Here is a 55,350-nt window from a genome sequence, read left to right as displayed (position 1 = left end):
CGTAGCCGTTGCGGATCCGGCTCGCGAGCCGCCACGCGGCCTCCAGCACCGCGGCATCGTCGGCGGCGATCAGGCCCGCGCTCACCGCCGCATGCAGCGCCGGCAGCGTCTCGGTGGTCCTCAGACCGTCGATCTCGTGGGCGTACTGCATCTGCATCAGCTGGACGGTCCACTCGACATCGGCGATGCCTCCGCGCCCGAGCTTGAGGTGGGTGGCCGGGTCGGCACCCCTCGGCAGCCGCTCGGAGTCGACGCGCGCCTTGATCCGGCGGATCTCTCGCACGTCCTGCTCCGAGACACCGTCGGCGGGCCAGCGCAGCGGGTCGACGAGGTCGCGGAACGCGGCGTTGAGCGCGGCGTCGCCGATGACGGGGGCGGCACGGAGCAGCGCCTGCGCCTCCCACACCATCGACCAGCGCGCGTAGTAGGCACGGTACGAGGCGAGCGTGCGCACGAGCGGACCCGAGCGTCCCTCGGGGCGCAGGTCGGCGTCGACCTCGAGCGCCGGGTCGGGTCCGGCCCCCGCGAGGATGCGCCGCAGCTCGGTCGCGACGGCGATCGCCGACTGGCTCGCAGCCGACTCGTCCGCGCCGGGCAGCGGGTCGTGCACGAACATCACGTCGGCGTCGGACCCGTACCCCGCCTCGCGTCCGCCGAGGCGCCCCATGAGGACGACCGACATCCGGGTCGGCACCTCACCACCGCGCTGCGTCGCCACGGTGCGCGTCGCGACCTCGAGCGCCGCCTCCAGCGTGGCGACGCTGATGTCGCTGAGTGCGTGACCGACGTCGACGACGTCGAGCCGACCGAGGACGTCGGAGGTCGCCACGCGCGACAGCTCGCGGCGACGGACCCGGCGCACCGTACGGATCGCTTCCTTCGGGTCGTCGTGGCGACTCGCCGCCGAACGGGTCTCGGTCGCGATGCGCTCCAGGCTGCGTGGCGCGAGCTCGGCGTCGTCGCCGAGGATCGCGACCGCCTCGGGCGCCCGCAGGATCAGGTCGGTGACGTACGCGCTTCCGGCGAGAATCTTGGCGAGCTGCTCGGCGCCCTCGCCCTCGTCGCGCAGCTTGCGGAGATACCAGTGCGTCGCCCCGAGGCTCTCCGAGACCTTGCGGAACGCGAGCAGCCCCCCGTCAGGGTTGGGTGACTCCGCGAACCACGCGAGCATCGCCGGCATGAGCTGGCGCTGGATCGCCGCCGACCGCCGGACGCCGGTGGTGAGGGCGGCGATGTGCGTGAGTGCCGCGCGCGGGTCGTCGTAGCCGAGGGCCTCCAGCCGCGCCCGCGCCGCCTCCGGGGTCAGCCGCAGGGCGTCCGACGGCATCGCCGCGACCGCGTCGAGCAGCGGGCGGTAGAAAAGCTTCTGATGGAGCCGCAGGACCTCACGACGCTGGGCCTGCCACTCCTTGAGGAGGTTCGCGGCGGGGTCGGTACGGAACGCCAGCGTCCGCCCGATCATGCGCAAGGTGCGCGGGTCGGTCGGGACGAGGTGCGTACGCCGCAGGCCGTCGAGCTGGATGCGGTGCTCGAACGTGCGGAGGAACGTGTACGCCTCGGTCATCGCGGCGCCGTCCGTACGGCCGACGTACCCGCCGTCGACGAGCGCCCGCAGCGCGTCGGTGGTCGAGCGGACCCGCAGGCGTTCGTCCGTACGCCCGTGGACGAGCTGGAGGAGCTGCACGGCGAACTCGACGTCACGCAGGCCGCCCGGCCCGAGCTTGAGCTCCCGGTCGAGCTGCTGAGGCGGGATGTTGTCGATCACCCGGCGGCGCATCGCCCGCGTGTCGACGACGAAGTGCGGGCGCGTCGCGGCCTGCCACACCCTCGGCATCAGTGCGTCGACGTACTCCCGACCGAGGTCGGCGTCGCCCGCGACCGGTCGCGCCTTGAGCAGCGCCTGAAACTCCCACGTGCTCGCCCAGCGCTCGTAGTAAGCGACGTGGCTGGCGACCGTACGGACGAGCGGGCCGTCCTTGCCCTCTGGTCGGAGGTTGGCGTCGACCTCCCAGATCGTGCCCTCGCGGGTGTGGTCGCTGCACAGGCGCATGAGTGTCGAGGCGAGCTGGGTGGCCACCCGGGCGGCCCGCTGCTCCTCGACGCCGTCGACAGGGGCGTACGCGAAGACGACGTCGACATCGCTGACGTAGTTGAGCTCGCGGCCGCCGCACTTGCCCATCGCGATCACCGCGAGGCGAGCCTGCTCGGCGCCCTCGACCTGCTCGCGCGCCAGGCGCAGCGCCGACGCGAGCGTGGCACCTGCCAGGTCAGCGAGCTCGGCCGAGGTCTGCTCGTAGCTGCTGCGCCGGGTCAGGTCGCGCGCGGCGATCTGCACCAGCTGGCGCCGGTACGCGATGCGCAGCGCGTCGCCGTCGGCCACCTCGCCGAGCACGGACTCGAATGCCGCCTGGTCGCGCGGCTCGAGCGGCATCGTCGTCGCCCGCAGGTCGAGCACCACCGCGGGCCGGCGGACGAGGAACTCGCCGAGCGCCTGGCTCGCACCGAGCACGGCGACCAGCCGCGTGAGCAGCTCGGCGTCGGCCTCGAGGTGCTCCTCGAGCGTCCCCTCCCCCTCGAATGCGGCCGCGATCGCGCACAGCATCCGCAGCGCGAGGTCGGGGTCGGCGCCGTGCGCGACCCGCTCGACGATCGCGGCGGAGCGGATGCCGCAGTCGTCGAGCAGCGACGCCGCGGCGTCGGCGTCGGTGAACCCGAGCCGCGCGAGCCAGCCCGACGTCGTCCGCAGGCGCTGCGGTCTTCGCTCCTCCGACACGCTCAGACCCGAGTCACCAGCCGGTCGAGCTCGAACTGCGTCACCTGCGAGCGGTACTCGTGCCACTCCGCCCGCTTGTTGCGCAGGAAGAAGTCGTACACGTGCTCGCCCAGCGTCTCGGCGACCAGCTCGCTGCTCTCCATCTCACGGATGGCCTCGTCGAGGTTGCGGGGCAGCGGCGCGATGCCCAGCGCACGGCGCTCGGTCTCGGTCAGCGCCCAGACGTCGTCCTCGGCCTCCGGCGGGAGCTCGTATCCCTCCTCGATGCCCTTCAGGCCGGCCGCGAGCACCACGGCGAACGCGAGGTACGGGTTGCAGCCGGCGTCGATCGCGCGGTGCTCGATGCGGGCCGAGCCGCCCTTGTGCGGCTTGTACATCGGCACCCGGACAAGCGCCGAGCGGTTGTTGTGGCCCCAGCAGACGTACGACGGGGCCTCGCCGCCGAAAATGAGGCGCTTGTACGAGTTGACCCACTGGTTGGTGATCGCGGTGATCTCCGACGTGTGCTGGAGGATGCCGGCGATGAACGAGCGCCCGGTGCGCGAGAGCTGGTACTCGGAGCCGGCCTCGTAGAACGCGTTCTCGTCGCCCTCGAACAGGCTCATGTGGGTGTGCATGCCCGAGCCCGGGTGGTCGGTGAACGGCTTGGGCATGAAGCTCGCCCACAGGCCCTGGCCCAGCGCGACCTCACGGACGACCGTACGGAAGGTCATGATGTTGTCGGCCGTCGTCAGCGCGTCGGCGTAGCGCAGGTCGATCTCCTGCTGGCCCGGAGCGCCCTCGTGGTGGCTGTACTCGACGGAGATGCCCATCGCCTCGAGCATCGTGATGACCTCGCGGCGGAAGTCCTGGCCGCCACCCTGCGCGGTGTGGTCGAAGTAGCCGGAGTCGTCGACCGGGACCGGGCGCGTCCCGCTCTCGGGCTTGCCCTTGAAGAGGAAGAACTCGACCTCGGGGTGCGTGTAGAAGCTGAAGCCCATCTCGGCGGCCTTCGCGAGCGTCCGCTTGAGGACGAAGCGCGGGTCGGCGTACGAGGGGCTGCCGTCGGGGAGCTGGATGTCGCAGAACATGCGCGCGGTCGCCGGCGTCTCGCCGCGCCACGGAAGGATCTGGAACGTCGACGGGTCGGGCTTGGCGAGCATGTCGGCCTCGTGGACGCGGGCGAAGCCCTCGATCGCCGAGCCGTCGAAGCCGATGCCCTCGTCGAAGGCGCCTTCGAGCTCCGCGGGCGCGACCGCCACGGACTTCAGATGCCCGAGGACGTCGGTGAACCACAGCCGTACGAAGCGGACGTCGCGCTCCTCGAGCGCACGCAGCACGAAGTCTTCCTGCTTACCCATGGGCCAAGTGTGCCCGTGATTCGTGACGGCCGGGTGAACGGGTCCGAATCGCTGGGGCAGTTCGGCGGCCGACGGCACAGATCGGGGACGCTAGGCTCGCCACGTGCCTCAGCTTCGCGTCGCTCTCGCCCAGGTCAACGCCCGCGTCGGGGATTTCGACCACAACGCCGAGCTCGTGCTGAGCCGCTGCCGAGTGGCTCACGAGGCTGGCGCCCACCTCGTCGTGTTCCCCGAGATGGTGCTCACCGGCTACCCGCTCGAAGACCTCGCGATGCGCGCCTCGGTGGTCGCCGCGTCGCGGGCCAAGGCCGAGGAGCTCGCCCGTACGCTCGACGTCGAGGACCTCGGCGACCTCGTCGCCGTCGTCGGCTTCCTCGACCAGGCCGAGGGCGTCGCCGAAGGACCCGGCATCCCCAAGAACGCCCCCCAGAACGCGCTCGCTGTCATGCATGGCGGGGAGATCGTCGCGCGCCAGGCCAAGGTCCACCTCTGGAACTACGGCGTCGGTGACGAGATCCGCACCTTCGTCCCCGGCGACATCCTCAACGTCCTTGAGGTGAACGGCACGGACGTCGCGATGCTCATCTGTGAGGACCTCTGGCGCGACGGGATCGCCTCGGCCGTCCGCGCGTCCGGTGCGGGCCTGCTCGTCGTCCCCAACGGCTCCCCGTACGAGGCCAACAAGGACGACGTTCGTCTCGACCTGTGCCGACGACGCGCGGTCGAGGGCGACTGCGCACTCGCCTACGTCAACCTGGTCGGAGGCCAGGACGAGCTCGTCTTCGACGGCGACTCCCTCGTGGTCGATGCCGAAGGCACGCTGCTCGCCCGTACGGCGCAGTTCGTCGAGGAGCTCCTCGTCGTCGACCTGGACCTGCCTGCGGCCCGGCGCCTGATGCCCCCGGCCGACACCCGGTTCGCGGGGCTACGCATCGTCCGTACGGTCATCACCACCGAGCCCGTCGCCCCGTACGAGTCGGTCACTTCCCCGGTGCTCCCGCGGCTCGACGACCTCGAGGAGATCTATCGCGCACTCGTCGTCGGCCTGCGCGACTACGTCGAGAAGAACGGCTTCCGCTCCGTGCTGCTCGGCCTGTCCGGCGGCATCGACTCCACGCTGTGCGCCGCGATCGCCGTCGACGCGCTCGGCGCCGACCGGGTCTTCGGCGTCTCCAACCCCAGCGCGTATTCGACCGAGCACTCGCGCTCCGACGCCGCCGAGCTCGCACGCCGTACGGGGCTCGACCTGCGGACAGTCGCGATCGCGCCGATGGTCGACGCGTTCCAGGAGGCGCTGGGCCTCAGCGGGCTCGCCGAGGAGAACCTGCAGGCCCGCGTGCGTGCCGTCGTCTGGATGGGCCTGTCCAACCAGGAGGGCCACCTCGTGCTCGCCTGCGGCAACAAGTCCGAGGTCGCGACCGGCTACTCGACGATCTACGGTGACGCGGTCGGCGGCTACGCCCCGATCAAGGACGTCCGCAAGACCCTCGTCTGGGAGCTCGCCCGCTGGCGCAACGCGTACGCCGACGCGCGTGGCGAGACGCCGCCGATCCCGGAGAACGCGATCAGCAAGCCGCCGTCGGCCGAGCTGCGTCCCGGCCAGCTCGACACCGACTCGCTGCCCCCGTACGAGGTCCTCGATGGCATCCTCGACGCGTACGTCGAGCGCGACCTGCCGGCGGCCGCGGTGGTCGCGGAGGGCTACGACCCCGAGCTGGTCGAGCGGGTGGTGACGCTGGTCGACCGCGCCGAGTACAAGCGCCGCCAGTACCCGCCGGGCCCCAAGGTCACGCGGCGCAACTTCGGTCGCGACCGCCGGGTCCCGATCACCCATGGCTGGCGCGAGCACCTCGTCACAGACTGAGCCCGTTCGCCTCCGGTGCCCGAGCAACCGCCCGGGCACCGGACGCGTACAGCCGGCTCAGCAGCTGCGCGGCAGCGCCTGACGGTCGAGCGTGACCTCCGTCCCGCGGGTCACCCGTACCATCCCGGCGTCCTTCCACTCCCCCTTGCCGCGACGGCAGCTCAGACTCCACGACTCTCGTATGTTCGCCGTGGCCGCCTGGCTCGGGCGGTCCGACGGGTTGACGTGCCACGAGAAGCGACCGCTGGACGGGACAGTCAAGGTCGTCTCGACGCGGTCGTCGACCGGCAGGGTCAGCGGCAGGCTCTCACCCGGAAGCGTCACCGGCGAGCTGGTCACCGTGACGTCCTTGCGCAAGGCGAGCTCCGTCCCCGGCTTCGCCGAGCCCGAGATCAGCGCGTGGTAGGTGGGATCGCTCGCCTGCCCGAACGCGGTGAGGAACGCCTCGCGTGCGGTCGACCCCTCATACTCGCCGGTCCCGAGGTACTGGTCGATCACCGACGGGTACGGCGGGTGGAACCGATCGTTGTCGCGATGGCCCGGCGTGTTCTCGAACGTGAACGCGAACGTGCCGCTGGTGTAGAACGATGTCTGCTCGGCCGTCCCGCTCGCGTCGTAGTAGATCTCGGGCCACGGTCCGGCCGGCCACCCCATGATCTGCCCGAGGATCTCGGCGATCTGCTGGTAGATCGCTTCCTCAGCCGGGGTGGGCTCGTTCGGCGCGCTCGGGGCACGCAGCACCCGCTCGTCCGGGGTGTGGTTGCTGATCGCGAGCGTGACCTGGTGGGCGTTCACGAGGTCGATCATGTTGGCGATCTCCGGCTCCGACGCCGGGGCCGCACCGCGATAGTTGCTGTCCGTCGTCCGCGCGCCCGATCCGGGTCCGCCCCAGAAGGCCGTGTAGTTGCGGTTGAGGTCGACGCCCACGTTGGCGGACTCCGCCGCCGCGCACTGCGCGCGGGTCGGGACCTCGCCGTCGACGACACGGCAGTTCTTGCGCTTCTGCTCGTGGACGAGCCCACGTGACATCTCGTACCCGTCGGGGTTGACGACCGGCACGGCGACGAGGCGGCCCCGCTCGAGCATCGACGTGATGCGTGCGTCGCTGCGGTCGTTCTGGACGAGGTCCCAGAGGAACTCCATCGTGAGCTCGGTCGTCGGCCACTCGCGCGAGTGCGTGAGACCGGTGAGCAGGAAGACGGGCTTGCCGCTGTCCTTCTTCACGTCGTGCGTGATCTCGACGCCATAGACGGGCGTGCCGAGCAGCGACGGGCGCGGCAGGCGGAACAGCGTGACGGTGTTGGGATAGCGCTTCGCCAGGCTCGCCAGCTCCGCGTTGACCTCCTGGAGCGTCCGGTACGAGACTCGGCCGGTCGGCAGGTCCGAGCGCTCGCTCGGGTCGGCGGCGGCGGCTGCAGCGGCCGCGCTCTCCTCGGCGCGCGCCTCACGATTGACCGCGTCCACGTCCTCGACCACGACGTCCCACCCGAAGCCTGCCTTGCGCAGCGTGCGCGCGTCGGACTCGGCGTGCAGCATCACCTCGACCTCCCCGCCGTCCTGCGCGCCACCACCGTGGTGACTGATCTCGTCCAGCCCGAGCGCGGTGAGCCGCTCGTAGTCCCCGCGGTCGTCGAGCGTCACCTCGACGATCGACGTCAGCCCCGGCTCGTAAGGGCTGGGCTCGTCTGCCGCCGCGGACCCCGGGGCCAGCGCGCCGATCGTCAGGGCGAGCACTCCGAGCGGTGCGGCGATCCGCCCGCGTCTTCTGCGACCGGGCCGGTCCCTCGTCGTCTGTCGTTCGGTCATCGACTCCACCTCTTCGCTCGATGAAATGCGTGCGCACTCAATCTGGCGGCGACGGGCTTCTCGCGCGCGACGAAACGATTTCCGTCATGTAACGCAAAACACATCAGAGGTCACCTGAAGCCGGTACGACGACCCGGTGGTCCCGTGGCAGTCTGAAGACGTCCGTGGACTCCAACCGGGAGCTGCGAGAACGAAGGATCACGATGTCCGAGAACACCTCCGCCCCCAGCGGCGGCGCCCCGCAGGAAGAGCCCGCGCCCTACGGAACCGGCTCCACCCAGACGCCCGCGACCGCTCCCGCGGCGCGCAAGCGCGTCCGGACGTACACGCTCGCGCAGATGAAGGAGCGCGGTGAGAAGTGGACGATGCTCACCTCGTACGACCAGTACTCCGCGCAGATCTTCGACGAGGCGGGCGTGCACGTCCTCCTCGTCGGTGACTCCGCGGCCAACAACGTCTACGGGTACGAGTCGTCGCTGCCCGTGAGCGTCGACGAGCTCATCCCGCTCGTGCGTGCGGTCTCGCGCTCCGCGAAGTACGCGTTCGTCCTCGCCGACCTGCCGTTCGGGTCGTACCAGGGCTCGCCGGAGCAGGCGTACGACACCGCGGTGCGCTTCATGAAGGAAGGCCACGCGCACGGCGTCAAGCTCGAGGGCGGCGCCGAGATGGCCCCGCAGATCCGACGGCTCGTCGACGGTGGGGTGCCGGTCTGCGCGCACATCGGCTTCACACCGCAGTCGGAGCACGCGCTCGGCGGCTACCGCGTCCAGGGGCGTGGCGATGCCGCCCAGAAGACCGTCGCCGACGCGCTCGCCGTGCAAGAGGCCGGGGCGTTCGCGGTCGTCATGGAGATGGTGCCGGGCGACGTCGCCACCGAGATCACGGCCAAGCTCCACATCCCGACCATCGGCATCGGCGCCGGTGCTGGCACGGACGCCCAGGTGCTCGTGTGGCAGGACATGATGGGCCTCAACGCAGGCCGCCTGCCGCGGTTCGTGAAGAAGTACGCCGACCTACGGACGACGATGCTCGACGCCGCTCGGGCGTACGTCGCCGACGTCGAGGGCGGCACGTTCCCCGGCGAGGAGCACACCTTCTAGCCACGGGCTGTGCCGGGGCTCAGCCCAGCCGGACCCCCGCGAGCTGCGTCGCCTGTGCGACGAGGCGACCGGCGCGGTCCCACACGAACGTGGACTCGTCGACGCGCTGCGCCTCGACGAGCTGGGCACGGTGGAGGATCGTCAACGGCCCCGGCACGGGGAGCGCCCGGACGTACGCGGTCATCTCCAACGTCGGCACCCAGTCCGTGGGCGCGATCTCGAACGTCGCCGGCGGGAACGAGTCGACCGCATAGAGGAGCGAGACCGGCTCGAACGCCGCGTCGTCGAGGAAGGCGAGCCACCCTCGTAGTTCACCGGAGCCGCTCGGGCGGCCCGCTCCGAACCCGAGCGTGGCGGGATCGAGGCGAAGGTCAACCTGATCCATCACCCGGATGCGCACCCCGGTCGGGCTCGTCCCTGGCACGCGGACGCCGTGCTCGCGGTCGGCCGTCGGACGAGGCGGCGCGCCACGGTCCCAGTAGGGCGTCGTCGCGACGTCGAGCTGCCCGATCATGAGGACCGCCTCGACGCAGGGCCGACCGTCCTGCCGCATCGTCGCCCGCACATGGTCGGCACTGCGCCCCTTGCGGAGCACGGTCGTCTCGATCTCGACCGGACCTGGGTCGGGCGAGTGGAGATAGTGCGCCGACGCGGTGACCACGTGCGCGTGCCCCGCGCTCAGCGTCGCGGCGCGGGCGAGCATCGCGAGGAGATAGCCCCCGTTGGGCTTCTCGCCGACGCACCACTCCGGGTCGACCTCGGCCTCGAAGCCGTCGGTCGTCGCGCGCACGGCGCTCACGTCGTGAAAGGGGTGGGGTCGCGCAGTCATGGTGCTCCTCTTGTCGAGGAGCCCATCATGGCGGCTGCCACCGACAGATCGGGCCGGGGCCTCACGCTGAGGCGGTCGGGCCCTCCTCGGCGTCGTCGTTCCAGTCGGGGTCGTTGTCCCACTGCTCGTTGCGCTGCTGCGCGATCTCGAGCGCGTGCTCGGCCTCCTCGCGCGTGTCGTACGGGCCGAGGCGATCGATCGCCCGACACCCGTCGGCCCCCTCGACCGCATGGTGCTTGATGCAGTAGTAGAACTTCTCGTCCGTCATCGCGACCTCCTTCCCCCATCCTGCCCGACGGCGGCGACGTGCGCGCCGGCGCGTGCGGGGGCCACACCTACACTCGTCGCGTGACCGTGCTGACCCCCCACGCCCAGTCCCCGCGCCGTACGGTGCCCTCGACGATCGCCGTGCCCGAGTACGTCGGCAAGGCCAAGCCCGCGTCGTACGACGGACCCGAGGTCCGTTCCGCCGAGACGATCGCCGCGATGCGGGTGGCCGGGCGCATCGCCGCGCAGGCGCTCGACGCGGTCGAGGCTGCGATCACCCCTGGCGTGACGACCGACGAGCTCGACGCGATCGGGCACGAGTTCCTCGTGAGCCAGGGCGCCTACCCGTCGACCCTCGGCTACCGCGGCTATCCAAAGTCGCTGTGCTCGAGCGTCAACGAGGTGATCTGCCACGGCATCCCCGACGCGCGTGCGCTCGAGGACGGCGACATCGTCAACATCGACATCACCGCCTACGTCGGCGGCGTCCACGGTGACACCAACAAGACCTACCTCGTCGGCGATGTCGACGAGGAGGCGCGCCTGCTCGTCGAGCGGACGCACGAGGCTCTGATGCGGGCGATCCGCGCCGTCCGGCCCGGCCGCGAGATCAACGTCATCGGACGCGTCATCGAGTCGTACGCCAAGCGCTTCGGCTACGGCGTCGTGCGCGACTTCACCGGCCACGGGGTCGGGCCCGCGTTCCACGACGGCCTGATCATCCCCCACTACGACGACCCGCGTTACGACACCTTGATCAAGCCGGGGATGACCTTCACGATTGAGCCGATGTTGACCCTCGGCACGATCGAGTGGGACATGTGGGACGACGGCTGGACGGCAACGACACGCGACAAGGCCCGCACCGCGCAGTTCGAGCACACGCTGCTCGTCACCGACAGCGGCGCCGAGATCCTCACGCTCCCGTGAGCTACGACGCATCGGGTCGTGCGGACCCACCCAGTACGGTCGGTGCCGTGACCGTCACCGCCACTCCCCCGCAGACCCATCCCCGTACCCGCCTCGCCTTCCGCGTCGTGGCCTTCGCCGAGGCCGTCTCGTGGGCGGGGCTGCTGATCGGCATGTTCTTCAAGTGGATCCTCGAGACGACCGAGGTCGGCGTGCAGATCTTCGGCCCGATCCACGGCGGCATCTTCGTCGCGTACGTCGTGATGTGCCTGATCGCCTGGCGTACGTTCGGCTGGTCGTTCAAGGTCGCCGTCGCCGCGCTCGCGTCGAGCATCCCGCCGTTCTTCACGGTGCTCTTCGAGGTCTGGGCGGACCGCCGCGGCCTGCTCGGCACCGCCGTCCGCCGCTGAGCGGCACGGGGTGGCGCTTTGCGTCACCCCGTCAGGGCGGATGAGTCGGCCTGTAGGCCGGATTCTGTCAGGACGTCTCCCCGCCCCGGCGACCATCTCTCTCGGCGCCGCGTCACCGCGACGCTCTAGCAACCTACCCGCAGGCTCGGCGAGCAGCGTCAGCACCTGCGCGGACCCTGAGGCCCTTCTTGGTCTTGCTCCCAGTGGGGTTTACCGAGCCACCTCGGTCACCCGAGGCGCTGGTGGTCTCTTACACCACCGTTTCACCCTTACCCGCACCTCACGCACAAGGCGTGAGGCCGCTGGCGGTCTGTTTTCTGTGGCACTGTCCCGCACGTCACCGTGGGTGGGCGTTACCCACCACCGTTGCTCTGTGGAGTCCGGACCTTCCTCGGCGTCCTTGGTGCGCACCAAGGACGACGCGGCCGCCCGGCCGACTCATCCGCGCCTGTCACAGTAGCCCACCTGCCACCCGGTTTGGTCGCCGCACCACCTGGGCGTACGATCGACGAAGCGAAAGGGAGTAGTCCCCAACGTCCGTGTCGACACACTGACCCTCCGGGGTCCGGTACGGAAGGCGTCACCTCGGTGGCGCGGACGAGACTTTCGGCCAGCAACACGACCCTATGGACGTGCCTGGTCGAAGGGGCCGTCCAGGCAGTCTCCTCGTCCAGGCGACGAGGAGACTTTTTCATGCTGTACGCCCTGCTCCTGAGCACCGCCGTGATCTTCGTGGCCGAGCTTGGTGACAAGAGCCAGCTGATGGCGATGACGTTCGCCACTCGCTACCGCCCGCGCGACGTGCTTCTCGGCATCACGATTGCGACGGCGGTGGTCCACCTCGTCTCGGTCGGCATCGGCTTCTGGATCGGCGAGACGTTCGCCGACGCGCAGCACTGGATCACGCTCGCCGCCGGCGTCGCGTTCCTCGTCTTCGCCGCCTGGACGTTGCGTGGTGACCAGCTGAGCACCGAGGAGCGGCAGAAGGCCCAGCGCAGCAGCGGTGCCGCGGTCTGGGCGGTCGGCGGCGCGTTCTTCCTCGCCGAGCTCGGCGACAAGACGATGCTCGCGACCATCACGCTCGCGACGCAGGAGAACTGGCTCGGCACGTGGATCGGCAGCACGATCGGCATGGTGCTGGCCGACGCGCTCGCGATCATGCTCGGCGCATGGCTCGGCAAGAAGCTGCCCGAGAAGGCGATCAAGTACGGTGCGGCGGCGCTGTTCGCGCTGTTCGGCGCGTGGATGCTGATCGAGGGGCTCGTCGCGCTCTGATGCACGTGGGTCAGCGCGCGAGCCGAAACCGTACGACGCGCGCGTCCACGTCCGCCTCGTCGAGCACGACCTGTACGGGCTCGCCCAGCGGCAGCGGCGCCGTCCCGACGACCCGTCCCTCGACCGCGGGCTCGTCGAGCAGCACGGTGCCCTTCTCGGGATCCTTGTCGTCCGCGTCGATGACGACGCCCTCGAACATCTCGCCGACGGAGTCCGAGAGCACCACCGCCTCGACCAGGTCCAGCACCGCCCGGTCGAACGACGACGCGAGCCTCCCGGTGCCCGCCATCACCTTCGGCAGCTCCGGGAGAGCGCGCCGCACCCAGTCGGGGACGGGCTCGCCCGCACTCACCGCGAGGCACACCTCCCCCACGTACCGGTCGGCGAGCCGACGCAGCGGGGCGGTCGCGTGCGCGTACGGGGCGGCGATCGCGGAGTGCTCGACGAGCGCGGGCAGCTCGCCGTCGAACGCCACATAGCCGGCGCCGCGCAGGAGCCCCGTGCAGGCTTCGAGCATCGCGACGTGCCGCGGCTGCGCAGGGTCGAGCGTACGAACGAACTCCGGGTACGGCATCGCGTCCGGCCACGCGATGCCGAGACCGCGCGCCGCCCGACGCAAGCGGACGAGGCCGCGTTCGTCGGCGGGCGGCAGCGTCCGTACGAGACCGACCCGTGCCTCGAGCATCATCGCCGCGGCCGCCATGCCCGTGAGGAGCGAGATCTGCTCGTTCCACCCCTCCGACGGCACGGGCTCTCGATACGACAGGCGCCACGCCCCGTCCGCGCCCGGCTCGATCTCCTGCGTCGGCAGCGGCAGGCTGACCCCGCCGCGCTCGGCCTCGAGCCGTTGGCGCAGCTCGCCGATCTCGCGGAGCAGGCCGAGCGTCTCGGGACCCTCGCCCGCGTCGACCTGCTGCTGTACCCCCTCGTAGTCCAGCTGCGCCGTGCTCCGCACGCGGGCCCGCACGACCTGGGCTCCCACCTGCGAGCCATGCGCGTCGAGGTCGATGCTCCACAGCAGTGCCGGTCGTACGACGCCGGGGAGCAGGCTCGCCGCGTCCTCGGACAGCGCCGGCGGGTGGAGCGGGATCCGCCGCGTCGGCGCGTACAACGTCTCGCCACGGCGGTGCGCCTCGTGGTCGATCGCGCCGCCGGGCCGGACGAACGAGGCGACGTCCGCGATCGCGTAGTGCACGGTGTAGCCGTCGTCACGGCGCTCGAGGAACATCGCCTGGTCGAGGTCCCGTGCACCCGGCGGGTCGATCGTGAGCAGCGGCAGGTCCGTGCGGTCGAGCGCGGGCAGCGCGGCGTCGCCGGCCGCAGCATCGGCCTCGGTCAGCACCTCCGGCGGGAACGCCGCGTCGACACCGAGCTCCTCGGCGAGCAGGTCGATGCGGCCTTCGAGTGCGGGGACGGCCTCGGGGGCGACGGCGTAGTACGCGTGAGCCATGCCGCTCACCCTAGCGACCACGAGGACGGACGACTCGCTGCCAAGACGGCTGCGTAGGCTTGCTCCGTGCTCGTCCTCCTCCCCCCGTCCGAAGGCAAGTCCGTCCTCCGGCGCGGCCGTCCGCTCGACCTCGCGACGCTGTCGTTCCCCGAGCTCACCGCCACCCGGCAGCGGATCGCGGACGTGCTCGTCGAGCTGTGCGCCACCGATCCGGACAAGGCCGCAGACGTGCTCGGTCTCGGGCCCACGCAGGCCGACGCGGTCACGCGTGATGCCACGCTGTGGTCGCAGCCGACGGCACGGGCAGATGCGGTGTACGACGGGGTTCTCTATGCCGCGCTCGACCTCGACACGCTCGACGCGGCCGCGCGCCGACGCGCGAGCCGGTCGCTGGCCTTCGCGAGCGCGCTGTTCGGGCTGCTGCGACCGGCGGACCGGATCCCGGCCTACCGGCTCTCCGGCCACGTGACGCTGCCCGGCCTCGGCACGATGGCGAGCCAGTGGCGCGACGCGCTCGGACCGGTCGTCAATGAGACCCTCGGGTCGGGCCTGCTGATCGACCTGCGGTCCTCGACGTACACGGCGCTGTGGAAGCCCTCGCGCGACGTCCTCGCCCGGACGGCGACCGTGCGCGTCCTCCACGAGTCCGGAGGCAAGCGCACCGTCGTGAGCCACTTCAACAAGGCGACCAAGGGCAGGCTCGTGCGCGAGCTTCTCATCCAGGGCGCTGCCCCTCGTACGGTCGGCGCACTCGCCGACGCGTGGCGCGACCTCGGGTGGACCGTCGAGGAGCAGGGCCACCGTCTCGACGTCGTCGTCTCCGAGGTCTGACGCGCTCCCTTCCGCGCCGCCCTCCCGTCCGCGTGGTGAAAGCAACCTGACCGATTCCCTCGGCATATTCGGTCAGGTTGCTTTCACAACGCGGAGGACGGGGCAACGGTCACGCGAACCAGCGCATCCACATCACGTTGAAGTGCGGCCGCGCTCCGTCATAACCGGCGTCGCGCAGGGCACCGTAGACGCGCCAGACGATCGCCTGCTTGTCCTTGAGGTCCTCGACCAGGACGACGACGACGGTCCATCCGAGCTTCTCCAGCCGCTCGCGCCTCGTACGGTCGTGAGCCCGCTGCTCCCGGCTTCGCTCGTGCCACTCTCCGTCGTACTCGACGACCACCTTGTGCGTCCAGTAGACGAGATCGCACCGCGCGACGAAACGCCCTCGCTCGTCGTAGATCGTGCGGTTCGTCTCTGGCACGGGAAGCCGCGCGAAGATCAAGGCAAGTCGGACGACGGTCTCCATCGGAGACTCGACTCTCTCGCACGCGTAGGCGAACGCACGACGCGCGCGCACCACGCCGTGAATGTGGCACGCGGTGAGATAGGCGCTCAGGTCGTCCATGGTCGTGCGGCCCAGATGGATCAACCCGTCGGCGGCCTGGACCAGCTCGACGAGGGTGAGCATCGTTGCGCAGTCGACGAACGTCCGTTCGGCTCCGGTTGCCGCGATCCCCTCGCGCACGTACGGGCGGAGCCTGCCGGTGCGGCGATGGAGCCGTACGCCGTCTGGCCGGCGATACAGGCGGGTGTTCGTGGAGAAGTGCAGCGGGTGGAGGCTCCTGATCTCGACGCCCCAGAGTCGCAGAGCCGTGACGTGGCTCGCGATCGCGTCCCCGGGGAGGACGAGGAGCGCGGCACGCAGCCACCGGACGAGGGTCATCTCGAGATCTGCCCACGCGTACACACCGTGGAGCAGGCGCCGGAAGCGGGCCCCGCGCAGCTGGCGGTACGAGACACCATGGGACTCGGCATGAGTGATCGTGAACGGACCGTCGCGCAAGGCAGCGGGGATGGGTCGCATTCCTGGAGGGTGTGTCCCCCGTCGGCCCTCCGTACGACCTCAACACCGACCTGTGGACACCGCGAACGCCGTGCACAACGCTCCGTCCGCGTCGTGAAAGCAATCTGACCGAATCCCGGCGCAGATTCGGTCAGGTTGCTTTCACAACGCGGACGGGGGAAGGAGGAGGGGGTCAGGCGGGGACGACGTCGTACGCGCGCAGGGTCGCGATGCCGTCCGGCCAGATGCGCACCGTGCTCACCGACGCCGGCTGCAGCTCGAGCCGATGGATGACCGGCATCGGGGCGTCGAGCGCCAGCCGGACGAACATCTTGATCGGCGTCACGTGGCTCACGACCACGACGTTCTTGCCGCCGTACGAGGCGACGAGCCGTCGCTGCGCCCTTTGGACCCGCTCGAAGACGGCGTCGTACGACTCGCCACCCGGCGGCGCGGCGGCCGTCGAGGAGAGCCAGGCGTCGAGCGCCGCGGGGTCCTTCTCGCGGACCTCCGCGAACGTCAGCCCGTCCCACTCCCCGAACGACGCCTCGACGATGCTGTGGTCGACGACCACCTCGACACCGAGATCGTTCGCGAGGATCTCGGCCGTCTCGCGGCATCGGCTCAGCGGCGAGCTCACCACCACGTCGGCACCCTCGCGCGCCACGTAGGCGGCGGCACGGTGGGCCTGTGCACGGCCTTCGTCGTTGAGCCCCGGATCGGCACCACCGTCACCGCAGAACACCTTGGCCACCGTGTTGTCGGTCGCCCCGTGCCGTACGAGGGTGAGCGTCGTGGGCGGATCCGCCAGCGGGTCGCGCCACCCCACCATCGGATTGCGCGGCTGCGGCTGCTCGGTGGGGCGCGACTCGGCAGGCGCCGCACGACGTGTCTTGCCCGCTGCGTCGTCGAGCACCTCGTTAAGGATCGCGTCGGCTGCCTTGTTGCGCTCGCGAGGAACCCAGGTCCACACGACGCCGGACGGCGCGACCTCGCGGGCACGGGCGGCGAGCGGCACCATGTCGCGGTGCTTGACCTTCCAGCGGCCCGCCATCTGCTCGATGACCAGCTTGGAGTCCATGCGGACCTCGACCTGGGCCTGCGGCGCGTGCTCGGCGACCAGCTCGAGGCCAGCGATGAGCCCGGTGTACTCGGCGACGTTGTTGGTCGCGACGCCGATCGTCTCCGCACGCTGAGCGATCACCTGGCCGGTGTCGGCGTCGCGGAGCACCGCCCCGTACGCCGCCGGGCCGGGGTTGCCCCGGGACCCGCCGTCGGCCTCGATGATGACACGGCGGGGACCGGTCACAGGCCTGCCTCGTGGGTACGGACGAGGATGCGGTCGCACTCCGGGCAGCGCAGCACCTCGTCGCTCGGCTTGCTCGCGATCTCGCGCAGGTCGGCGCCGTTGATCTCGAGCCGGCAGCCCTCGCACCGCTTGTGGCGCAACGCGGCCGCGCCGACACCTCCATGGCTGTTGCGGACCTTCTCGTAGAGCGTGAGCAGCGGATCGGCGACACGCTCGACCGCAGCGCCACGCTCCGCGCGCAGCGCCTCAGCCTTGGCGTCGATCTCGCTGGTCGCGTCGTCGAGCCCACCGAGCTCCTCAGCGATCCGCGCGTCGAGCGCCGCGAGCGCGTCGGTCGCAAGCGCGAGCTCGGACTGGGCACCCTCGAGCTCCTCCATCACCTCGAGCTCGGCGTCCTCGAGCGAGCCGATCCGGCGGTCGAGCGCGACGATCTCGTTCTGGATGCTCTGGAGGTCCTTGGGGTTGGTGACCTGCCCCGAGTCGAGCCGAGTCTGGTCGCGGTCGCGGCGCGCACGGACGGCCGCGACCTCGCCATCGGCCTTCCTCTGGTCGGCGGTCAGGTCGGAGACCTTCGTCTGGGCCTGCACGCTGCGCGCGTGGACCGTCTCGCGCTCGCGGCGCAACTCGTCGAGCGCCGAGACCTGCGGGAGGTTCTTACGGCGGTGCGCGAGCTGCGAGAGCTGCGCGTCGATGCCCTGCACGTCGAGCAGGGCGAGCTGGTCGAACGGGTCAGCTTTCAGCGTGGGCTCCTCTGACGGGCACGGCGAAATTCCGTGCCGCTGGACATGACCGGGAACTCCACCGTATTACCTCGCCCAGGCGTGGTCGACAGAGTCCGAGCGAGTCACCCCGCTCACCCCGACCAGGCCAGGTGCGACGTCCACGGATCCGTGACGAGGGTGGAGACCTGGACCTGCACCGTACTCCCTCGCGCCGCGAGCCAGACGCGCAGCCGGTGGGCGAGGACGGGGAGCCACGTCCACTCCGCCGCCCAGTGCGGGACGTCGACCACGGCCGGTGCGCCCGGCTGCTCGCGCAGCTCGGAGACCGGATGGTGCCGCAGGTCGGAGGTGACGTACACGTCGGCTCCCGCAGCGCGCGCCCGTTCGAGCAGGAAGTCGCCCGACCCTCCGCACACGGCGACGCGTCGTACGAGGGAGTCGGCGTCGCCCGCGATCCGGGCGACGCCGTGGTTCGTCGGCAGTGCCGCCACGACCTGCGCGGCGAAGTCGGCCAACCTCATCGGCTCCTCGAGCACCCCGATCCGGCCGCTGCCGCGCGTGGTGTCGGGCACGTCGGCGATCGCGGTGACCGTGTACGCGACCTCCTCGTACGGATGCGCGGCCCGCACTGCGGCGAGGACGGCCCCGCGCAGCCTGCGGGCGGCGACGACCTCGATGCGCCGCTCCGCGACGTGCTCGACCGCGCCGGTCGTCCCGATCGCCGGGTCGGCCGTGTCACCGGGACGGAACGAGCCCGTGCCGTCGCTCACGAACTGGCACCGGTCGTACGCACCGACCTCCCCTGCGCCAGCGTCGTGCATCGCGCCGGCCACCGCGTCGGCGGCGTCGAGCGGCGCGTACACGACCCAGGCGTCGAGCGGGTCGACCGGATCGGCGTCGAGCGGGACGAGCTCGCTCACCCCGAGGGCGAGCGCGAGCGACTCCGAGACGCCGAGAACGGGCGAGTCGGCATTGGTGTGGCAGGTGTGCAGCGTGATCCCGTGCCGGACGAGGTCCTGCACGACGCGGCCCTTGGGCGTCGTCGCTGCGACACTGTGCACGCCCTTCAGGAGGAGCGGGTGGTGCGTGACGACGAGGTCAGCCTCCGACGCGACGGCCTCGTCGACGACGGCTTGGACAGGGTCGACCGCGAGCAGGACACGGCGCAGCGGCGCCTCGGGGTCGCCGACCGAGGTGCCGACGGCGTCCCACGAGTCCGCGTGACCCGGCGGGTACCACGAGTCGAGGAGGTCGATGAGGTCCCGTACACGCAGCTCGTTCACGTCCGCCACCCTACGACGGAGAGGTCGTCCGCCCGTACAGGTCGGGGCACCATGACGACGGCCCCAGCTCGCGCCGCACGTCGTTGCGCAGGAACACCCGGTGCCCGCACACGTCCGCTACCTGGTGGTAGTGCTCCGCGACCGCCGCCACGAACTCCGCGGTCTCGATCCCCCACCAGGTGAACGAGCCCATCTCGACGAGCCACACAGGGCGGTCGGGGGCGTCGAGCAGCGCCGTCAGCAGCTCCAGGTCGGGGTCGCGGACCCGGAGGGGGAGACTCCACGAGTACGGGTACGGGGCGCTCAGCCCGGCGACGCGCAGCACCTGCGGCGACCCGTACGCCACGAAGCCGGTGTCGCCCGGTTCGGCACTCGCGGCGATCCACTCCCCGACCGCGGTCCCGCTCGACGGGCGCTCGGTGATCGCCACGGGGGTCTGCCAGAGGACACCGACGAGCGTGGACGCGAGCGCCAGCACGACCGCGACCCGCGTGACGCGGAGCAGGCCCGCCCTGACCGCGAGGGCGGCGCCGAGCGCCAGCGGCATCGCGAGCTGCAACGCGTAGTGGCGCCACCACGAGCCACCTCCGGCGATCCCGATCACCGAGTACGCCAGCGCGGCCGCCGTCGCGAGCGCGACCGGGCTGCGGCGACGCCTCCACACCGCCCGCACGGTGAGTGCGGCCAGCAGTGCGGCGCCGGTGACGAGCAGTGTCAGCCCGAACGTGCGCATCCGTCGTTCTGGAGCCACGGTGCTCGACTCGATGATCACCCCCACCGCCCGCTCCCGGAACCCGTACAGCGCATCCCACAGTGCACCGATCCCGGGTCCCTCCGAAGCAGCCCAGACCGCGGCGAGGAGGATCGGGACCGCGGCCCCGAGCAGCAGCCCTCCGATCAGCCGCCATGCGCGGCGGCCGCCGATCAGCCACAGGACTCCGGCGAAGACGAACCCGTCGACGTAGTTCTGCTTCATCAGCACGCCGCACGCAGCCGCGACTCCGGCGGCCGCTGCGACCGCCCCTGCCCGGCGCCTCGTGGCGGGCCGGGCGACGAGGGTGGTGGCCGCCAGCGCGAGCGCCACGCTCAGCGTCACGAACGCCACCGCGGGCAGCGCCGTCGTCAGGCGTGGACCGCTGAACACCGGGGTCGAGGTGAGCGCTGCCATCACCGCCGCTGCCGCGACTGCGCCGCGCGCCCCCGCGATCGCCCGCCCCGCGTACCAGGCGGCGGCGACCGCGACGAGCGCGAGCGCGAGCGCGACGAGCCGCAGCGCCACGCGGTCACCGAGCACACCCGAGGCCGCGTCGGCGAGCCGGAACACCACGAGCAGCCCGGGCGGCCGGTCGACCCACTGGTTGCCGTACAGCTCTCCCCCCGTGGTGCCCCACTGGTCCGCGACCAGGAGGAACCCGCCCTCGTCGGACGAGAGCGGCGCCCACAGGAACGGCAGCCGCAGTAGCGTCGTGACGGCGAGCACCGCGAGGAGGACGCTGCGCGACCCCGACTCGAGCCAGCGCACGACACGACGCACCGTCGACCACGTCGGCGGTGCGTGCGCGCTCGGAGCCTGCGAGATCAGTACTGGATCACCATCCGGCCGTCGATCTTCCCCTGCTCCATCTCGTCGAAGATGTCGTTGATGTCGCCGAACTCCCGAGTCGGGAAGTCGAGGGCCTCGACCATGTCCTGCCGGGCCCCCACGATCGATCCGCGCAGCGTGAGGCCTTTGAGGACGACGTCGAAGATCGGCGTCGGGAAGTCCCCCAGCGGGAGCCCGACGTACGAGATGGTCCCGCCGCGCTTCGCGAACCCGATCGACTGCCCGAACGCCGACGGGCTGACGGCGGTGGCGCCGGCGCACAGCACAGGGGCGACCTCACCCGAGCCCGGCTGGGGAATCTCCCACTTCGTGATCGAGAGCGGCGCGGCGAAGTCGGTGACAGTCGCGGCGCGCATCGCCTCAGCCATGAGTTCCCCCGGACGGCAGTCGTGGATCTGCGCTTCGACTCTAACCTCGGGCACGTCCACGCGCAGACCCGGTCCGCGCATGGCCGAGCACGTCGCCGCCGTCGAAGGTCAGCCACTCCGGCAGTGCGGCCCGGTTCTCCTCGCTCGGGTCCACCCAGAAGCGACGGGGCGCGTGCCATGCCGCGTTCAGCCCCTCCTCGTGCGTGTTCCCGTTCTGCACCGAAGTCGGTCACGTACAGCACGTACCGATGCACTCCGAGGTCCCCGATCGTGGTCACGGTGCCTGGTCTTCGCCACGTGCTTCGCAGGGCCCCTCCCTGTCTTACGGGTCGCCCCGCTGGTGGGCGCAGAGGGGATCGAACCCCCGACCGCCTCGTTGTAAGCGAGGTGCTCTACCGCTGAGCTATGCGCCCGTCTCGCGCGCGTCCTGCCGCGCGGCGCCTCACCCTACCCGATCGCTTCGACGAGGGCTGGGGAGGACAGAGGCGTGGCCGCTGGCGTCTCGGGTCACCAGCGGCCACGCGTTGTCAAGTCTTGCACAGAACAGGGTCTGTGCGGGAGGTCATGCAGAGATTTCCTGGAGCGCACCGAGGTACGTCTTCAGGTCGCGCGCGTCCGGCAGACCGTTCTCGATCTTCCAGCGCACGACGCCACTCTCATCGACCAGGAAGCTGCCTCGCAGCGCGCACCCGCGGGCCTCGTCGAACACCCCGTACGACTGGGCGACCTCGCCGTGCGGCCAGAAGTCACTGAGCAGGGAGAACGACAGCCCGTCCTTCTCGGCGAAGGCCCGCAGCGCGAACATCGGGTCGCACGAGATCGCGAGCACCTCGGCGCCGAGGTCGTTGAACGCGGCCAGGTTGTCGCGCAGCTCGCACAGCTCGCCGGTGCAGATGCCGCTGAAGGCGAACGGATAGAACACGAGGAGCGTCTTCTTGCCACGCAGCGCGGACAGCGACACCTCCTCGCCGTGCTGGTTCTTGATGGTGAAGTCCGGGGCCTCGGAACCGATCTCGATCGTCATGGAGGGGATCACTCGCTCTCGTCAGTCGTCAGTCGGTGTCAGGTGGCGCTTGAGCACCTTGCCGGTCGCGTTGCGCGGCAGCTCGTCAACGAAGCGTACTTCCCGTGGAACCTTGTATCGCGCGAGGTGCTCACGAACGTGGGTCTTGAGCTCGCCCTCGCTCACGTGGACGTCCGCGCGCAGCGCCACCCACGCGACGAGGCGGTGTCCGAACTCGGCGTCCTCCACCCCGACAGCGGCCGCCTCGAGCACCGCAGGGTGACGCGCGAGGGTGTCCTCGACCTCCTGCGGATAGACGTTCTCGCCGCCGGAGACGATCATGTCGTCGTCGCGCCCCTCGACGAACAGCAACCCGTCGCGGATCGTGCCGACGTCGCCGGTCGACATCCGGCCGTCGATGACGTCTTTGGTGCTGCCGTTGGTGTACCCCTCGAACGGAAGCCCGTTCTGGACGAAGATGCGCCCACCCCGGCCGGACGACGCGCGCCCGGCGTCGTCGTACAGCGCGACCACCGTGCCGATCGGCGGTGCACCGGCAGTGCCCGGGTGCGCCCGCATCTGCGCAGGCGTCGCGATGGTCGCCCAGGCGCACTCGGTGGAGCCGTACGTGTTGTAGAGCGAGTCGCCGTACTGGTCCATCCACGCCGTCGCAAGGTCGCCCGGCAGCGCCGACCCGCTCGCGGCGACGACGCGCACGGAGCTCAGGTCGTACGAGTCGAGCTCGGCCTGCGGGAGCGCCAGCGCGCGTTGGAGCATGACCGGGATGACGACGGCCGCGTCGCAGCGCTGCTTGTCGAGCGTACGGAGGAAGTCGCGGGGGTCGAAGCGCCGACGGAGCACGAGCGTGGACCCCAGCAGCATCGCGAGGTTGAGGTGTCCCCAGCCCCAGGTGTGGAACAGCGGAGCGGCGATGTGCACGCTCCGGCGAGCCTCGAGCGGGATGCGGGACAACAGCGCGGCGCCCGCGCTCAACGACCCCGACCCGCGACTCGCGCCCTTCGGCGTGCCCGTGGTCCCCGACGTCAGGATGACGGAGTGACCCTCGCGACCGGGCGGCTCGAGGTCCGCGCCGTCGTGCCCCGCAGCGAGCGCGGCGACCGTGTCGTGGCCAGAGGTGTCGGTCCAGGCGAGCAGCCGGCGCACGTCCCCGGGTGCTCCCGCCACGACGTCGGCGAACTCCTCGTCGTGGACCACGACGACCGGCTTCTCGCGTCCGAGCAGCTCGGCGGTCTGAGGGCCTGAGAACGCGGTGTTGAGATAGAGGACGTCGGCGCCGAGCCGACCGGCGGCGACCGCGGTGATGACGAACCACCGGTGGTTGCGCGCCATCACCGCCACGGCGTCGCCCTCGCCGACGCCGAGCCCTGCGAACCCGCGCGCCAACGCGTTGGCCTGCCGGTGCAGCTCATCGAACGTGAGCGATCCTCGCTCGTCGTGGATGGCGATGCCGTGCGGGTCCCGCACGGCGAGCGACGCGTAGCCCCCCGCGAGACCGGTGCCCCACCTCGTCAGCGCAAGGCCGAGCCGGGCGAGCGTCCGCGGCCCGTACGGGCGCACGATGCCCGTCCGCGCCAACGTCGCCACGCTGCGAAGGGCGACGTCGGCTCTGTTGCGGCCGGGGCCACGCAGCACATTCGTCATGGGGGCACCTCACGATGTCGGCGGAATGCGTGCTCGAAAGTGTAACCGGCGGTTACATATAACGGAAAACGTCATCTCCGCGAAGCCCGGCAGCCCAGACTCCGTCCCCTGCGTCGCGTCAGCGTTTGTGCGTCGAGAGCTTGGTCGCGGCCCAGTCCGAGCCGGCCGGATTGGTCGTCGTCGTCGACAGCCCAGCGATCGGTGCCGCCTCGGCGATGTCGGCGCCGTCGACGTAACCGGATCGCCCGACCTTCGGCGTGAGCAGCCAGACCGTGCCGCCCTCGACCAGATCCTGCAGCGAGTCCATCAGGGCGTCTGCGAGGTCACCGTCGTCGGCGCGCCACCACAGGACCACACCGTCGACGACCTCCCCGTAGTCGCCGTCCACCATCTCGCTGCCGATGCGATCCTCGATCGACTCTCGGAGGGCGTCGTCGACGTCCTCGTCCCATCCGAGCTCCTGGACGACCATGTCCGGCTTGAAGCCAAGACGATCTCCGTGCCCCGGACGGTCCGCGTCCTGCGCGGTGGCGCTCACCCGTGCCTCCTCAATACGTGTTTGCCCAGGCCCACTCGTGCCTAGGCGCCACACACTAGCGGCTCTGCCGACTTCGGGGGGAAGGAGCGCGCAGGTCCGCCTGCCACGGGGCCGTCACGGCACGCACCGCAGCCGGGGAGGGGGCGGCTACTCGCGGGTATTAGGGCGCGGTGGAAGGATGGACGTCGGACGGCCGGGGACCTACCGGTACCCGCCGAACGCCGCTGCTGCGCACACCCGGTGCAGCCGCGATCTGTGCGAGATCAGCGCACTTGTACGAGAGAAGGAAACGAAGTGGCCCAGTCACCCGAGCGGCCCCCCGTCATCCACGAGGGTCTCCCGTCTCAGCTCCCCGACATCGACCCGGACGAGACCACCGAATGGCTCGACTCGTTCGACGAGATGGTCGACGAACGCGGCCGTGGACGGGCCCGATACGTGATGCTTCGCCTGCTGGAGCGGGCTCGCGAGAAGCAGGTTGGCGTCCCCGCGCTGACGAGCACCGACTACATCAACTCGATCCCGCCCGAGCGTGAGCCGTGGTTCCCCGGGGACGAGGACGTCGAGCGGCGCATCCGCGCCTACATCCGCTGGAACGCCGCCGCCATGGTGTCGCGCGCGAACCGCCCCGGCCTCGGTGTCGGCGGCCACATCGCGACGTACCAGTCGGCCGCGAGCCTGTACGAGGTGGGCTTCAACCACTTCTTCCGCGGCAAGGACCACCCCGGCGGCGGCGACCAGGTGTTCATCCAGGGACACGCCTCCCCCGGCATCTACGCCCGCGCCTACCTCGAGGGCCGGCTCACCGCCGAGCAGCTCGACCGCTTCCGCCAGGAGGTCAGCCACGGCCCGGGCAACGGACTGTCGTCGTACCCCCACCCGCGGCTCATGCCGGACTTCTGGGAGTTCCCGACCGTCTCCATGGGGCTGGCCGCGCTCAACTCGATCTATCAGGCGCGCTTCAACCGCTACCTCCAGAACCGCGGCATCAAGGACACCAGCGAGCAGCGCGTCTGGGCGTTCCTCGGCGACGGCGAGATGGGCGAGCCCGAGTCGCTCGGCGCGATCGGCCTGGCCGCGCGCGAGGAGCTCGACAACCTCACGTTCGTCATCAACTGCAACCTGCAGCAGCTCGACGGCCCGGTGCGGGGCAACGGCAAGATCATCCAGGAGCTGGAGTCGACGTTCCGCGGCGCCGGCTGGAACGTCATCAAGGTGATCTGGGGACGCGAGTGGGACGAGCTTCTCGCCCGCGACGTCGACGGGGTCCTCGTCAACCAGATGAACCGCACGCCCGACGGCCAGTACCAGACGTACTCGATCGAGGACGGCTCGTACACGCGCGACCACTTCTTCGGCGCCGACCCGCGCCTGCTCAAGATGGTCGAGCACCTGACGGACGACCAGATCTCCAAGCTGCCGCGCGGCGGTCACGACTACCGCAAGGTCTACTCGGCGTTCGAGGCCGCGATGAACCACACCGGCCAGCCGACGGTGATCCTGGCCCAGACCATCAAGGGCTGGACGATCGACGCACTGGAGGGCCGCAACGCGACCCACCAGATGAAGAAGCTCACCAAGGCCGACCTCAAGCGCTTCCGTGACCGGCTCTACCTGCCGATCAGCGACGCCGAGATCGACGAGGCCGAGATCGCGCCGTTCTACCACCCCGGCGAGGACTCCGACGAGATCCAGTACATGCGCGAGCGCCGCCGCCAGCTCGGCGGGTCGCTGCCCAAGCGTGTGGTCCGCTCGACGCCGCTCGAGCTGCCCGGCGACGACATGTACGCCGAGCTGCGCGGCGGCTCCGGCAACCAGGCGATCGCGACGACGATGGCGTTCGTCCGCCTGCTGCGCAACCTCATGCGCGACAAGAAGATCGGCTCGCGGATCGTGCCCATCGCGCCGGACGAGTTCCGGACGTTCGGCATGGACTCGATGTTCCCCACGGCGAAGGTCTACAACCCGCACGGTCAGTCGTACGAGTCCGTCGACCGGAAGATCCTCCTCGCCTACAAGGAGTCGACCGCCGGTCAGCTCCTCCACGAGGGCATCAGCGAGGCAGGCGCGGTCGCCTCGATGACCGCTGCGGGCTCGGCGTACGCGACCCACGGCGAGCCGATGATCCCGGTCTACATCTTCTACTCGATGTTCGGCTTCCAGCGCACCGGCGACTCCCTGTGGGCGATGGCCGACCAGATGTCCAAGGGCTTCCTCGTCGGCGCGACCGCCGGTCGTACGACCCTGACCGGTGAGGGCCTGCAGCACGCCGACGGCCACTCGCCGCTGCTGGCGCGCACCAACCCCGCCGCGATCCACTACGACCCGGCGTTCGGCTTCGAGATCAGCCGCATCGTCCAGGACGGCATGCGGCGGATGTACGGCAGCACTGAGGAGAACCCGCACGGCGAGGACGTGTTCTACTACCTCACCGTCTACAACGAGCCCGTCGTCCAGCCCGCCGAGCCGGAGGACCTCGACGTGGAGGCGCTGCTCAAGGGCATGTACCGCTATCGCGAGGCTCCGCAGCGCGAGGGCGACGCCCCCCGGGCGCAGATCCTCGCGTCGGGCGTCGCGGTCCCGTGGGCGCTCGAGGCGCAGCAGATCCTCGCCGACGAGTACGGCGTCCGCGCCGACGTGTGGTCGGTGACGTCGTGGAACGAGCTCGCACGTGAGGCCGACGCCGCTGAGCGTGCCTCGTTCAACGCGCCGGGCGAGGAGCCCGTCCAGCCGTACGTGACGCGCGCGCTCGCCGGCACGCACGGCCCGGTGCTGGCGGTGACCGACTACATGCGCGCGGTGCCCGACCAGATCTCGCGGTGGGTCCCGCACGCCTGGACGTCGCTCGGTGCGGACGGCTTCGGATTCGCCGACACACGGGCCGCAGCACGCCGCTTCTTCCAGATCGACAGCGCGTCGATCGTCGTGGGTGTGCTCGAGGCCCTCGCCGCTCAGGGCGAGGTGAAGCCGGAGACGGCCGCCGAGGCGTACGCGCGGTTCCAGCTCGACGACCCCACCGCAGTCGCAGGAGTGCCCCAGGAAGGCGCTGACGCCTGACGACGGCACGTCACGAGGGGTGAGCGCACGGTGGACTGAAGGGTCACCGGGCGTTCACCCCTCGTCCTCTAGAATGTCGTCATGGATCCCCGTGACGACACGACGTTCGATGCTGCCACGAGCGGGTCCGTGAGTGCTCCGGCACCCGCGACGGCCACGGTGGAGCAGGAGGCGTCGAAGGCCGAACGACGGACCCCGACGTGGCTGCGCGTCCTGCGCTGGCCCTACACCTTCCTCGTGGCGTTCTCGATCGTCGTCGGCGTCTTCACGATCTGGGCGTCCTACTACCTCGATCTCCCGATGCGCGACCCCGAGGGTTTCCTCGGTCCCGCGTACGTCCGTCTTCCGGCGCTCGGGTTCCTCTTCATCGGTGGCGGGCTCGCCGTGCAGGCGTTCCTCCAGAAGCGCACCTTCCGCGGCCTGTGGTCGCGCGCCGTCACGATCGTGCGCACGGAGTGGAGCTGGTCGCGCCTCGTCCACGCCGCGCTCGGTCTCATCGCCTTCTACGTCTCGTACGTGAGCTACCGCAACCTCAAGAGCTTCCTGCCGATCGTGCGCGACGAGGTGCTGTACGACGCCGACCTGATGCAGCTCGACCGGTGGCTGTTCTTCGGCCACTACCCCGCGCTGGTCCTGCACGCCGTGCTCGGGACCGGCTTCATCGCGCTGATCCTGTCGACGATCTACGTCTCGTACCTCATGCTCACGCCGGTGTCGCTGGCGGCGTTGCTCGTCCTCAACAAGGATCTCTCGCTCGGCGCCTGGTACGCGACGGCGCTGAGCCTCAACTGGATCCTCGGCGTCGCGAGCTACTACCTGATCCCGACGCTGGGGCCGATCTTCGCCAACCAGTCCTTGTTCTCCGACCTGCCCGGCGACAGTGGCGTGGCAGCGCTGCAACAGTCGCTGGCACACGCCCGCTACGACGTGCTGAGCAGCCCGTGGGACACCGAGAAGATCCACGGCATCGCCGGCTTCGCCTCGCTCCACGTCTCCGTGGTCCTCACCGCCTGCCTCTTCTTCCAGATCATCGGCCTCAACAAGTGGCTCCTGCGGACGCTGTGGGTCTACTTCACCGGCACCGTCCTCGCGACGATCTACTTCGGCTGGCACTACGTGCTCGACGACATCGGCGGCGTCATCATCGCCGTCCTCTCGATCGCGATCGGTGCCGCGGTGACGGGCAACTGGGGCTACCGCAAGAAGCGCAAGGCCGCCGAGGCGGCCAAGGCGGACGCCGCCTCCAGCGTGGCCTGACCTGGGTCAGCCCGCGTCGGCCGTGAGGTCGACGACAGCGGCCGCTGCCTCGACCGAGTCGGCACCCTCGGCGCGGGCGCCGCTGCGAAGGATCGCTCGCCAGCGCTGCGGGCGGTAGGTCGCCGCAGGCTGCTCGTCGACGAACGCGGTCAGCACGTCGACGAAGAGATCAGGCTCGTCCTTGTGCGGGAAGTGGCCGCTGTCGGGGAAGAGCCGGACCACCGTGTGCGGTCCGCGGCGCTGCGCGACGAGCGCGTGGCGGGCTGGGATCACCGCGTCCTTCTCGCCCCACACGAGGCATAGCGGGATCACCTCGGCGAGGTAGGCGCGATCGGTCATCGTGATCCGTTGCCCCCGCCAGTCGACGACATGGCTGGTCGCTGCGCGGACCGCGGCACGGTTGCCCGGGTCGCACAGCGCGGAGTAGACGCCGGCCACCTCGTCGAGGTCGCGGGTGTACGGGAGCCCCGAGCGCGACAGAGCGCGCAGCCCCGCACGGACGGGACCGCGCAGCGGTGGCACGGTGAGCGCTCTGAGGCCGAGACCTGCACCGGGGACCGTGAGCAGGCGGATCAGCGGCGTCACGTCCGCTCCGAGGCCGCCGGGGGCGACGAGGCAGATGCGCTCGGTGCGCTCGGGGTACTGGTAGGCGAACTGCATCGCCACACCACCCCCGAAGCTGTGCCCGACGATGGTGACCCGCTCGATCTCGAGGTACGCGAGGAGGTCGCGCATTGCGTTGGCGTAACCGCCGAGCGAGTAGTCGCCGCGAGGCTTGTCGGACTCGCCGTGCCCAAGGAAGTCCGGGGCGATCACCCGGAACCGGTCCGCGAGGCGCCCCATCACGGGGAGCCACGTCGTCGAGTCGCACCCGAGGCCGTGCAGCAGGAGGAGCGCGGGCCCCTGCCCCGCCATCCGGTACGCCCGCCGGTGGCCGTGGAGCGAGACGAACCGCGTCCGGAGGGGGCCGGACTCGTCGGGCTCGCTCATCCGTCGCCGCTCCTCGTTCGTAGAAATTCGGCTCAGGATATCGGCTGGATGGCCCTGCTGCACCTACCCTGTTGCGTGTGAGCGAGGCGACGCACGAGCGGTACGCGCAGGTGTTGGACAAGGCCTCTGGCGACCTCACGACCGCGGCGATCGCGACGATGGAGCGCGATCTCGACTGGTTCCACGAGCTCGATGCCGAGCACCGGTCGTGGATCTCGCTGATCGCGCACGCAGGGATCGCGCAGTGCGCGGAGTGGATGCGTACGGGCGCTGCGCCGGTGGACGTCACGGCCACGGTCTTCGGCGCTGCCCCCCGCGGCCTCACGCGCCACGTCACCTTGCACCAGACGGTCGCGATGGTGCGCACGACGATCGAGGTAATCGAGCAGCACGCGACCCACCTCTTCGGCCCTGAGGACGTGGACGACGTGCGCCGAGAGCTGTCCTCGTACGCGCGGGAGGTCGCGTTCGCGACCGCCGACGTCTATGCGCGCGCGGCGGAGTCGCGTGGCCAGTGGGACGCCCGGATGGAGGCGCTCGTCGTGGACGCCGTCGTACGGGGCGAGCCCGAGGAGGTCATCCGCTCACGTGCCGCGGCCCTCGGCTGGGAGACGGACGGCACTGTCGTGGTGCTCGTCGGTGCTGCGCCACCGGCGCCGACGTCCGGCGAAGGCGGCGTCGTGGACGACGTGCGACGGCGCGCACGCGCCGCTGAGCTGTCCACACTGACCTCCGTACAGCTCGAGCGTCTCGTCGTGCTGCTCGGCGGCGTCAGCGACCTCCACGCCGCGGGCGCGGCGGTCGTCGACGCGTTCGGGTCGGGTGCGGTGGTCATCGGCCCGGGCGTCGACCACATCGCCCAGGCGCACCGGTCGGCACGTGCGGCGCTCGCGGGCCTACGCGCGGCGACGGGGTGGGTGGCCGCCCCACGGCCCGTCCTCGCCGACGACCTGTTGGTCGAACGCTCTCTCGCCGGCGACGGGCACGCGCGGCGCGCTCTGGTCGACGGGGTCCACACGCGGCTGAGCGAGTCCGATCCGACGCTTCACACGACGCTCTCGACCTTCTTGGAGACGGGAGCCTCGGTCGAGGCGGCGGCCCGACGGTTGTTCGTCCATCCGAACACGGTGCGCTATCGGTTGAGGAAGGTGCGCGAGGTGACGGGGCTCGAGCCGCTCGACCCACGCGGCGCCTACACGCTGCGCGTAGGACTGACCTTGGGCGGGCTCCTGATGTCGCCCGGGGAGCAGCGACGTCCGCCGTTGTAGGAACCCCACAACCGACCGTGAGTATTTTGTGCCAAGTCCCCTTCGTGATTCCGGGGCCGTCACAGGCAGTCTTGGTGACGTGCTCGTGATTCGTCGTCGTGACCACGGTTGAGGATCTACTCCCCCGCCACTAGGCCGGGGTTCCGACCTACGCGGCTCGGAGCGGACCCAATCCGAGGTTTCGTCGGAGGAGTGCGCGGCGGCCGCACAGCGGCCTCAACGGGGGCCGGCACCGCCAGGCGGTGACGGGCTGCGCAACGAGCACGGCCTCGCAGGGGCGTTCGGGGGTCGCCCTTGCGACGCCGCCGGCCGCGTCCAGGTGGACGCGGCCGGCGGCGCATGGTCGGCCTTTGTACCGTCTCTCGTCCACCTGAGGACTTCCCCATGCACACGCCAGCGTCGTCCGTCGTCGAGGAGCTCACCGCGATCGTCGACCAGATCGCACCCGGCCGAGCGCCCGGCGTGCTGAGCCTGTCGTCGTCGTTCGTCGACGATCTCCGGATGGGCCCGTTGTCGCTCGGCGCGCTCTCCCTCGGGATCGAGGAGCGCTTCGACGTCCGCGTTCCCGTGGCCGCGTTGTCGGGGACGGTGGGGGATGTGGTGGCTCACGTCGAGCGAGAGCTCGCATCGGGCTGAGAGCGAGAGCTCGCATCGGGCTGACCCACGCCCCCTGTGTCCGGGCTTCGGTCGTTTGTCATGATGGAGGCCGATCAGCGAGGAGGGGCACCTTGATGGATCTGAGCAGCGACTCCGCCGACGGAGCGCGCAACCGCCTCGTGCTCAAGATCGTGCTCGGTCTCGTGGGCGCCGGGATCGCGATGGGACTGATCTTCGGGTTCGCCGGGGCATCGGCGATCCGCGCACTCGGCTTCAAGGCTGAGCCGACTCCCTCGGCCCCGGCCGCGAGCGAGGAGACGGACGAGCCGGAGGAACCGACGGAGACCACGCCCGCCCCGACGACACCACCGCCGACGACGTCCTCGCCGAAGCCGAAGGATCCCCGGTTCGAGGCATCGAGCGACGCGGTCGGTCCGGGTGAGCGCATCGAGTTCACCGGCCGCGCCCCCGAGCTGGGTGCCGGGTCGACGCTGCAGGTCCAGCGCCGTGAGGGTCAGGACGGCGAGTGGGGAGACTTCCCCGTCACCGCAACGACCCGCAAGGGCGGGACGTTCTCAACGTGGATCGTGACGAGCCGGACGGGCTCGTGGGAGTTCCGTGTCGTCGGTGACGGATTCACCTCGCCGAGCGCGCGCGTCGAGATCGGCTGACGCCGACCGTCTCATCCGACCTGGTGGAGCCACCGTACGGGCGCGCCGTCGCCGGCGTGGCGGAACGCCTCGAGCTCGTCGTCCCAAGGCCGGCCGAGGAGCGTGTCGAGCTCGGCTTCGAGGTCGACCTCGCCGGCTGCGGCACGGGCCATCGCGGCCTTGATCCGCTCCTCGTGCACCATCACGTCGCCATGGCTGCCGATGACCGCGTGGAACACCCCGAGCGACGGCGTCGAGGAGTAGCGAGCACCCTCGGTCTGGGCTGTCGGCTCCTCGGTCGACTCGAAGCGCAGGCGCTCCCATCCGCGCAGTGCGGAGGTCAGGGTCGCGGCAGTGCCCGCCGGGCCCTGCCAGGAGAGCTCGCAGCGATAGGCGCCCGGCTCAGCGGGCTGCGGAGACCACTGCAGTGCCGCGGGCGCGCCAAATACGCCGGCGACGGCCCACTCGACGTGCGGGCAGAGCGCCGACGGTGCTGAGTGGACGTACAGGACGCCCAGGGTGGCGTTGCTCATCAGTGCCTCCTGGTTCGAGATCCGCCTTCCCCAACGTCCTCGGACCGAAGCACTGCGCCCTATTGTGCCGCATCCTGGGGTTCGGCACCACGGTCGCCTGTGTACGGGGCTGTCGTGGCAGGATGAACGGGAGCGACGGTGCCCGCCTTCTCGGGGGCTCAGATGCTCACGACGAGACGCCCGTACGACGGGAGGGACGTGCATGAAGGTCGCCATCGCGGGGGGCCACGGCAAGATCGCGCTGCTGCTGACCCGCAAGCTCGCCGACGCCGGTCACGAGGTCGTCGGCCTCATCAGGAAGCCCGAGCACGCCGACGATGTCACGGCCGCGGGCGGCTCGCCCGTGCTCGTCGACCTTGAGAGCGCGAGCGCGACCCAGGTCGCCGACGCGCTCGGCGGCGCCGATGCCGCCGTCTTCGCCGCCGGCGCAGGGTCGGGATCGGGCGTGGAGCGCAAGTGGACGGTCGACCGCGACGGGGCCGTCCTCCTGGCCGCGGCGGCGCAGCTCGTCGGGGCGTACCGGTTCGTCGTGGTCTCGTCCATGGGCGCGGGCCAGGGCGACGCGAGCTCCGACAACGTGTTCCAGGTCTATCTCGCAGCCAAGGGCGAGGCCGACGACGCGGTGCGGGCGAGTGCGCTCGACTGGACGATCGTGCGCCCGGGCGGCCTCACGGACGATCCGGGGACAGGGAGGGTCACGGTCGGCGACTCCGTCGGGCGCGGCTCGATCCCCCGCGCCGACGTCGCGGAGGTGATCGCCGTGGCTCTCGAGACACCGTCGACCGTACGAACGACCTTCGAGGTGGTGGGCGGCGACGTGCCGGTCGCCGAGGCGCTGGCATCGCTGTCGCCGGGGCCGCTCGCCGGTTGACCGGCAGGCTCAGGCGCGGATCGTCGCGAGCGCCGAGACGACGTACTCGCGAGGTCGCGACTTTCCGGTGAATGCGGCCTTCACCCCGCCCTCGTCGTCGCCGGCGGTGATGACCGTGACGTCGTGGCTCACGGAGAGGATCTCGTTCGCGGACTCCTGGGACGCGAGGTCCTGAAGCCGCTGCGCCACCTCGGCCATCGCCGTCGCGATGCTCGACGAGGGTGACGACACGGCGTACAGGAGCGAGGACCCCGCCCGCTCGAACGGGTCCTGCGGCATCGTCATCCTGGTTCCTCCCGACGGGCGTGGTGGGGCGGGTGGGGCTCGAACCCACGACCTGACGGATTATGAGTCCGCTGCTCTGACCAGCTGAGCTACCGCCCCTCGCGGAGCACAGCCTAGTGGCCGGCGCCCAGGCAGGCGGCAGGGCGGCCGCATCCGACCTACGATCGCAAGATGACCGACGAGCAGCGCGGAAGTCCCGCAGCCCTCCAGCCGCTCGACGAGGACTGGGAGACCGCCCTCGCCGTCGTGGCTCATCCCGACGACATGGAGTTCGGAGCCGCTGCAGCCGTCGCCCGGTGGACGGCACAGGGCAAGCGCGTCATCTACTGCATGGTGACCAGCGGCGAGGCCGGTATCGATGGGATGGAGCCCGAGGTCACCCGCACGGTGCGGACGGCCGAGCAGATCGAGTCCGCGCGGATCGTCGGTGTCGACACCGTGGAGTTCCTCGGGCTGCCCGACGGGATCGTCGAGTACGGGGTCCCGCTGCGCCGGGTGATCGCCCGGCAGGTGCGGGTGCACCGACCCGACATCGTCATCACGGGCAACTTCCACCCAACCTTCCCGAACGGGTTCCTCAACCAGGCCGACCACATCGCCGTCGGCCGGGCGACCGTCGACGCGGTCCGCGACGCCGGCAACCGGTGGGTATTCCACGAGGCGGGTGTCGAGCCCTGGGGCGGCGTTCGCGCCGTCTGGGTCGCGGGCTCCCCCGACGCCCGGCACGGCGTCGACATCTCCGCCACCTTCGACGCGGGCGTGGCGTCGCTGCGTGCCCACAAGGCGTACCTCGACGGGCTCGGGTGGGTCGACTTCGACCCGGCCGCGTTCCTCGGGTCGATGGCCGAGCCGGCGGGCACCGCGATGGGCGTGCGTTATGCGACGTCGTTCGAAGTCCTCCCGCTGGCCCTCCCGGAGGACTGAGGCACTCGCAGAGGGGCACCAGCAGATGCAAAACGGTCCGGCCTGCGGATCTCTCCGCTGGCCGGACCGTTTCTCTTGCTCCCCCGACTGGACTCGAACCAGTAACCTGCCGGTTAACAGCCGGCTGCTCTGCCAATTGAGCTACAGGGGAATGCTCTCGAGCGACCGCTAGCCTAGCAAGCGTTGTCCCTGGACCCCAAACCGGGGTCCCGTCTCATGGGCGCTCCTCCTCGGCGCCGCCGAGGCCCGCATCGCCGCGCAGGCCGAGGTCGTCCTGGACGGACGCGAGTGCCCGAGCGGTCGCCTCCCTGACGTGTGGATCGTCGGACGAGAGGCCTTGGTCGAGCACGTACGAGAAGGTCAGCGGCCCGCGACGCGTCGGTGAGCGCCGGGCAACGACGGTCACCGTGTCACGGGCCCCCTCCACTGTCTCGCGCGCACTCGCGACGATGCTCGCGTCCACCCGCTCGCGTGCGAGCTCGACGAGCCGACCAGGCCCGTCGAACGCCACGACCTCGCGGTGGATCGCGTCGCTGCCGCCCCACTGGACGGTCACGGTGGATGCCTCGGCATCCCACGACAGCGACTCCACCTGCTCCCAGGGCACGCGCAGGTGGTCGGTATCGGCCGCGAGGTGGAGGGCGGCATCGGTGCCCACGTGCCAATGCTCGGCAACGTCCTGCTGCGCCGCGAGGACCCGCTCGGAGTGCTCGGCCTCGATCGCTCGCCGGATCTGCTTCGGAATCTTGCGCGCCGTCGCCATGCAGCCATCTTGGTCCATCACGGCGCCACCATCGCGACCGCCGGGTGGTCTCTGAGGGTCTGGAGCGCTCGCTGCTCCTGAGCGCGCACGACGTCGAGACCGCAGTCGAGCTCGAGCGCGACCGCGCGGAGGGAACGCGCTCCCCCGCCGTCGATCCCGAAGCGACGCTCCACGACCTCGCGCTCGACCTCGGGAAGCACCGCGAGCGCCTCTCTGATGGCCCAGCACACCCGGGGGTCGAGGGCCTCGCCGCGAGCTGCGACCACGTCGCTCTCGAGCGCGTCGAGGGACACGGGCACGGTGTCGGCAGCGAGCAGCCTCTCGACCCGGTCTTCGGGGATCCCGACCCGCTCGGCGACCGCCCCCGCCGACGGCGCACGGCCGGACTCGCGGTGCAGCGTCTCGGCGACCTCCCGGCACGCGACCACCTGGAGCTCGGCCTTGGGAGGGAGCCGCACCACGCGCCGGGACCCCGCCGCATCGGCGATGTGTCGTTTCACCCACGGCGCGGCGTAGGTCGAGAAGCGGAACCCCCGAGAGGGGTCGAACCCCTCGACCGCCCGGATCAGACCGACGACCCCCTCCTGGACCAGGTCGGCGAACGGCACGCCGCACTCGTCGAGCCGCCGCGCGAACGAGACCACGAGGCGGACGTTGGCGAGGACAAGGTGGGTGCGTGCCCGTGCTCCCTGCGCGACGACCTCCGCGAGGGCCTCCCGCGCGCCGTCCGCGACCTCAGCGGACAGCAGACGCTCACGGGCCGCGCGCCCCGCGGCGTACGTCTCGGCGAGCGCCACCTCCTCTTGTGCGCTCAGCAACGGGACGGCGGTGAGTGCGTGGGCGTACGCGGACGGCGAGGGCGCGGTGGACAGGGGCGAGAAGGTCGGGCCGAGTGAGGTCATGGCGCCAGTCTGGGCAGTGGCACGACCCCTTCGGGGCCCCGCACGACGGCATCTGTGGACACCGCGGCACCTGCTGGAACCGGGGACGAACCGAGCAACCGAGAGGACCGCCGACTCAGAGCAGCGAGCCGCCGATGGCCTTCTCGCGGAGCTGGCGGCGTTGCTGCTCGAGTGCCACGAGGTCGCCGAACATGCGGTTGTACTCGGTGGCGGACTCGAGCGGGTTCGTCCGCTGGAGCTTGGACTTCACCGCCGCGATGTGGCGCAGCACTGTGAGCTCCTGCACACGCGCGACGAGCGCGTCGACGAGCACGGTGTCAGGTGCGCCGGTGGCGCGCAGCGGATCGAGCGACAGGTGTGCGAGCACCCGCTGCACGTCTGTGTCGTCGACGTGACCGCGGACGCGAGCCGCCCACGACTCGTCGGGCTTCGACGGGAAGCCCTCCGTGGCGGCGGCCGCCCAGACGGCGATCGCGTGCGGGTGCGTGAAGTCGTCGGTGTCGAGCCCGTCGGCGTGGGGCGTGATGAGGTGGGGGTGCTGGACGACCACCTTCAGAAGCTCGCGCTCGTCGGCGAAACGGGGCTCCCCGAAGCTCGGCACCGGCGCGCGCACGGGGCGCTCCTCGCCGGCAGGCTCCGTGGGCGCCGAGTGAGCGGACGGGGCGGCCGCCCCGTTCGTCCGGGTCGACGTCCGGGCGTTCGTCCGAGGCGCGGGGCGTTTCTTGGCGTCCCCGAGCTCACGGCGCACCTCGTCGATCTCGATGCCGACCGTCGACGCGATCTCGCGGACGAACTGCTCGACCTTGCCTCGGTCGCGCACGGAGGAGACGAGAGCGACCGACGCACGCAGCGCGTCGACCCGCTGGTCGGCATGGTCGAGGTCGTAGCGTGCGACGACGTTGCGCAGCACGAAGCGGTACAGCGGGATCCGGGAGGCCACCAGCTCGCGCACGGCCGCGTCTCCCTGCTGCAGACGCAGGTCACAGGGGTCGAGACCGTCACCCTGCACCGCGACGTAGGTCTGGGCGACGAACTGCTCGTCACCATCGAACGCCCTCATCGCGGCCTTCTGGCCGGCCTCGTCGCCGTCGAAGGTGAAGATCACCTCGCCGCGCATCGCCTCGTGGTCGAGGAGCAGCCGCCGCAGGATCCGGCCGTGCTCGTCGCCGAACGCCGTCCCGCAGGTCGCGACCGCAGTGCCGACGCCCGCCTCATGGCATGCCATCACGTCGGTGTAGCCCTCGACGATGACCGCCTGGCTGGACTGCGAGATGGCCTTGCGGGCCAGGTCGACGCCATACAGGACCTGGCTCTTCTTGTAGAGCGGGGTCTCGGGGGTGTTGAGGTACTTCGCCTCGATGCGGTCGTCGTCGAACAACCGCCGCGCACCGAACCCGACGACATCACCCGACGCGTCGCGGATCGGCCAGATCAGCCGCCCGCGGAAGCGGTCGTACGCGCCTCGGCTGTTGCGCGCCACCAGCCCGGCAGTGACGAGGTCCTCCTCGTCGAAGCCGCGATCGCGCAGGTTGCGCAGGAGCGCCTCACCGTCGCGCGGGGCGAACCCGACACCGAAGCGCTCGGCCGTCTCCCGCCCGAAGCCGCGGTCGGCGAGGAACTGGCGCCCGGTGAGCGAGCCCTTGCCGCTCGCGAGCTGCTCGACGAAGAACTCCGCAGCCGCGGCGTTGGCCTTGACCAGCCGTCCACGCTGTGCGAAGTCGCGCTGCGGGCCAACCGGGCCGTCGACGTAGGTCAGTGTGATGCCGTACTTCGCCGCTAGCCGCTCGACCGCCTCGCTGAAGCCGATCTGGTCGATCTTCTGGAGGAACGTGAAGACATCCCCGCCCTCGCCGCAGCCGAAGCAGTAGTACATCCCGCGCGACGGGGTGACGTTGAACGACGGCGACTTCTCGTCGTGGAACGGGCAGAGCCCCTTGCGCGAGCCGCCACCGGCGTTGCGGAGCGTGACGTACTGCTCGACCACCTCGTCGATCCGCGCGCGTTCGCGCACTGCTGCGATGTCGTCCTCGCGGATCCGGCCTGCCACGCAGGTGAGTCTACGGTGCGGGCGGAAGGCCGTTACCTCCGTGCACCGTCCGGCGTCAGAGCAGGCGCCGTCCCCAGGCACGCGCGGAGTCGTCGGTGAGCGACGCGATCTGGTCGACGACCACCCGTAGCCGCGCTGGTTCTGAGTCGGCCTCGGCGAAATCGGCGGCGAACGGCGCGTCGAGGACCTCCGGCCCCTTGCCTGCCACCACCTCGACCAGCCCGCGCACCAGCTCGCGCTGCTCGGCGAGGAGGGTGACACGCGCGTCGGCACGCATCACGTAGTACGCCGCGACCGCCTTGAGGACCGCGATCTCGGTCCGGGTGTCGTCAGGGACGACCAGGTCTGCGGTGTAACGGACGAACGGGCGCTCGCCGAAGGCCTCACGCGTGGCGTCGCGCGCGGCTGCGACGAACCGGCCCACCAGCGCGCTCGTGAGCCCCTTGAGCGCCCCCAGCGAGCGCCGGCTGCCGTCGTACGGGCCGTGCGGCCAGAACGGCATCGAGGTCAACCTCGCGTACGCCGCATCCAGGGCGCCGTCGGTGGCGTCCGCGGCGTACCACTCGCGCACGGTCGCCCAGATCACCTCGCGGTCGTACGGGATGCGGGCGAGCTCGATGGTGCCGGAGACGACCGCGTCCTCGACGTCGTGGACGCAGTACGCGATGTCGTCGGCGAGGTCCATCACCTGCGCCTCGACGCACTGCCGTCGGCCGGGGGCGCCGTCGCGGACCCAGGAGAACACGGGCAGGTCGTCGTCGTACACGCCGAACTTGCGGATCACCCGGGGAGAGCCGTCACCATGGGCGCCCTCGGGGACCGGGGCGGCGTCCCGCGTCCACGGGTATTTCGTGCAGGCGTCGAGGGTGGCGCGGGTCAGGTTGAGCCCGACGCTGTGCCCGTCGACGTCGAAGGTCTTGGCCTCCAGGCGTGTGAGGATGCGCAGCGTCTGGGCGTTGCCCTCGAAGCCGCCGCACGACGCCGCGACGTCGTCGAGCGCCGTCTCGCCGTTGTGCCCGAACGGCGGGTGGCCGAGGTCGTGGGCGAGCGCCGCGGAGTCGACCACGTCCGGATCGCACCCCAACGAGCGACCGAGCTCGCGGGCGACCTGCGCAACCTCGAGCGAGTGGGTGAGGCGGTTGCGCACGAAGTCGTCCGTGCCTGGACCGACGACCTGCGTCTTGGCCGCGAGACGACGCAGCGCCGCCGAGTGGACGATGCGGGCGCGGTCGCGCTCGAACGGCGTCCGCTCGGCACGTTTGGGCGGCTCCGCGACGAGGCGCTCACGTGCCGACGCGTCGTACGGCTGGTCTGCGAGGTCGGGTGCGGTCACGAGCAGGAGCCTAGTCAACCCCCGCCATCGGTTGCGGCATATACGATATAACCCTAACCTTCGAAACGCCGTTCCAGCCGTAATCTCGGGAACGTCGGTCGGTGCCGTGCCACATCCATCACGCACCAGGAGAACCGTTGAGAAACTCGCCCAACCGGCGCACCGCGCGCCTGCTCGCCGCCCTCGCCGCCTCTGCCGGAGCCGTCGCAGCCCTCCTCGTCACCGCTGCGCCGCCAGCCTCGGCAGCCACCGCCTGCTCGGACTACTCGTCCAGCTCGAGCACCTGCGTCAGCTCCCCGATCACCATCGCTGGCACGTCGTACGATGCCGACTGGTATCTGCCGAACGGCACCGCCAGCGCGCTCATGCTCGTCGAGCACGGCTTTAGCCGCAGCTGCGACAACCTGCGCGGCACCAGCAAGGCCATCGCACAGAAGGGCGTGATGGTCGTCTGCCTCGACGAGGACATGACTGCTGGCAACCCCGCACTCGCGACGATCTTCGGCAACGCACTCGCCGACCGGACCGTCGTCCCGCCGAACAGCAAGCCCCTCCCGGTCAAGTACATCGTGGGCGGCCACTCCGCCGGCGGGCAGTTCGCCGCCCTCGTCGGACAGCAGCTGACCACCCGCGGCTACCCGAACCTCAAGGGCGCCATCATGTTCGACCCGGTCGCGGCCGAGGGCTTCACCGCCGCGGTCGAGGCTGTGTCCGCCAACGGTGCACGCCCGGTCCTGAGCATCGCCGCTCGCCCGAGCGTCATCAACCTCTTCAACAACTCGTACGGAGCGCTCACGGGGCTCGACAACCCCTTCGTGGGCATCCAGCTCGTCTGGTCCAAGTACGTCCTGGGCATCCCCACCGGTGGCAGCTGTCACATCGACAGCGAGGGTGAGGACACCGACGCCATCGGCATCGCTGGCGCCCTCTGCAACCCGAACTCCACGCAGACCGCCCGCCTGCGGGACTTCGCCTCCACGTGGGCGAAGGATCTCGCGACCGGCACCTACACCGCGTCGCACTACTGCACCAATGCCGACGCGATCTCCACCTGCGGCTCGGTCGTCAAGGACCTCGTCGACCGCACGTTCCCCGTGGCCGCACCGATCCGATGAGCTGACGTGAGCCCTGCTGCCAGCCTCACCACCGCCCGTTGCGAGGGCGAGGCTGGCAGCGGGGACACGTGAACGACGAGCGGTTCATAAAGGCGTCACGGCGGATCGGCGTCCCGCAGCGCGAGCACGGCTCCCCCGCCTGCCCGTACACCTCGAGGGAGCGCGAGAAGTAGCCGCTCTCCCCGTTCACCGCGACATAGAGCGCATCGAACGACGTCCCGCCCTGAGCGAGCGCCTCGACCATCACCTCGCGGGCACCGGCAAGCAGACGGTGGACCTCCGGCCGCCGCATCGTGTCGGTCGCGCGCGCATAGTGCAGGCGGGCCCGCCACAGCGCCTCGTCCGCGTAGATGTTGCCGACACCGGAGATCAGCGTCTGGTCGAGGAGCGCGCGCTTGATGCCCGTACGACGACGGCGCAGACGCTCGATGAGCTCCAGATCGTCGAACTCCGGGTCGAGCGGGTCGCGCGCGATGTGCGCGATCTCCGGCGGGAGCGTCGCTCCGTCCTCGCTGAGCGACAGCCCGCCGAACATCCGCTGGTCGACGAAGCGGAGCTGCATCCCGTCCTCGAGACCGAAGACCACTCGCAGGTGACGCTCCGCTGGCGCCTGCGGAGGCTGGACGAGGAACTGACCGCTCATCCCCAGGTGGGCGAGGACGGCGTCGCCGGAGTCCAGCGGCAGCCAGAGGTACTTGCCGCGACGCGACGCACCGGCGAACCGCTCCCCGGTGAGCCGCAGCGCGAAGTCCGCAGGCCCGGGGAGGTGGCGGCGTACGGGGCGCGGGTGCAGCACCTCGACACGATCGATCCGCCGCCCGGCGACGTGGTCGGCGAGACCACGGCGGACGACCTCGACCTCAGGCAGCTCAGGCACGGGCGCCGCGCAGGCTCAGGAGCCGGAGCCGTGTGCCGACTCGGCAGCCTGGACGACTTCTGCCGCAGGTGCGACCGACCCGGCCTCGTGGTCGACGACGTCGACCGTCGCCTTGATGGCACGCCATGCCGTCTCGGCGACCTGCTGCTCGGCCTCCTTCTTGGAGTGGCCGACGCCCTCGCCATAGACCTGACCCCCCACCCGCACATGCGCGGTGAAGGTCTTGTCGTGGTCCGGGCCCTCCTCGGACAGGCGGTACTCGGGGACACCGAGACCATGGTCGGAGGAGAGCTCTTGAAGGCTGGTCTTCCAGTCGAGGCCTGCGCCGAGCTCGGCGGCGCGCGCCATCACAGGGTCGAAAAGGCGGTGCACCACGTCACCGGCGCCCTCGAACCCCTCCTGGAGGTAGACGGCCCCGATGAGCGCCTCGACCGTGTCGGAGAGGATCGAGGACTTGTTGCGACCCCCGGTCGCCTCCTCGCCGCGGCCGAGGCGCAGGTAGGCGCCAAGGCCAAGCGTGCGGGCGACGTCGGCAAGGGCGCGTGCGTTGACGACCGCAGCCCGAAGCTTGGCGAGGCGGCCCTCTGGAAGGTCCGGGTGCGCGTTGTAGAGCGTGTCGGTGACGACCAGCCCCAGCACGGCATCCCCGAGGAACTCGAGCCGCTCGTTGTTGGGGATGCCGCCGTTCTCGTACGCGTACGAGCGGTGGGTCAGCGCCTGGGTCAGCAACCCCGGCTCGAGGCCGGGGACGCCGAGCTGCGTGAGCAGCTCGGCGTTCGAGGCTGCGTCATCGACGACGTCGGGCACGGGCCGCCTACTCAGAGGACCTGACGCAGCTCGCCACGGGTGCCGTACTGGCCGCACTCCGGGCAAGCGCGATGCGGCAGGTGCTTGGCGCGGCACGCGGGGTTGGCGCAGATCACGAGCTGCGGCGCGGAAGCCTTCCACTGCGAACGGCGGTGGCGGGTGTTGCTGCGCGACATCTTGCGCTTCGGGACTGCCACTTCTACTTCTCCTCGTCTGGGCCGGGCCCGGGCCCGGTCGCTTCCGAACCGCCCGTGGGACGGTCGTTGCCTTCGTACATCTGGCTGAGCGCCGACCACCGTGGATCGACGGCTTCGCCGTGTGTGTGCTCTGGGTCGTCCGCGAGCCGCGCCCCGCACTCGGGGCACAGTCCCGGGCAGTCCGGAACACACAACGGGTTATGCGGAAGTGCGAGCACCACCGCGTCCCGCAGGACGGGCTCGAGGTCGAGCAGGTCTCTCTCGAGCCGGGAGAGGTCGTCGTCCTCGTCGCCTTCGTAGACGTACAGCTCCTGAAGGTCGACGGTCATCTCACCGTCGGTCTCCCTGAGGCAGCGTACGCACTCACCTGACGTGTGCACCGAGGCGGTCCCCGTGACGAGGATTCCTTCCATGACCGACTCGAGCCGAAGCTCGAGATCGATGTCACTTCCCTCGGGCACACCGAGCATGTCGACACCCATCCTCGCTGGTGCCTTCTCGGAGAGCGTCAGCTCACGCTGTGTTCCGGGTCGGCGCGCGATCTCGTGAGTGTCGAGAACGAACGGCGCCCGGGAGTCGAGCGTGGTCACACGTACTCCTTAGAGGCATAGCGAGGTGTGGCCCAGTTGCAGGCCACGGACCAGGATAGCGAACGTACCCACTCGGACGCGAACCGCGCCCGCCCCTAGTCCGCCAACTTCTCCTTGAGCGCCGCCAGCACGACCGGGGGCACGTGCCCGGAGACGTCCCCTCCGTGCCGTGCGACCTCCTTGACGAGGCTCGAGGCCAGGTAAGAATAGGCAGGGCTCGTCGGCATGAAGAGCGTGTCGACGTGCGCCAGGGTCGAGTTCATCTGGGCCATCTGGAGCTCGTAGTCGAAGTCCGAGACCGCCCGCAGCCCCTTCACGATCGCCGACACGTCGTGCGCCGTGCAGAAGTCCACCAGCAGGCCGGAGAACGTCAGCACGCGCACGTTGGGCAGGTCGCCGAGGACCGCCTCGAGCAGCGCGACCCGCTCCTCCGTGTTGAACATCACGCGCTTGGAGTCGTTGACGCCCACGGCGACGACGACCTCGTCGAACAGCCGCGATGTGCGGGAGATGATGTCGACGTGCCCGAGGGTCACGGGGTCGAACGAACCCGGACAGGCAGCCCTAGTCATGCGGCCGACCGTACCAAAGCGTCGTCTCGCCGTAACGGCGGTCCTGGAACGGCTCGACGGCCTCCGGCCACGCGAACGCACCGTCGCGGGTGGAGCGCTCCACGACGAGCAGGCCGTCGCGTGCCAGCCACTCGGGCGTGGCCAAGGCCGTAAGCACCGCGCTGACCTCGTCGTTGGGGACGTCGTACGGGGGGTCGAGCACGATCAGGTCGTACGGCTCCCTCGCAGGCGTACGGAGGAACGACCGCACCTTCTCCGCCACGACGTCCACCGAGGCGTCGACGCCGAGCTCACGGACGTTGCGCCGGATCACGTTCGCCGTGCGCCGGTCGGCCTCCACGAGCGTTGCGTGGGCGGCGCCGCGCGAGACGGCCTCAAGACCGAGCGCGCCTGAGCCTGCGTAAAGGTCGAGCACCCGCACGCCGTCGAGCCCACCGAGCCGGGTCTCGAGCGCCGAGAACATCGCCTCGCGCACCCGTTCGGAGGTCGGCCTGGTCGTAGAGCCGGGAGGTGTCGCCAGCCGTCGGCCGCCGAGCTTGCCCGCGATGATCCGTGTCACGTCTTCTCCAGGTAGTCGGCCTGCGTGCTGTCCTCGAGCTCACGCACCGCGTCGGCGAGTGCGGGGTGGGCGGCGAGCGTCGGGTCTGTCGCGACCACCGCGGCCGCGTCGTCGCGCGCCTCGACGATGACGTCCTCGTCACGGACGACCGACAGCAGCCGGAGGCTGGAGCGTACGCCGGACTGGCGGACGCCGAGCACGTCGCCCTCACGGCGCATCTCGATGTCGAGCCGCGACAGCGCGAAGCCGTCACCGGTCGCGGCGACCGCGTCGAGCCGCTCGCGGGCCACGCTCCCCGCCGGCGCCGCGGTGACCAGCAGGCACAGGCCCGCATGAGCGCCTCGGCCGACCCGTCCGCGCAGCTGGTGGAGCTGGGAGACCCCGAAGCGGTCGGCGTCCATGATGACCATCGCCGTCGCGTTGGGGACGTCGACGCCCACCTCGATCACCGTCGTCGCGACCAGCACGTCGATCTCGCCCGCGGCGAACGCCCGCATCACCGCGTCTTTCTCCTCCGACGGCAGCCGCCCGTGCAGCAGCCCGACCCGCGTCCCGGAGAGCGGCCCGTCGCGCAGCAGGTCGTGCAGCGCGACGACGGAGGTCAGGGGACGCGCCTCGGCATCGTCGTCGGCCGGCGGCGCCTCGCCCCCCTCCTCCCCCGCGTCGTCGTCACCGATCCGCGGGCACACGACGTACGCCTGCCGGCCCTGTGCGACCTCCTCACGGATCCGCTCCCACGTGCGGTCCAGCCAGGCGGGCTTCTCGGCGGCCGGGACGACCGTCGACTGGATCGGCTGGCGACCCCGGGGCAGCTCGCGCAACGTCGACGTGTCGAGGTCGCCGAAGACCGTCATGGCGACGGTCCGCGGGATAGGCGTCGCGGTCATCACCAGCAGGTGCGGCGCAGCGTCGGCCTTGGCCGTCAGCGCCGCACGCTGCTCGACGCCGAAGCGGTGCTGCTCGTCGACGACCACCAGTCCGAGCTCGGCGAACCCGACACGGTCCTCGAGCAGCGCGTGGGTGCCGACGAGGATGCCGGCCTCGCCTGTCTGCGCGTCGAGGAGCGCCTCCTGGCGTGCCTTCTTGCCCATCGACCCGGTGAGGAGGCGCACCCGCGTGGCCGCGTCCGCGCCGCCGAGCATCCCTGCCTCGGCCATCGGCCCGAGCATCGCGACCATCGACCGGTAGTGCTGCTGCGCGAGCACCTCGGTCGGTGCCAGCAGCACCGCCTGCCCGCCGTTGTCGACGACCTGGAGCATCGCGAGCAGCGCGACGACGGTCTTGCCCGAGCCGACCTCTCCCTGGAGCAGACGCTGCATCGGCTGGTCACGGGCGAGATCGGCCTCGATCTGCGCCACGACCTCCTGCTGGCCCAGCGTCAGCGAGAACGGGAGCTGGGCCTCGAATCGGTCGCGAAGACCGTCCGGCACGTACGGGCGCCGCGTGGCCGCCGCCTCAGCCAGAGCATGCCGGCGTACGGCCAGCGTCGTCTGGAGGACGAACGCCTCCTCGTAGCGCAGCCTCTCGCGTGCGGCCTCGTGGTCGCGGCTCTCGCGCGGGCGGTGGACGTCGCGGTAGGCGGTCATCAGGTCGACGAGGCCCCGCTCGCGGCGTACGGCGTCCGGCAGCGGGTCCGCGAGGTCGTCGAGCGTGTCGAGGACGAGCCCGACGGACCGCTCGACCGTCCACGACGACACTGCCTGCGTCGCGGGGTAGATCGGAAGGATCTGGCTCGCGTACTCCTCAGCCTGGTCGCGTGCCTCGTCCTCGGACTCCGCCTGCCGCACCTCGGGGTGGAGCAGCTGCTTGCGGCCACGGAACGCGTTGACCTTGCCGGCGAACATCCCGAGCGTCCCCGGGCTCAGACGCTTGGCGATCCACGGCTGACGGAAGAACGTGAGCACCAGCTCACCCGTCCCGTCGGTGACGACGACCTCCGTACGCACGTTCGTGCCGCCAGGTCGGCCGCCGCCCTTCGGACGGAACGGATATTCCTTGACGTGATCGACCCGGGCCAGCACGGTGACGTGCTCGTCGAGGCGCAGCTCGGAGAGGTCGGTGAGCGTGCCCCGCTCGGCGTAGCGGCGCGGGTAGTGACGCAGCAGGTCGCCGACCGTCACGATCCCGAAGCTGCGGTCGAACGCCTTCGCCGTCTTGTCCCCGACGACGTTCGCGAGCTTCGTCTGCGGGGTCACCGCCACGCTGGGCCTCCTGCCGTCGCCACCACTACTCGACCGCCAGCAGCAGCGGGTAGCGGGCCTGACCTCCGGTGTACGAGACGAGCTCGACGTCGGGTCGCCGCGCCCGCAGCCAGCGCTCGAGGCTCGGCACCACGTCGTCGTCCAACCCGTCGCCGGTGACGAGCGTGACCAGCTCGGCACTGCCCGTCATCAGACGGTCGAGCACCAGCCGGGCGACCTCGGCCTGCTCGTGGCCGACCATCGAGAACTCGGCGTCGACCACGCCCAGGACGTCACCGACGAGGCACGGGCCCGCCATCGTCATGCCGGACTCGGTCGCCACCGTGATCGCCCCGTGCTGGGTGCCGCGCGCGGCACTGGTCATCGCGACGACGTCGTCGTCGAACGGGTGCGTGGGGTCGTGGACCGCGACCGCGGCCAGCCCCTGCACCTGCGTCCACGACGGGATGACGGTCGCGTGGACGCCCGCCTCGCGCGCCTGGGCGGCGGCGGCATCGCAGACCACCCGGAAGTCACGGCTGTTGGGCAGGACGACCACGTCGTCGGCCCCGCAGTCGAGGATCGTGTCGAGGACGGCGCTCACCGCCAGCGGTGCGCCCACCGACGTGGCGACGACGACCGCGCCAGCCTCGCTGAACAGCGACGCCAGGCCCGGCCCGGCCGCGATCGCCACGACGGCCCGTGTCCCGTCGGTACTGACAAGGGCCGGCGTCATCTCGGCGAAGTGGGTGACGGAGATGCGGTACGGGCGCCCCGCGTCGATCCCGGCCTCGATCGCCGCGCCCACGTCGTCGACGTGGACGTGGACGTTCCAGAGGCGATCCCCGCCGACCACGACGAGCGAGTCGCCAAGGTCGTCGAGGCGCTGGCGCAGCGCCGGGATCGCGGTGTCGTCAGCATCGAGGAGGTACATCACCTCGTACGACGGCCCGTCGGCGTGGAGGTCGTGAGCACCGTCGTCGGCGAGACCGCGTGGCACGACAACCGGTTCGGGGGCGGGTACGAAGCGGCCGGTCACCAGGCGCTCGGTCGTGTCGAGCACCACGACGAGGGCGCGACCACCCGCGTCGACGACACCGGCCCTCGCCAGGCGGTCGAGCTGCTCCGGCGTGCGCTGCAGCGCCTCGCGCGCCGCCGCTGCCGTCGCGCTGACGAGCTGGGCGAGATCGGCACCGTCCGCGACCGCCTCCTGCGCTGCCTCGGCGGCACGGCACGCGACGGTCAGGATCGTGCCTTCGACCGGGTGACCGACGGCGGCGTACGCGGCGGCGGCGGCCGCGCTCATCGCGTCGGCGACCCGCGCGACGTCCACCGCGCTCCCCTCGGCCTCGGCGACCAGCGGCAGCGACGCGCGCAGGAGCTGCGCCATGATCACGCCGGAGTTGCCGCGCGCTCCGAGCAGCACGGCGTCGACGTACTCCTTGACGACGGTCGCGAGCAGCTCGCCCTCGGTGGGCGCGCTGATCGCCTGCAGCGCCGACTCGAACGTCACGTACACGTTGGTGCCGGTGTCACCGTCGGGGACGGGGAAGACGTTGAGCGCGTCGATCTCCGCACGGGCGGAGCCGAGTGCTTCGGTGCACGCCAGCGCCCACCTGGCGAAGGACTCCGAGGAGACGCGGGTCGTCATGGTTTGAGAGACTATCCCCGGGCACCCTCGTACCGGGAGCGACGACGCCGATTGGCTTCGCCCTTGGACGATCGGTTAGCCTTGTCCTTTGGTAATCCCCCTCAATCTCAACCGGGAGTGTTCGCTGTGGCTGCAGTCTGCGACGTGTGCGGCAAGAAGCCGGGTTTCGGCAACAACAAGCCGTGGTCGCGCAAGCGCACGCGCCGTCGTTTCGACCCCAACATCCAGCGGGTCCGCGCGGTCGTCGGTGCGACTCCGAAGCGTATGAACGTGTGCACCTCGTGCCTCAAGGCCGGCAAGGTCAGCCGCTGACCGAATCGCCGGCTGGTCGTCGCTGACGCAGCGACGACCCCGCGGTTCCTCGCACAACGAGGCGGGCAGCACCCCTGCGGTGCGCCCGCCTCTTTGGCGTCCCCACGCCCCTCGCCCTCGTCTCGTAGCGCAGGTACCAGACCAGCATCAGCACGGACACCGCCCCGTAGAACGAGTGCAGCACCCACACCGGGCCCGCCGGAAGGCTGAACACGTAGAACGAGTGGACGGCGTTGCCGACGTTGCTCAACCCGAGGTTGCCCAGGCTGTAGGAGCTCAGGTCCTTGGTCCTCCCCGCCTTCACGACCATCGGCAGCGTGCTGAGGGCGAAGATGGCGGTGGACAGGGCTCCCGCGACGACGGGCGGGTCGAACGACATCTGCTCGGCCTTCCGGTTGCGGCGCCGTCAGTCCGGCGCGATGTTCTGGTTGAGCCGGAAGAGGTTGTACGGGTCGTAGCGCCGTTTGACCTCGACAAGCCGGTCGTAGTTCCCGCGGTACGCGGCCCGGACACGCTCGTGACCCTCGTCCATCATCATGTTCACGTACGCGCCACCGGCCGAGGTCGGATGGAGATCCTCCCAGTAGTCCCGTGCCCAGGCGGTGACCATGGCCAGGTTGGCGGGGTCGGGATCGATGCCCGCGATGACTCCGTTCCACCCGCCCCGTCGGTACGCGAACGCGGTCGCATCCTCCGGCACGCGGGCTGCGGCACCGCTGATCGGATACAGGTGCATCGTCGACAGCGGCGTCGGGATGCGCTCGCCGTACCGACGGTGCGTGGCGATCGCGGCGTCAGGGATCTCCTCGAAGAAGTCGGCCTTCCAGTACCACTGCAGACCGGAGGGCAGGAGACCGTCGAACGCGGACTGGAGGACGGAGTACGGCATCGGTTGGATTCCGGTCAGCAGCGGCGACCCGAACTCACGGACCGGCGCCAGCACCTCGTCCGCCCGCTCGCGCGGCCCTGAGTAGCACCACACGATCGCGCAGACCTTGCGAGCCCACATCTCCTCGGGGAAGGGTGCTGCGGACGGAACCTCCATGACAGCGATCCACCCGTTGAGCTCGTCCGGCAGGCCCGGCATCAGGTCGCGGTACCACCGGAAGACCTCCTCGGTGTCGGCGAGGTCGTAGATCACGGGGCCTCCGACGATCTCTCCTGCCTCCCCCACCGGGTGGCAGGCGAACGTGAACGACGTGACCACGCCGAAGTTGCCGCCTCCCCCACGAAGGGCCCAGAACAGGTCCGGATGGCTCGTCGCACTCGCCGTGACGAACGTGCCGTCGGCCAGCACCACGTCTGCGGAGACGAGGTTGTCGACCGTGAGCCCGAAGTGCCGGGTCAGGTAGCCCGTACCGCCACCGAGCGTCAGTCCGGCCACACCGGTCGTCGAGACGAAGCCCGACGGTGTCGCCATCCCGAACGCGCCGGTCGCGTGGTCCACGTCGCCCCAGGTGCAGCCGGCGTCGACCTGCACCGTGCCTGCCTCGGGGTCGACGTGGGTGGAACGCTGGCCCCTGAAGTCGATCACGAGGGCGCCGTCGCCGACACTGAAGCCGGCGCCGTGGTGGCCACCACCCCGTACGGCGAGGGGGATCTGATGTCGGCGGGCGAAGTCGACGCAGGTGATCACGTCGGCGACGTCGGCGACCCGTACGACGGCAGCGGGGTGCCGGTCGATGGCGCCGTTGAAGACCTTGCGAGCCTCGTCGTAGCCCGGATCGTCGGGACCGATCAGCGGTCCTCGTACGACCTGACGGAGCTCCTCGGCGACGGCGTCTGCGGTGGTTTCGACTGTGGACATGGCGCTCTCCTTCTGTGTGGCCGCGATGGTGGGACAATGTGGTTTCGACGCTAGGGAGCAGCGCAGCCGCGCGGGAATGCCCAGGACCTCGGGGGTCTTGTCCGTCCGTCCGCGTAGACGCGCGATCGTCGCCGTCCGTCCAGAGCTGCTGCCCGAGCGTCCAGGAGGTGGGTGCGATGGACGTGCTGTCCGACGTCCTGCTCGCGGTACGCCTGACCGGCGCGGTCTACTTCGACATCGATGCCCGTTCCCCCTTCGTCGCCCAGAGCCCTCCGACCGACGTGATCGCCGCCAAGGTCGCCGGTGACGCCGAGCACCTGATCGCGTTCCACGTGCTCACCTCCGGCTCCTGCTGGGTCGAGGCAGTCGACGAGCCCGAGCCCGCGGAGCTGATGCGGGCCGGCGAGATGGTCATCTTCTCCACCGGCGAGGCGAACATCCTCTCGTCCGAGCCGGGGATGCGAGGCCAGGCCGACCTCTCCCGCTACTACCGACCGGTGAGCGAGGCGCTCCCCTTCGTCATCGACATCAACGGTGACGCCCACGCCGACAAGTGCCGGATCGTGTGCGGCTACCTCGCGTGCGACAGGGGCCCGTTCAACCCGTTGCTCGAGTCGTTGCCGAGGATGGTCCACGCCCCCGTCTCCGGCCGCAGCTGGGGATGGATGACCAGTCTGCTCGACGCGGCGCTCGTGGCGAGCGACGAGCGCGACGCCGGGCAGGAGGCGATGCTGGCCAAGCTCTCCGAGCTGATGTTCCTCGAGGCGCTCCGCACCCACATCGAGGGACTGCCTCCGGAGACGCGCAGCTGGGTGGCCGGCCTGCGCGATCGCGATGTCGGCGCGGCGCTGCGCCTCATGCACGGTCGGTTCGCGGAGCCCTGGACGCTCGAGCTGCTGGCCCGTGAGGTCGGCATCTCACGCTCGTCCCTGGCCGAACGGTTCACCTCGTACGTCGGGGTCCCGCCGATGACCTACCTCGCACGCTGGCGCCTCCAGCTCGCTGCCCGCCTCCTCCAGGGCGGTTCGCTCAGCGTCTCGCAGGCCGCGGCCACGGTCGGATACCAGTCGGAGTCGGCGTTCAACCGGGCGTTCAAGCGCCAGGTCGGGGCGGCGCCGGGTACGTGGCGGCGCAAGGACCCCGCACCGTAGCGCCCGCGATGCGTCCGGACGGACGGGCAAGACCTTCGTCCTTCCAGGCGTTCCCCGCGGGTGCCGGCGCCACGTAACGTCGAGAACACCTCCTCCACCACGGGGGGATTCACGCGGGAGGCAATCATGGCCGCGATCGAGACAGGTCGGCAGGTGCTCGTCGCCGGTGGCGGAATCGCCGGCTTCGGTGTGGCACGCGCGCTGACCGCCCATGGGCTGACCTGCACGGTGGCCGAGTCCAGCCCGGCCCCGGCCCCGGCGGGGCTCGCGATGAACCTGCCGGCGAACGCGGCCCGGGCGCTGGACGCCCTCGGTCTCGACGGAGCGGTCGTGAGGGCCGGGCGTCCCATCCGACGCCGGGAGTACCGCAGCCAGCGCGGTCGCCTGCTGTTCGCCGTCGACGAGGAGGCGTTCTGGGGCGACGTCGGGACATCGGTCTGCATCCGACGCGAGTCGCTCCTGGGACTGCTCAGGGACGGCCTGGACGAGCGACAGGTGAGGTGGGGAACACGGGTGGCGGCTGTCGTTCCCGACGGCGACGTCGTCACGATCCGTACGGAGGGCGAGGCCGCCGACGAGGAGACGTACGACTATGTCGTCGGCGCCGACGGGATCCACTCGAACGTGCGTCGAGCCGTGACCGGCGACGCTCTCCTCGAGCCTGCAACGATGGGCGCGGCCGGTTGGAGGTTCCTAGCCCCGAACCCAGCGCTGACGTGCTGGACAGCGTGGACCGGCAAGCACGGCACGATCCTGCTGATTCCATTGAGCGACGACCTCGTGTACGGCTTCGCCTCGACGACGCACGGGGGCCCGGCGGCCGCTGACCCGGAGTGGCTCACGACCACCTTCGCGTCGTTCCCAGAACCCGTGGCGGTCACCGTCGCCCACGCGGCGACGTCGGTCGACCAGCTCTACCACTCCCGCGTGGACGAGGTCCGCGCCGATCGGTGGAGCAGCGGCCACGTCACGGTGATCGGGGATGCTGCCCACGCCATGGCGCCCGTCTGGGCACAGGGCGCGGCGCTCGCGCTGGAGGACGGACTCGTGCTCGCGGAGCTGCTCGCCACCACGCGCGACTGGTCACAGGTGGGCACCGCCTTCGAGCAACGCAGGCGCTCTCGGGTCGCTCATGTGAGGGCCGCGACGGAAAGACTCGCCCACGTCGCGCAGCTCCCGTTGTGGGTCCGCGACGTGGTCGCTCCGACGATCGGACCGCGCACCTACCGTGCCGCGTACGAACTGCTCCGTGACCACCTCCCGTGAACCCGCGCGATCGGCGGCGAGGAGTCAGCGGTAGTGCTCGTACCCGGTCGGCCCCGCCCACGCTGCCCCGTCGACGGTGACGCCGTCGCCCTCGACGACCCGACCGATGACCGTCCACCCCTGCGGCGCCCCACGCTCGGCAGGGAAGGTCGCCGCGAGCGTGTGGTCGTCGCCACCGGTCAGCAGGAAACCCAGCGGCTCGGCATTCGTCGCGGCCGCCACGTCGGCGATCGGCTCGGGGATGGCGAAAGCCCCGGCGTCGAGGTCGATCCCGACGCCGCTCTCCTCGGCGACGTGCCCGAGGTCCGCCAGCAGCCCGTCACTCACGTCGATCATCGCCGTCGCCCCCTCGCGGGCACCGCGTGGACCCTCCTCGTACGGGGGCTCGGGGCGGCGATAGGCCTCGACGAGGACGCGCGGCGAGCGGAAGCCCCGCCCGAGCACGTGCAGCCCGGCGCCCGCCCAGCCGAGCCGCCCCGCGACGGCCACCACGTCTCCGACCCGCGCCCCCGAGCGCAGCACCGGCTCCTGGTCGCACTCGCCCACGACGGTGATCGAGACGACGACACCGTCGGCAGCGGTGACGTCGCCTCCGACGACCTCGGCCCCGACCAGGGCGGCCTCGTCCACGATGCCGCGCGTGAGGTCCTCAGCCCACTGCGCGGGGAGGTCCGCCGGTGCGGCGAAGCCGACGGTCAGTGCCGTTGCGACCCCGCCCATCGCCATCACGTCGGAGAGGTTCGCGGCGGCGGCACGACGACCGATGTCGTACGCCTCGGCCCAGTCGCGGCGGAAGTGTCGTCCTTCCACGAGGACGTCCGTGGAGATCAGCACGCGCCCCGACGCGACGGCGACATACGCGCAGTCGTCACCGGGCCCCACGACGACCCGCTCGGAGTGCTCGTGGGGAGCGACACGACCGATCAGCCCGAACTCGCCGACGTCGCCGACGGTGAGGTCACGGTCGTCGCGTCCGGGGGTGCTCGGTGCTGTGGTCATGCTTCCATCCTGCGCCATCGGGACCGTACGGCCGCAGCGCCCCGGCGGCGTGCCGGATCCCTTCCCGTCACGGAGTCGTCATGATCCTGTAGCGTGACCAGGCGGTGACCGTTCGACGAGCACGGAGGATCCACACCATGGTGGTTCAGGCCTACATCCTGGTCCAGACCGAGGTCGGCAAGGCCGCCGAGGTCGCGAGGGCGATCGCCGAGGTCAAGGGCGTCACCCTCGCAGAGGACGTGACCGGTCCGTACGACGTGATCGTGCGCGCCGAGGCCAAGCACGTGGATGAGCTCGGCGAGATGGTCGTCGCGCAGATCCAGCGCATCGACGGCATCACCCGGACGCTGACGTGTCCCGTCGTCCACCTCTGAGCCTGCTCCTCCGTACGGCCTGCCTCCTCGGCATCGCCCTCCTCGCGACGGGCTGCGCCGACACGGTCGCGGTCGACCCTCCCGACCCCACCCCAGAGGACGTCGCCTCGCTGTGCGCGGACCTGCTGGACGGTGCTCCCGGATCGGTCGCGGGGCAGGAGGCAGTGCGCGTCGCACCGGCCGGATCCGGCCGCGCCTGGGGCAGCCCGGCCATCGTGATGCGCTGCGGGGTCGACAAGCCTGCCGGCCTCGAGTCCACCTCGCGGTGCGACGTCGTCGACGACGTCGGCTGGTTCACCCAGGAGGACGCCGACGTCTATGTCTTCACGACGATCGGACGCCGCGCCTACATCGAGGTGACGGTACCGCGCGAGCACGAGCCGCCCTCGGACGCGCTGAGCGATCTCGCGGCGCTCGTCGCCGAGCACGACCCGGTCGTCACGCCCTGCGTATGACGACCGGTCAGCGCAGGCCGGTCGAACGCGCCAGCGCGTGCGCGAGGAGCCGCTCGACGAGCTCGGCGTACTCGACCCCGGCCGCCTGCCATACCTGAGGGAACATCGAGAACGGGGTGAAACCCGGCATGGTGTTGACCTCGTTGATGTAGAGCACGTCGTCGACGAAGAAGAAGTCGACGCGCGCGAGCCCCTCGCAGCCCAGGGCGCCGAACGCCCGGGCGGCCTTCGCGCACACCCGTTCGGTGTCGGCGCCGTCGAGGCGCGCGGGGATGAGGTTCTTGGAGGTCCCGTCGACGTACTTGGCGTCGAAGTCATAGAACGCGTGTCCGGCACCGTGGTCGACCGCGATCTCGCCCGGAGGGCTCACGCTCACGGAGCCGTCAGGGTTCTGGAGGACGCCGCACTCGATCTCGCGTGCCTCGACCGCCGACTCGACGATGACCTTCGGGTCGTGCTCCTGCGCGACCGCGATCGCCTCGGCGAGGGCGTGCTCGTCGGCGACGAGCGTGCCGCCCATGCTCGACCCGGCACGGGCCGGCTTCACGAAGACCGGGTAGTGGAGCGAGGCCACCGACTCGCGGACCGCCGCCGGATCGTCCGCCCACTCGTC

At 70.8% G+C, this 55,350-nt stretch carries 53 protein-coding genes, 3 tRNA genes and 1 other RNA gene (2 of these 57 only partly in view); 19 read left to right on the top strand and 38 right to left on the bottom strand.

Features of this window, described 5'->3' with window-relative positions:
• On the bottom strand, positions 1-2,773 hold the 5' portion of the coding sequence (locus ACFSDF_RS12365; protein WP_377157694.1) for a bifunctional [glutamine synthetase] adenylyltransferase/[glutamine synthetase]-adenylyl-L-tyrosine phosphorylase. 170 nt of this gene lie to the left of the window's left edge; the window shows 2,773 of its 2,943 coding nt (coding positions 1-2,773); it begins with the start codon at positions 2,771-2,773; the stop codon falls past the left edge of the window.
• 2 nt (positions 2,774-2,775) lie between these two features.
• On the bottom strand, positions 2,776-4,113 hold the full coding sequence (gene glnA / locus ACFSDF_RS12360; RefSeq protein ID WP_167008116.1) for a type I glutamate--ammonia ligase: 1,338 nt from the start codon (positions 4,111-4,113) through the stop codon (positions 2,776-2,778).
• Between the two features lie 103 nt (positions 4,114-4,216).
• Here glnA and ACFSDF_RS12355 point away from each other — a divergent pair, with 103 nt between their 5' ends.
• The gene (locus ACFSDF_RS12355) at positions 4,217-5,977 is read left to right on the top strand and encodes an NAD+ synthase (protein ID WP_377157692.1); all 1,761 of its coding nucleotides are present in this window, start codon (positions 4,217-4,219) and stop codon (positions 5,975-5,977) included.
• 57 nt (positions 5,978-6,034) lie between these two features.
• Here the strand turns inward: ACFSDF_RS12355 and ACFSDF_RS12350 are convergent, their stop codons facing one another.
• Complete coding sequence (locus ACFSDF_RS12350; protein ID WP_377157690.1) at positions 6,035-7,783, bottom strand: M14 family zinc carboxypeptidase; 1,749 nt, start codon at positions 7,781-7,783, stop codon at positions 6,035-6,037.
• 203 nt (positions 7,784-7,986) lie between these two features.
• Between ACFSDF_RS12350 and panB the strand changes: the two genes are divergently transcribed.
• Positions 7,987-8,883, top strand: a complete 897-nt coding sequence (gene panB, locus ACFSDF_RS12345) for a 3-methyl-2-oxobutanoate hydroxymethyltransferase (RefSeq protein WP_377157688.1) — start codon at positions 7,987-7,989, stop codon at positions 8,881-8,883.
• A gap of 19 nt (positions 8,884-8,902) precedes the next feature.
• Here the strand turns inward: panB and ACFSDF_RS12340 are convergent, their stop codons facing one another.
• Both ACFSDF_RS12340 and ACFSDF_RS12335 read right to left on the bottom strand, forming a co-directional pair.
• Positions 8,903-9,712 (bottom strand): thioesterase family protein, encoded by an 810-nt coding sequence (locus tag ACFSDF_RS12340; protein ID WP_167008104.1) that lies wholly within the window; start codon positions 9,710-9,712, stop codon positions 8,903-8,905.
• Between the two features lie 61 nt (positions 9,713-9,773).
• Positions 9,774-9,980, bottom strand: a complete 207-nt coding sequence (locus ACFSDF_RS12335; RefSeq protein ID WP_167008101.1) for a hypothetical protein — start codon at positions 9,978-9,980, stop codon at positions 9,774-9,776.
• Positions 9,981-10,060: 80 nt separating this feature from the next.
• Between ACFSDF_RS12335 and map the strand changes: the two genes are divergently transcribed.
• Positions 10,061-10,909 carry a type I methionyl aminopeptidase gene (map, locus tag ACFSDF_RS12330; protein ID WP_167251926.1) on the top strand — a complete coding sequence of 283 codons (849 nt, stop codon included), beginning with the start codon at positions 10,061-10,063 and terminating at the stop codon, positions 10,907-10,909.
• A 47-nt stretch (positions 10,910-10,956) separates the two neighbouring features.
• Positions 10,957-11,298 (top strand): DUF3817 domain-containing protein, encoded by a 342-nt coding sequence (locus ACFSDF_RS12325; RefSeq protein WP_167251927.1) that lies wholly within the window; start codon positions 10,957-10,959, stop codon positions 11,296-11,298.
• 37 nt (positions 11,299-11,335) lie between these two features.
• Here the strand turns inward: ACFSDF_RS12325 and rnpB are convergent.
• Positions 11,336-11,739, bottom strand: an RNA gene (gene rnpB / locus ACFSDF_RS12320) — RNase P RNA component class A.
• A gap of 252 nt (positions 11,740-11,991) precedes the next feature.
• Here rnpB and ACFSDF_RS12315 point away from each other — a divergent pair.
• Positions 11,992-12,573 (top strand): TMEM165/GDT1 family protein, encoded by a 582-nt coding sequence (locus ACFSDF_RS12315; RefSeq protein ID WP_167008094.1) that lies wholly within the window; start codon positions 11,992-11,994, stop codon positions 12,571-12,573.
• 10 nt (positions 12,574-12,583) lie between these two features.
• On the opposite strand, the gene ACFSDF_RS12310 is transcribed toward ACFSDF_RS12315, so the two are convergent.
• Positions 12,584-14,023, bottom strand: a complete 1,440-nt coding sequence (locus ACFSDF_RS12310) for an RNB domain-containing ribonuclease (RefSeq protein ID WP_377157685.1) — start codon at positions 14,021-14,023, stop codon at positions 12,584-12,586.
• 66 nt (positions 14,024-14,089) lie between these two features.
• Between ACFSDF_RS12310 and yaaA the strand changes: the two genes are divergently transcribed.
• Complete coding sequence (gene yaaA / locus ACFSDF_RS12305) at positions 14,090-14,854, top strand: peroxide stress protein YaaA (RefSeq protein WP_167251930.1); 765 nt, start codon at positions 14,090-14,092, stop codon at positions 14,852-14,854.
• 109 nt (positions 14,855-14,963) lie between these two features.
• On the opposite strand, the gene ACFSDF_RS12300 is transcribed toward yaaA, so the two are convergent.
• From ACFSDF_RS12300 to ACFSDF_RS12255, 10 genes are all read right to left on the bottom strand, one after another.
• Complete coding sequence (locus tag ACFSDF_RS12300) at positions 14,964-15,881, bottom strand: DUF559 domain-containing protein (protein ID WP_377157683.1); 918 nt, start codon at positions 15,879-15,881, stop codon at positions 14,964-14,966.
• Between the two features lie 172 nt (positions 15,882-16,053).
• On the bottom strand, positions 16,054-17,169 hold the full coding sequence (locus ACFSDF_RS12295) for a bifunctional RNase H/acid phosphatase (protein ID WP_167251932.1): 1,116 nt from the start codon (positions 17,167-17,169) through the stop codon (positions 16,054-16,056).
• Positions 17,166-17,870 (bottom strand): zinc ribbon domain-containing protein, encoded by a 705-nt coding sequence (locus ACFSDF_RS12290; protein ID WP_182397155.1) that lies wholly within the window; start codon positions 17,868-17,870, stop codon positions 17,166-17,168. Before ACFSDF_RS12290 ends, ACFSDF_RS12295 begins: the two co-directional genes overlap by 4 nt.
• A gap of 152 nt (positions 17,871-18,022) precedes the next feature.
• Entirely contained in the window at positions 18,023-19,174 is a 1,152-nt protein-coding gene (locus tag ACFSDF_RS12285; RefSeq protein WP_167251933.1) for a Nif3-like dinuclear metal center hexameric protein, read from the bottom strand.
• Between the two features lie 10 nt (positions 19,175-19,184).
• Positions 19,185-20,708, bottom strand: a complete 1,524-nt coding sequence (locus tag ACFSDF_RS12280; RefSeq protein ID WP_377157680.1) for a hypothetical protein — start codon at positions 20,706-20,708, stop codon at positions 19,185-19,187.
• 44 nt (positions 20,709-20,752) lie between these two features.
• Positions 20,753-21,145 carry a zinc-binding dehydrogenase gene (locus ACFSDF_RS12275; RefSeq protein WP_377157678.1) on the bottom strand — a complete coding sequence of 131 codons (393 nt, stop codon included), beginning with the start codon at positions 21,143-21,145 and terminating at the stop codon, positions 20,753-20,755.
• 338 nt (positions 21,146-21,483) lie between these two features.
• A tRNA-Val gene (locus ACFSDF_RS12270) sits at positions 21,484-21,558 on the bottom strand.
• Between the two features lie 149 nt (positions 21,559-21,707).
• Positions 21,708-22,169: a peroxiredoxin gene (locus ACFSDF_RS12265; protein ID WP_377157676.1), complete on the bottom strand. Its 462-nt coding sequence runs from the start codon at positions 22,167-22,169 to the stop codon at positions 21,708-21,710.
• Between the two features lie 21 nt (positions 22,170-22,190).
• A complete protein-coding gene (locus tag ACFSDF_RS12260) occupies positions 22,191-23,810 on the bottom strand; it encodes an AMP-binding protein (protein WP_167008069.1) in 1,620 nt (539 codons plus the stop codon).
• 118 nt (positions 23,811-23,928) lie between these two features.
• Positions 23,929-24,348, bottom strand: coding sequence for a DUF3052 domain-containing protein (locus tag ACFSDF_RS12255; RefSeq protein WP_167008065.1), 420 nt, complete (start codon positions 24,346-24,348; stop codon positions 23,929-23,931).
• 294 nt (positions 24,349-24,642) lie between these two features.
• On the opposite strand from ACFSDF_RS12255, the gene aceE reads away from it, so the two are divergent.
• Together aceE and ACFSDF_RS12245 are read left to right on the top strand one after the other, a co-directional pair.
• Positions 24,643-27,405 (top strand): pyruvate dehydrogenase (acetyl-transferring), homodimeric type, encoded by a 2,763-nt coding sequence (gene aceE / locus ACFSDF_RS12250; protein ID WP_167008062.1) that lies wholly within the window; start codon positions 24,643-24,645, stop codon positions 27,403-27,405.
• Between the two features lie 81 nt (positions 27,406-27,486).
• Positions 27,487-28,662, top strand: a complete 1,176-nt coding sequence (locus ACFSDF_RS12245) for a phosphatase PAP2 family protein (protein ID WP_167008059.1) — start codon at positions 27,487-27,489, stop codon at positions 28,660-28,662.
• A 6-nt stretch (positions 28,663-28,668) separates the two neighbouring features.
• Here ACFSDF_RS12245 and ACFSDF_RS12240 read toward each other — a convergent pair whose 3' ends face one another.
• Positions 28,669-29,652 (bottom strand): alpha/beta fold hydrolase, encoded by a 984-nt coding sequence (locus ACFSDF_RS12240; protein ID WP_167008056.1) that lies wholly within the window; start codon positions 29,650-29,652, stop codon positions 28,669-28,671.
• A gap of 77 nt (positions 29,653-29,729) precedes the next feature.
• Here ACFSDF_RS12240 and ACFSDF_RS12235 point away from each other — a divergent pair, with 77 nt between their 5' ends.
• The 3 genes from ACFSDF_RS12235 to ACFSDF_RS12225 all read left to right on the top strand — a co-directional run bounded on the left by ACFSDF_RS12235 (position 29,730) and on the right by ACFSDF_RS12225 (position 32,188).
• Complete coding sequence (locus tag ACFSDF_RS12235; RefSeq protein ID WP_243843102.1) at positions 29,730-30,920, top strand: PucR family transcriptional regulator; 1,191 nt, start codon at positions 29,730-29,732, stop codon at positions 30,918-30,920.
• A 384-nt stretch (positions 30,921-31,304) separates the two neighbouring features.
• Complete coding sequence (locus tag ACFSDF_RS12230) at positions 31,305-31,556, top strand: acyl carrier protein (RefSeq protein WP_167008053.1); 252 nt, start codon at positions 31,305-31,307, stop codon at positions 31,554-31,556.
• 95 nt (positions 31,557-31,651) lie between these two features.
• Positions 31,652-32,188: a hypothetical protein gene (locus ACFSDF_RS12225; RefSeq protein WP_167008050.1), complete on the top strand. Its 537-nt coding sequence runs from the start codon at positions 31,652-31,654 to the stop codon at positions 32,186-32,188.
• 11 nt (positions 32,189-32,199) lie between these two features.
• Here ACFSDF_RS12225 and ACFSDF_RS12220 read toward each other — a convergent pair whose 3' ends face one another.
• Positions 32,200-32,700 carry a DUF3145 domain-containing protein gene (locus ACFSDF_RS12220; protein WP_167008047.1) on the bottom strand — a complete coding sequence of 167 codons (501 nt, stop codon included), beginning with the start codon at positions 32,698-32,700 and terminating at the stop codon, positions 32,200-32,202.
• Between the two features lie 202 nt (positions 32,701-32,902).
• Here ACFSDF_RS12220 and ACFSDF_RS12215 point away from each other — a divergent pair, with 202 nt between their 5' ends.
• Positions 32,903-33,571 carry an NAD(P)H-binding protein gene (locus ACFSDF_RS12215; protein WP_377157671.1) on the top strand — a complete coding sequence of 223 codons (669 nt, stop codon included), beginning with the start codon at positions 32,903-32,905 and terminating at the stop codon, positions 33,569-33,571.
• A 9-nt stretch (positions 33,572-33,580) separates the two neighbouring features.
• On the opposite strand, the gene ACFSDF_RS12210 is transcribed toward ACFSDF_RS12215, so the two are convergent.
• Complete coding sequence (locus ACFSDF_RS12210; protein ID WP_167008042.1) at positions 33,581-33,856, bottom strand: hypothetical protein; 276 nt, start codon at positions 33,854-33,856, stop codon at positions 33,581-33,583.
• A gap of 21 nt (positions 33,857-33,877) precedes the next feature.
• Positions 33,878-33,955 (bottom strand) — tRNA-Ile (locus ACFSDF_RS12205).
• 72 nt (positions 33,956-34,027) lie between these two features.
• On the opposite strand from ACFSDF_RS12205, the gene ACFSDF_RS12200 reads away from it, so the two are divergent.
• Positions 34,028-34,780 (top strand): PIG-L deacetylase family protein, encoded by a 753-nt coding sequence (locus tag ACFSDF_RS12200; protein ID WP_167008039.1) that lies wholly within the window; start codon positions 34,028-34,030, stop codon positions 34,778-34,780.
• Between the two features lie 78 nt (positions 34,781-34,858).
• On the opposite strand, the gene ACFSDF_RS12195 is transcribed toward ACFSDF_RS12200, so the two are convergent.
• From ACFSDF_RS12195 to ACFSDF_RS12175, 5 genes are all read right to left on the bottom strand, one after another.
• Positions 34,859-34,931: transfer RNA gene (locus tag ACFSDF_RS12195), tRNA-Asn, on the bottom strand.
• A gap of 63 nt (positions 34,932-34,994) precedes the next feature.
• Positions 34,995-35,543 carry a hypothetical protein gene (locus tag ACFSDF_RS12190; RefSeq protein ID WP_167008037.1) on the bottom strand — a complete coding sequence of 183 codons (549 nt, stop codon included), beginning with the start codon at positions 35,541-35,543 and terminating at the stop codon, positions 34,995-34,997.
• 17 nt (positions 35,544-35,560) lie between these two features.
• A complete protein-coding gene (locus ACFSDF_RS12185; RefSeq protein WP_167251935.1) occupies positions 35,561-36,445 on the bottom strand; it encodes a sigma-70 family RNA polymerase sigma factor in 885 nt (294 codons plus the stop codon).
• A gap of 115 nt (positions 36,446-36,560) precedes the next feature.
• The gene (gene dnaG, locus ACFSDF_RS12180; protein WP_377157668.1) at positions 36,561-38,492 is read right to left on the bottom strand and encodes a DNA primase; all 1,932 of its coding nucleotides are present in this window, start codon (positions 38,490-38,492) and stop codon (positions 36,561-36,563) included.
• Positions 38,493-38,547: 55 nt separating this feature from the next.
• Positions 38,548-39,825 carry a deoxyguanosinetriphosphate triphosphohydrolase gene (locus ACFSDF_RS12175; RefSeq protein WP_167008028.1) on the bottom strand — a complete coding sequence of 426 codons (1,278 nt, stop codon included), beginning with the start codon at positions 39,823-39,825 and terminating at the stop codon, positions 38,548-38,550.
• Between the two features lie 137 nt (positions 39,826-39,962).
• Between ACFSDF_RS12175 and ACFSDF_RS12170 the strand changes: the two genes are divergently transcribed.
• Positions 39,963-40,940, top strand: a complete 978-nt coding sequence (locus ACFSDF_RS12170) for an alpha/beta hydrolase (protein ID WP_167008025.1) — start codon at positions 39,963-39,965, stop codon at positions 40,938-40,940.
• Between the two features lie 25 nt (positions 40,941-40,965).
• On the opposite strand, the gene mutM is transcribed toward ACFSDF_RS12170, so the two are convergent.
• The 8 genes from mutM to ACFSDF_RS12130 form a co-directional block, all read right to left on the bottom strand.
• Positions 40,966-41,817, bottom strand: coding sequence for a bifunctional DNA-formamidopyrimidine glycosylase/DNA-(apurinic or apyrimidinic site) lyase (gene mutM, locus ACFSDF_RS12165; RefSeq protein ID WP_167008022.1), 852 nt, complete (start codon positions 41,815-41,817; stop codon positions 40,966-40,968).
• Positions 41,818-41,832: 15 nt separating this feature from the next.
• Positions 41,833-42,624 carry a ribonuclease III gene (gene rnc / locus ACFSDF_RS12160; protein WP_243843101.1) on the bottom strand — a complete coding sequence of 264 codons (792 nt, stop codon included), beginning with the start codon at positions 42,622-42,624 and terminating at the stop codon, positions 41,833-41,835.
• Between the two features lie 11 nt (positions 42,625-42,635).
• A complete protein-coding gene (gene rpmF, locus ACFSDF_RS12155; protein ID WP_167008016.1) occupies positions 42,636-42,821 on the bottom strand; it encodes a 50S ribosomal protein L32 in 186 nt (61 codons plus the stop codon).
• Positions 42,822-42,823: 2 nt separating this feature from the next.
• Positions 42,824-43,411: a YceD family protein gene (locus tag ACFSDF_RS12150; RefSeq protein WP_167008013.1), complete on the bottom strand. Its 588-nt coding sequence runs from the start codon at positions 43,409-43,411 to the stop codon at positions 42,824-42,826.
• 95 nt (positions 43,412-43,506) lie between these two features.
• Complete coding sequence (coaD, locus tag ACFSDF_RS12145) at positions 43,507-43,983, bottom strand: pantetheine-phosphate adenylyltransferase (RefSeq protein ID WP_167008010.1); 477 nt, start codon at positions 43,981-43,983, stop codon at positions 43,507-43,509.
• Complete coding sequence (rsmD, locus tag ACFSDF_RS12140; protein ID WP_167008007.1) at positions 43,976-44,542, bottom strand: 16S rRNA (guanine(966)-N(2))-methyltransferase RsmD; 567 nt, start codon at positions 44,540-44,542, stop codon at positions 43,976-43,978. Before rsmD ends, coaD begins: the two co-directional genes overlap by 8 nt.
• Positions 44,539-46,743 carry an ATP-dependent DNA helicase RecG gene (recG, locus tag ACFSDF_RS12135; protein WP_208322503.1) on the bottom strand — a complete coding sequence of 735 codons (2,205 nt, stop codon included), beginning with the start codon at positions 46,741-46,743 and terminating at the stop codon, positions 44,539-44,541. Before recG ends, rsmD begins: the two co-directional genes overlap by 4 nt.
• A 25-nt stretch (positions 46,744-46,768) precedes the next feature.
• Positions 46,769-48,373, bottom strand: a complete 1,605-nt coding sequence (locus tag ACFSDF_RS12130; RefSeq protein WP_167008004.1) for a DAK2 domain-containing protein — start codon at positions 48,371-48,373, stop codon at positions 46,769-46,771.
• A 126-nt stretch (positions 48,374-48,499) separates the two neighbouring features.
• Here ACFSDF_RS12130 and rpmB point away from each other — a divergent pair, with 126 nt between their 5' ends.
• On the top strand, positions 48,500-48,685 hold the full coding sequence (rpmB, locus tag ACFSDF_RS12125) for a 50S ribosomal protein L28 (RefSeq protein WP_139087903.1): 186 nt from the start codon (positions 48,500-48,502) through the stop codon (positions 48,683-48,685).
• Here the strand turns inward: rpmB and ACFSDF_RS12120 are convergent.
• Positions 48,675-49,064, bottom strand: a complete 390-nt coding sequence (locus ACFSDF_RS12120; protein ID WP_208322502.1) for a hypothetical protein — start codon at positions 49,062-49,064, stop codon at positions 48,675-48,677. The two genes, rpmB and ACFSDF_RS12120, sit on opposite strands and share 11 nt — an antisense overlap.
• Before the next feature lie 27 nt (positions 49,065-49,091).
• Positions 49,092-50,492 carry an FAD-binding oxidoreductase gene (locus ACFSDF_RS12115; RefSeq protein WP_377157663.1) on the bottom strand — a complete coding sequence of 467 codons (1,401 nt, stop codon included), beginning with the start codon at positions 50,490-50,492 and terminating at the stop codon, positions 49,092-49,094.
• Between the two features lie 176 nt (positions 50,493-50,668).
• Between ACFSDF_RS12115 and ACFSDF_RS12110 the strand changes: the two genes are divergently transcribed.
• Both ACFSDF_RS12110 and ACFSDF_RS12105 read left to right on the top strand, forming a co-directional pair.
• Positions 50,669-51,643 (top strand): AraC family transcriptional regulator, encoded by a 975-nt coding sequence (locus ACFSDF_RS12110; protein ID WP_377157661.1) that lies wholly within the window; start codon positions 50,669-50,671, stop codon positions 51,641-51,643.
• A 126-nt stretch (positions 51,644-51,769) separates the two neighbouring features.
• A complete protein-coding gene (locus tag ACFSDF_RS12105; protein ID WP_167251938.1) occupies positions 51,770-52,909 on the top strand; it encodes an FAD-dependent monooxygenase in 1,140 nt (379 codons plus the stop codon).
• Positions 52,910-52,933: 24 nt separating this feature from the next.
• Here ACFSDF_RS12105 and ACFSDF_RS12100 read toward each other — a convergent pair whose 3' ends face one another.
• The gene (locus ACFSDF_RS12100; protein WP_377157659.1) at positions 52,934-53,908 is read right to left on the bottom strand and encodes a thiamine-phosphate kinase; all 975 of its coding nucleotides are present in this window, start codon (positions 53,906-53,908) and stop codon (positions 52,934-52,936) included.
• Between the two features lie 137 nt (positions 53,909-54,045).
• Here ACFSDF_RS12100 and ACFSDF_RS12095 point away from each other — a divergent pair, with 137 nt between their 5' ends.
• Both ACFSDF_RS12095 and ACFSDF_RS12090 read left to right on the top strand, forming a co-directional pair.
• A complete protein-coding gene (locus tag ACFSDF_RS12095; protein WP_167007990.1) occupies positions 54,046-54,282 on the top strand; it encodes an Lrp/AsnC family transcriptional regulator in 237 nt (78 codons plus the stop codon).
• A complete protein-coding gene (locus tag ACFSDF_RS12090; protein ID WP_377157657.1) occupies positions 54,261-54,737 on the top strand; it encodes a DUF3515 domain-containing protein in 477 nt (158 codons plus the stop codon). Before ACFSDF_RS12095 ends, ACFSDF_RS12090 begins: the two co-directional genes overlap by 22 nt.
• 7 nt (positions 54,738-54,744) lie before the next feature.
• On the opposite strand, the gene ACFSDF_RS12085 is transcribed toward ACFSDF_RS12090, so the two are convergent.
• Positions 54,745-55,350, bottom strand: the 3' portion of a protein-coding gene (locus ACFSDF_RS12085) for a D-alanine--D-alanine ligase family protein (protein WP_377157655.1). 528 nt of this gene lie beyond the right edge of the window; only the last 606 of its 1,134 coding nucleotides appear in the window; its start codon lies off the right edge, out of view; it ends in the stop codon at positions 54,745-54,747.

The organism is Mumia zhuanghuii (genome assembly GCF_042681565.1).
Classification (GTDB): Bacteria; Actinomycetota; Actinomycetes; order Propionibacteriales; family Nocardioidaceae; genus Mumia.
This window is presented reverse-complemented; position numbering and strand designations above follow the sequence as displayed.

What these genes read in the sequence shown, in the direction of transcription:
- ACFSDF_RS12130 (WP_167008004.1), bottom strand. Translation starts at nt 48,373, where the DNA reads ATGACGACCCGCGTCTCCTCGGAGTCCTTCGCCAGGTGGGCGCTGGCG.
- ACFSDF_RS12230 (WP_167008053.1), top strand. Translation starts at nt 31,305, where the DNA reads ATGCACACGCCAGCGTCGTCCGTCGTCGAGGAGCTCACCGCGATCGTC.
- ACFSDF_RS12245 (WP_167008059.1), top strand. Translation starts at nt 27,487, where the DNA reads ATGGATCCCCGTGACGACACGACGTTCGATGCTGCCACGAGCGGGTCC.
- ACFSDF_RS12350 (WP_377157690.1), bottom strand. Translation starts at nt 7,783, where the DNA reads ATGACCGAACGACAGACGACGAGGGACCGGCCCGGTCGCAGAAGACGC.
- ACFSDF_RS12210 (WP_167008042.1), bottom strand. Translation starts at nt 33,856, where the DNA reads ATGACGATGCCGCAGGACCCGTTCGAGCGGGCGGGGTCCTCGCTCCTG.
- ACFSDF_RS12185 (WP_167251935.1), bottom strand. Translation starts at nt 36,445, where the DNA reads ATGACCTCACTCGGCCCGACCTTCTCGCCCCTGTCCACCGCGCCCTCG.
- ACFSDF_RS12275 (WP_377157678.1), bottom strand. Translation starts at nt 21,145, where the DNA reads ATGGCTGAGGCGATGCGCGCCGCGACTGTCACCGACTTCGCCGCGCCG.
- ACFSDF_RS12190 (WP_167008037.1), bottom strand. Translation starts at nt 35,543, where the DNA reads ATGGCGACGGCGCGCAAGATTCCGAAGCAGATCCGGCGAGCGATCGAG.
- ACFSDF_RS12335 (WP_167008101.1), bottom strand. Translation starts at nt 9,980, where the DNA reads ATGACGGACGAGAAGTTCTACTACTGCATCAAGCACCATGCGGTCGAG.
- ACFSDF_RS12340 (WP_167008104.1), bottom strand. Translation starts at nt 9,712, where the DNA reads ATGACTGCGCGACCCCACCCCTTTCACGACGTGAGCGCCGTGCGCGCG.
- ACFSDF_RS12310 (WP_377157685.1), bottom strand. Translation starts at nt 14,023, where the DNA reads ATGGCTCACGCGTACTACGCCGTCGCCCCCGAGGCCGTCCCCGCACTC.
- glnA (WP_167008116.1), bottom strand. Translation starts at nt 4,113, where the DNA reads ATGGGTAAGCAGGAAGACTTCGTGCTGCGTGCGCTCGAGGAGCGCGAC.
- ACFSDF_RS12095 (WP_167007990.1), top strand. Translation starts at nt 54,046, where the DNA reads ATGGTGGTTCAGGCCTACATCCTGGTCCAGACCGAGGTCGGCAAGGCC.
- ACFSDF_RS12200 (WP_167008039.1), top strand. Translation starts at nt 34,028, where the DNA reads ATGACCGACGAGCAGCGCGGAAGTCCCGCAGCCCTCCAGCCGCTCGAC.
- ACFSDF_RS12315 (WP_167008094.1), top strand. Translation starts at nt 11,992, where the DNA reads ATGCTGTACGCCCTGCTCCTGAGCACCGCCGTGATCTTCGTGGCCGAG.
- ACFSDF_RS12115 (WP_377157663.1), bottom strand. Translation starts at nt 50,492, where the DNA reads ATGTCCACAGTCGAAACCACCGCAGACGCCGTCGCCGAGGAGCTCCGT.
- ACFSDF_RS12220 (WP_167008047.1), bottom strand. Translation starts at nt 32,700, where the DNA reads ATGAGCAACGCCACCCTGGGCGTCCTGTACGTCCACTCAGCACCGTCG.
- ACFSDF_RS12240 (WP_167008056.1), bottom strand. Translation starts at nt 29,652, where the DNA reads ATGAGCGAGCCCGACGAGTCCGGCCCCCTCCGGACGCGGTTCGTCTCG.
- ACFSDF_RS12105 (WP_167251938.1), top strand. Translation starts at nt 51,770, where the DNA reads ATGGCCGCGATCGAGACAGGTCGGCAGGTGCTCGTCGCCGGTGGCGGA.
- ACFSDF_RS12120 (WP_208322502.1), bottom strand. Translation starts at nt 49,064, where the DNA reads ATGTCGTTCGACCCGCCCGTCGTCGCGGGAGCCCTGTCCACCGCCATC.
- ACFSDF_RS12215 (WP_377157671.1), top strand. Translation starts at nt 32,903, where the DNA reads ATGAAGGTCGCCATCGCGGGGGGCCACGGCAAGATCGCGCTGCTGCTG.
- ACFSDF_RS12110 (WP_377157661.1), top strand. Translation starts at nt 50,669, where the DNA reads ATGGACGTGCTGTCCGACGTCCTGCTCGCGGTACGCCTGACCGGCGCG.
- panB (WP_377157688.1), top strand. Translation starts at nt 7,987, where the DNA reads ATGTCCGAGAACACCTCCGCCCCCAGCGGCGGCGCCCCGCAGGAAGAG.
- ACFSDF_RS12100 (WP_377157659.1), bottom strand. Translation starts at nt 53,908, where the DNA reads ATGACCACAGCACCGAGCACCCCCGGACGCGACGACCGTGACCTCACC.
- ACFSDF_RS12260 (WP_167008069.1), bottom strand. Translation starts at nt 23,810, where the DNA reads ATGACGAATGTGCTGCGTGGCCCCGGCCGCAACAGAGCCGACGTCGCC.
- ACFSDF_RS12225 (WP_167008050.1), top strand. Translation starts at nt 31,652, where the DNA reads ATGGATCTGAGCAGCGACTCCGCCGACGGAGCGCGCAACCGCCTCGTG.
- coaD (WP_167008010.1), bottom strand. Translation starts at nt 43,983, where the DNA reads ATGACTAGGGCTGCCTGTCCGGGTTCGTTCGACCCCGTGACCCTCGGG.
- ACFSDF_RS12265 (WP_377157676.1), bottom strand. Translation starts at nt 22,169, where the DNA reads ATGACGATCGAGATCGGTTCCGAGGCCCCGGACTTCACCATCAAGAAC.
- ACFSDF_RS12300 (WP_377157683.1), bottom strand. Translation starts at nt 15,881, where the DNA reads ATGCGACCCATCCCCGCTGCCTTGCGCGACGGTCCGTTCACGATCACT.